Here is a 57671-nt window from a genome sequence, read left to right as displayed (position 1 = left end):
CAGCAACAGGATTTACGGGCAGGAAGAAGCCGTCCGCCAGGTAGTGGAAGCCGTACAGATGTCTAAAGCCGGATTGCTGGATGAAAACAAACCGTTGGCAAGCCTCCTCTTTGTAGGACCTACCGGAGTAGGCAAAACCGAGGTAGCCAAAGTGCTGGCTACCGAACTGGGCATCGCCCTGCAACGTTTCGACATGAGCGAATACACCGAAAAACATACCGTAGCCAAACTGATTGGTTCACCCGCCGGTTATGTAGGCTATGAAGACGGTGGCCTATTGACCGATGCCATCCGTAAAACTCCCCATTGCGTGCTATTGTTGGATGAGATAGAGAAAGCCCATCCCGATGTATTCAACATCTTGTTGCAAGTAATGGACTATGCCGTGCTTACCGACAACAAGGGACGCAAAGCCGACTGTCGCCATGTAGTGCTCATTATGACCTCAAATGCAGGTGCACAATATGCCCGCCAGGCATCCATCGGATTCAGCAGTCAGATTACAGCCGGAGAAGCTATGCTGAAACAGGTAAAGAAAACCTTCAAGCCTGAGTTTATCAACCGCCTCTCGGCTACGGTTGTATTCCACGATATGAACCGGGAGATGGCTTCGCTCATCCTCGACAAGAAACTCGGAGAACTGAGCAGCAAGCTTGCAGCACGCCAGGTAGAAATGATATTAAGTTCCGAAGCTCGTGACTGGCTATTGCAACGGGGATTCCTACCGGAATACGGTGCACGAGAGATGGACCGTGTGATAGCCTCACACCTGAAGCCGTTACTGATGCGCGAAATCCTCTTCGGCAGCTTGAAATCCGGAGGAATAGCTTGCGTACAAGTAGAGAAGGAGAACTTAAAACTACAAATCTCAACGAAATAGCAACATGGTTTTCCAACTGACTGACGAAATAGCCTTTCCCGACCCTCGTTATGGTGAATCCGACGGGCTTCTGGCAGTAGGCGGCGATCTTTCCATCGACCGCCTCATACTTGCCTACTCCAACGGTATATTCCCTTGGTATGCCTTCAAGGAAGGCACAATACAGTGGTGGTGCCCTATGAAGCGTTTCGTCATTTTCCCTGAGGAAGTACATATCTCCCACTCCATGCGCACGCTTATTAATAAAGGAGAGTATGACCTCAGCGTCAATCAGGCTTTCCACGATGTAATCCGCACCTGCGGCGAATTGAGAATGGACATGGAAGGTGCTTGGCTCGGTAAAGAAATGACAGAAGCCTACACACGCATGCACGAACAGAAGTTTGCAGCCAGCGTAGAAGTATGGAAAGAAGAACGCCTTGTAGGTGGCCTCTACGGAGTGACATTAGGACGTTGTTTCTTTGGTGAAAGCATGTTCTCACTGGTTCCCAGTGCATCAAAATTAGCGCTTATTTATCTGGCACAAATCTTCCACGAGACCGGAGGCATACTAATAGACTGCCAGTTTGAAACACCACACTTAAAGTCAATGGGAGGAAGATATATCAGCTACGAGGAATATATGGACTATTTGCGGAAAGATTAAGCCAACGTAAACTGCAAATGGCTATCCGTACTCCGGATTTCATCGAAAACGAAACCTTCCCATGCGAAGGTTTTCAAGTCCTCGAGACGTTCTATGCGATTCTTTATAATGAAACGTGTCATTTCGCCACGACACATCTTGGCATAGATAACAATCGTTTTCAGTTGACCATCTCTCCAAACCTGAAATTCGGGAGTAATGACACGGACTTCTTTTTCCACCCGCTTCCAATCAAATAAATCCTTCATCTCACCACTGGCAAGATTCACAAGTATGCCACCCTGTTGCTTGATGTCGGCTATAAACAGATCCGTCAGTAAAGGCTTCCAATAATCAAACATCGACATTTCTCCTCTCTCCGGCAAACGCACATCTCCTTCCAACCGATAAGATTTTATCCCATCCAACGGGCGGAGTAATCCGTAAAGGAAAGAGGTGATACGCAAATGATGCTGTGCATAGAGAAAATCATCTGTAGAAAAATCTTTCGGTAATATACGCTTGAAAACGGCACCGGTATATGCGCAAATGGCAGGCATCGGACGATTAGCTTCTGAGAAAAAATCCTGATAACGCAGGTAGTTCTCAGCAGCAATCTTAGAGTTCACTCGCAACAAGTGTTCCAGTTCAACGGCAGAATACTGCCCCATATCCAATGCATTCTGCAACGCTTCCGCCTGAAAATGCGGAACAGTTATTTCAGGAACCTTCACATTAGTACGTGCCGCCATTGTTTTGGCGCAAGAGATGAATATCAACATACCACGTCATTTATTAAGTTTTCGGGAAGCAAAGATAACGCAAATCGAATGCAAAACTTTCATGCTTGCATGAAAAGTTTTGCTGAGATGCCGCTTATCTTCTTTCAAAGATAACCATAAATAGGTAAATTCTGATATCCACTGTTATTTCATAAAGTTTTTCTATAGAATCCACCTCCGTTTCAAGAGTTTTTCATACCTTTACACCTTGTTGGAGAATATGGCCTTTTTCGAGAGAAAAGAATTCCATTCCGACCCCGAGACAGGAAAAAGAAAAAACAATATATAAAATGACCCACAAATGGAATTATCAACCCATTACACCCGAACAGGCAGAGACAAGCCAAAAATTAGCCCAGGAATTAGGGATTAGCCCGATTCTTGGAGGATTATTGGTGAAGCGGGGAATAACCAAGGCACAGGATGCCAAGAAGTTTTTCCGCCCGCAATTGCCCGACTTGCACGACCCATTTCTGATGAAAGACATGGATTTGGCCGTGGAACGCCTCAATAAGGCAATGGGAAAGAAAGAACGTATTCTGATTTACGGAGATTATGATGTAGATGGCACCACTGCGGTATCCCTGGTCTACAAGTTCATTCAACAGTTCTATTCGAACATTGACTATTACATCCCCGACCGCTACAACGAAGGTTATGGGGTATCCACCAAAGGAATAGACTATGCCGCAGAAAACGGCGTGGGACTAATTATCGTATTGGACTGCGGTATCAAAGCCGTGGAAGAAATAACGTATGCCAAAGAGAAAGGCATTGATTTCATCATTTGCGACCATCATGTGCCCGATGATGTACTTCCTCCTGCCGCTGCTATACTGAATGCCAAACGTTTAGACAATACGTATCCTTACGAGCATCTGTCCGGTTGTGGCGTAGGATTTAAGTTTATGCAGGCATTTGCCATTAGTAATGGTATAGAATTTCATCACCTTATTCCACTGCTCGACTTGGTTGCCGTGAGCATTGCTTCGGACATCGTACCCATCATGGGCGAAAACCGGATACTTGCTTTCCACGGTTTGAAACAATTGAACAGCAATCCCAGCGTAGGCCTGAAAGCGATTATCGACGTATGTGGACTCACGGAAAAGGATATTACTGTCAGCGACATCGTGTTTAAGATAGGGCCGCGCATCAATGCCTCAGGCCGTATACAAAACGGGAAAGAAGCTGTTGACTTACTGACTGAAAAAGATTTCTCCACAGCTTTGGAAAAGGCTAACCAAATCAACCAATACAACGAAACCCGCAAGGATCTCGACAAGAGTATGACCGAAGAAGCCAACCAGATTGTAGCTGAACTGGAGGGACTTGCCGACCGTCGTTCCATCGTATTATACAATGAAGACTGGCACAAAGGGGTCATCGGTATCGTTGCTTCCCGTCTGACGGAAATTTACTACCGCCCTGCCGTGGTACTGACACGCACGGATGATATGGCAACAGGTTCCGCCCGCTCTGTATCCGGTTTCGACGTGTACAAAGCCATCGAGTATTGCCGCGACTTGCTTGAAAACTTTGGCGGACATACATACGCTGCCGGACTTTCTATGAAAGTGGAAAACGTCACCGCCTTTACCGAACGTTTTGAAGAATTTGTATCACAGAACATTCTTCCTGAACAGACCAGTGCCCTCATCAATATTGATGCAGAGATAGACTTCAGAGACATCAATCCAAAATTTTTCAGTGACCTGAAGAAATTCAACCCCTATGGACCGGACAATCCGAAACCTATATTCTGCACCCATAACGTGTATGATTATGGAACGAGCAAGGTTGTGGGACGTGACCAAGAGCACATTAAACTGGAACTGGTGGACAATAAATCGAACAATGTAATGAATGGTATTGCCTTCGGACAAAGTTCTCATGTGCGTTTCATCAAGACTAAACGTTCATTCGACATCTGTTACTCCATCGAAGAAAACACCCACAAACGGGGAGAAGTACAGTTGCAGATAGAGGATATTAAACCCAATTAAATGAAGAATGAGGGATGAAGAATTAACTGCGATTGCACCGCATGGTAATTCTTCATTCCTCATTCTTCATTCTTCACTTCTATGTACAAGGAAATCTTAAAGCAATATTGGGGATATGATAACTTCCGCGGTATACAGGAAGATATTATCAACAGCATTGGCGAGGGTAAGGATACATTAGGATTGATGCCTACAGGTGGCGGTAAATCCATCACATTTCAGGTGCCCGCACTTGCCAAAGAGGGACTTTGCCTGGTGGTTACCCCCTTGATTTCTCTGATGAAAGACCAAGTACAGAACCTGAGGAAACGGGGTATCAAAGCACTTTCCATCTACTCCGGAATGTCCCGACAGGAAATCATCACCACTCTAGAAAACTGCATCTTCGGCAATTACAAGTTCCTGTACATATCTCCCGAACGGCTGGACACTGAAATCTTCCGTACCAAATTACGGAAGATGAATATCAGTATGATTACCGTAGACGAGAGCCACTGCATCTCGCAATGGGGGTACGACTTTCGCCCCGCCTATCTGAAAATAGCCGAAATACGCGATTTATTGCCGAACGTCCCCGTACTGGCACTTACTGCCACCGCCACGCCCGAAGTAGTGAAAGACATTCAGGAACGGCTGTGCTTCAAGAAGGAGAATGTTTTCCGTATGAGCTTCGAGCGCAAGAACCTTGCTTATATAGTTCGCAAAACGGAGAACAAGACTGGGGAATTGCTTCATATCCTGCGCCGTATGCCCGGTAGTGCCATCGTCTACGTACGCAACCGCCGCCGGACTAAAGAGATCACCGAACTCTTAATCCATGAAGACATCACCGCCGACTTTTACCATGCCGGCCTGGATGATGCTACCAAAGATGTGCGCCAGCACCGCTGGCAGAAGGGCGAAAGCCGGGTGATGGTTGCCACCAACGCTTTCGGCATGGGTATTGACAAACCGGATGTGCGCATCGTCATCCACCTTGACCTGCCGGACTCTATCGAAGCCTATTTTCAGGAAGCGGGACGTGCAGGACGTGACGGCGACAAGGCATACGCCGTTACCTTGTATGGCAAATCGGATAAGATTACCCTCCATAAACGTATTCCGGATACTTTCCCGGAGAAAGATTACATCAAACAGGTGTACGAACACTTACAATATTATTACCAGATGGCTATGGGTGATGGTCTGGGATGCGTCAGAGAGTTTAGTCTGGAAGATTTCTGCCGGAAGTTCAAGTACTTCCCTGTGCCTGCCCACAGTGCATTGAAGATTCTGACACAGGCAGGTTATCTGGAATATACTGATGAACAGGATAATGCTTCCCGCCTCTACTTCACCGTGCGCCGTGACGAACTATACAAGTTGCGGGAATTAGGAGAGGATATGGATAAGCTTATCCAAGTCGTCCTGCGCTCCTATACCGGTGTGTTTACAGACTACATTTTTATCAATGAAGATACGCTCGCTGTGCGTAGCGGGCTGACCCGACAACGGGTGTACGATATGCTGATACGCTTGTCTAAAATGCACATCATCCACTATATTCCCCACAAGAAGACACCTTATATTATATATACGCGTGAACGCATAGACATGCAGCAACTGCAAATATCACGCAGTGTATATGAAGAACGTAAAGAACGGTACGAAAACCGAATCGGAGCAATGGTAGATTATGTGACGACTGACACTATTTGTCGCAGCCGTATGCTGTTACGTTATTTCGGCGAGAAGAATGAACACAACTGCGGGATATGCGATGTTTGTCTCAGCCACCATGCAGAAGAAGTACCACAGGAGATTTCAATGGAAGAGTTACGTGATAAAGTGCTCCAACTTCTTGCGGAAGAATCAGTCACTCCGGCAAACCTCGCCGAACAAATATTGGTAGATAAAGAACTTCTGACCGAAGCTGTACACCAGCTATTGGAAGAAGGGAGGATTAGTTCTATAAATGGAATACTGCAAACCTAATAGAAAGGAACTACTTCACCACAGAGGGCACAGAGGTTATAATTATCTCTGAATAAGAAGTATAAAAACTCTGCGTCCTCTGTGGTGAAAAGATTCATAACCGTTACAGAAAGAAACAATTATTCAACAGGATTATTTCAAAAAATTACTCTGCTGCCGGTTTCTCAATACCTTCGCTGATTGCACGTTCTTCCATGCGTTTGATACGGGCATCCAAATCCGGATGGGTAGAGAACAACTGGTTCAGTTTACTACTCTTTTGTGCACCGGCTTCTTCCTGCAATTTCTTCAACTTCTGGAAAGACAAAGCCATTGCCCAGGGGTTCTTGCCATGGCTCTTCAGGAATTCATAACCATAATCGTCAGCACTGCGTTCCTGCTTTTGTGAGTAAGTGGAATTCACCAATGCCTCTCCCAGGTCACCCAACTGAGAGTCTGTCAGTTTAGCAGCCGTACCGCCTTGTGAAGAAATACCATCTTTCAGGGCAGAAGTCAGCAATGCTGTGCGGAAACCATTCTTAGAATCCTTGTGTGCCACGTGTCCAACTTCATGACCGATAACACCCAGTAACTCTTCATCCGTCATGATGTCCATAAGAGAAGAGAAGACACGCACACTACCATCTGCACAGGCAAAGGCATTGACGTCTATCACATAGTAAACCTTAAAATTCAAAGGAATTCCTTCTACATCCGTCAAGCCGTCAGTCAACTTTTTCAGGCGGATAGCATACTCATTATCATCAGCACACACCTGATTGTGAGTATCCATCCAGTCGATGTACTCTTTCACATACTCCGTCATCTGGGCATCCGTCAAAGTCACCGCTTTCACGGCTTTTGCTGCACCTTTCAGTGCTTTCACATTAAACTGAGCCATTGCAGGCATGGCCACCACCATACATACGAGAAGGAGGGTCCACTTCATAATAGTCTTTTTCATTCTTGTGTTTTTAAAAGATGATTATTTAATTTGATAAATGCGGCGCAAAAGAACAAATTTTAAATGATACCATCAACATATTAGGGAATGTTTTTCTCTTTTTCGGTGGAGTTCTTGGTATGAAGACAAGATTTTTATGTAAGTTTGCAAAAGAATAGAAACAAAATATCAAAGACATACATAATTATGGGATTCTTTAAATCTTTCTTCTCCGGTAAACAAGACAAACCGGAAACTGAAAAACAGAAAAACGAGCAGAAGAACTTTGAAATATTCAAGTATGACGGCATGCGTGCACAGCGCATGGGACGCCCGGACTACGCCATCAAATGCTTCACCGAAGCCTTGGCAATCCAGGATGATTTTGAGACCATGAGCTATCTCAGTCAGGTTTACATCCAGACAAATGCCCTCAGTGAAGCACATGAGCTTTTGGAACGTATGGCAAAGCTGGAACCGGAACATACTTCCACTTTCCTCACCCTTGCCAATGTATGCTACCTGCAAGAAGATTATCAGGCTATGGCCGAAGCCGCACAGAAAGCCATTGAAATTGAAGAGGGCAATGCCATGGCGCACTACCTTCTGGGAAGGGCCAAACAGGGAATGGATGACGGCATTATGAGTATCGCCCACCTCACCAAAGCCATCGTTCTGAAAGATGATTTCACCGAAGCCCGCCTTTTACGTGCTGAAGCTCTAACTAAGATGAAGCAGTACAATGAAGCCATGGAGGACATTGACGCCATATTGGCACAAGATGCAGATGACGAAAACGCCCTCTTGCTACGCGGAAAAATAAAAGAAGCCACCGGTGATGCAGAGGCAGCAGAAGCCGATTATTCTCACGTAACCGAACTGAATCCTTTCAATGAGCAAGGTTTCCTCTATCTGGGACAGCTTTACATCGAGCAAAAAAAACTTCCGGAAGCCATCGCACTTTTTGATGAAGCCATAGAGCTGAATCCTAACTTTGCGCAGGCCTACCACGAACGCGGCCGTGCCAAGCTATTGAATGGTGATAAGGATGGTTCGGTTGAAGATACAAAGATAGCATTGGAACTAAATCCGAAAGAAGTACAAGCCTTCAATGGACAATATGGTAACCAGCCTAACGAAAGACAGTCGAATGTATTAGGACTATAGCGCCATGAAAAGCGTCCTCTCCATACTCGTATTTTGTTTTCTTTTTCCAGCAATGGCATCTGCCGATAATTTCAAACGCAGTTTTGAAGAAAACAAAAAACTTCTTTACTCCCTGGATAGCCTGTTAGCCCATCAGGATTTCTTTGTGAAAGTAAAAGAGGAACGCATCATGCAGTTGAAGAAACAACGTAACCAGGTAAAAGATGTGAAGGAGCTCTATGCAATGAATCGAATGATTTATTTAGAGTACCGGGTATATGATGCGGATTCAGCTTTGCACTACATCAATAAAAACATACGGCTGGCACGGCAAACCAATAACCGCACCTGGGAAGTGGTATCTTTGCTCGAACAATCTTTCGTCCTTACATCTTCCGGACTTCTGACCGAAGCGCTGAAAGCCGTAAGCGATATCCGTTCGGAAGAATTGCCTCAGAATCTCCGTTCTGAGTATTTTGGTCGTTTGTGTACGCTCTATTCCCGCCTAAGGGACTATTCCGGTGAAAACTCCCATTTATCGGAACACTACAATAATCTCCAAAAGATTTATCGGGACTCAGTACTCAACACTGCTACTCCCGATGAATTGCGCTACTGGAACACTCGGGCGTGGCTCTACCTTGGAAGTCCTGAGATAGCTCCCGTAAAACAAGCACTGGAGCATAACAAACGGATACTGCCCAATGATAGCCGTAAATATTCCATCGCTACTTATAACCTGTCCGCCATCTACCGGAGTGAGAATGATGAAAGTAAATATCTGGAAAATCTGATTCTCTCCGCTATGGCAGATATCCGGTGTGTCAACGGGGATATAGGCTCGTTGCAGGAAATAGCGGAATACTTGTTTAGGCACGGGAAAATAGACCGTGCATACAACTATATTGCCTACTGTTCCCAGAAAGCCATGTTTTTCCACAACCGGGTGCGGATAATCAAAATGTCTCATTTGCAAAATCAAATCTATAAAGCCTATCAGGAACGGGACCGCACACAGCAAAAGCGGCTCCAGGCTTCCCTCATCGCCGTTAGTTTACTTTTCCTTGTACTTATAGGTGCCTTTTTGTTCATCCGTAAGCAAATGCGCCGACTGAAAGAAACCAATATGAGGTTGGACAATACTAACCAGAAGCTCTCAGTCAATATGGATGCCCTCTCCACTGCCCATCAATGCCTCGAAGCGGCAAACAACCAGTTGAAAGACCTGAATACCCAATTAAAAGAAGTAAACTCCCAATTACGGGAATCCAATTACGTAAAAGAGGAATACATCGGGTATGTATTCAACATCTGTTCCACTTACATCAGCAAATTGGAAGAATTCCGCAAAAACATCAACCGGAAACTTAAGGTAGGCCAGATAGAAGATGTCAAGACAATGACCGATCCTTCAACCATGGCCTCCAATGAATTGAAAGAATTCTATCAGCACTTCGATACTATCTTCCTCCACCTCTACCCCAATTTCGTAGAAGACTTCAATGCCTTGCTTCTGCCCGAAGAACGGATTGAATTGAAAGAAGGTGAATTGCTGAATACGGAACTGCGCATACATGCATTGATAAGACTCGGCATTACGGACAGCGTGAAAATAGCAGACTTCCTTCATTGCTCTGCACAAACTGTTTATAACAACCGACTTCGCACTCGCAACAAATCCATCGTCCCGAAAGAAGATTTCATTAATGCTGTGAAAAAGCTCGGAAAACACAAAGCCTAATCCCTACTTTCCACTACCGTTCAGGATTGGAGAGTTTACTTCCGACTCTCTTATTCCACACCAACCACCACTAATAATCAATCACTTACCGCTTTTAACAGTTTACTTTGCCTGTTTACCTTGCGAAGTAAGCAACTACTATTGCACATATCTTTGCCACAGAGATTCAAACTAAAAACTTATGTTAACTATTAGATTAATCATGAAGAACAAAAGAAAAGAAAAACGCTCATGCAGACTCATTTTTGCCTGCTGCGCTTTGTTACTGTTCATTTCGGCAAATGTATTTGCACAACAGCAAGTCACAGTTACCGGAAACGTGAAAGATGAAAAGGGTGAACCCATCATCGGAGCTAACGTCATTGTGAAGGGCACAGGTACAGGAAGTGTCAGCAATGTAGACGGGGATTTCTCATTAGTCAATGTGCCCAACGGGGCTACACTCGAAATCTCCTTTATCGGCTATCTGAACCAAGATGTAAAAGTCAACGGAACCAAACCTATCAGCATCATTTTAGAGGAAGACACCAAAATGCTGGATGAAGTGGTGGTAGTGGGATATGGTGTACAACGCAAGTCGGACATGACAGGTGCGGTTGCCTCCGTAAATGCCAAAACATTAGAGAACCGCCCGCAGACCAACATTATTCAATCTTTACAAGGAGCCGTACCGGGTCTGAATATTTCAGTGACCGGAACCAATGCGGAAGGTTCTTCCACTAAAACCCGTATTCGTGGCGAGAACTCAATCACAGCAGACAACAAGCCGTTGATTATTCTGGATGGTATTCCTTTCGATGGTCCCTGGTCGGAAATCAATCCGAATGATATTGAGTCTATCGAAGTGCTGAAAGATGCTTCCTCGGCTGCCATTTATGGTGCCCGCGGTTCGAATGGTGTAATTCTAATTACCTCCAAAAGGGGTGAGAAAGGAAAATTAGTCGTATCTTATGATACATACGTCACCATTGATGACCCAATAAACTTTCCCCGCCTCATGAATGGCGCCGAGTTCTGGAAATACAAGACAGAAGCTTTGCGAAATGCCAATACCACTCCTCCGACAGAAAGTAATCCGGAACCGTGGATGGGCTCTATGACTGCTACTGAACTACGTATGCATGAGGCTGGAATGGATACAGACTGGTTGGACCTTGCAACCCGCACCGGCTTCAAGCAGCAGCATAACATCTCGCTCCGTGGCGGAGTGAACAAAACGAATTATTTTGTTTCGTTGAACTATACGGACGTAAAGGGTACGGCTGTAGGCAATCAATTCAAACGGTATAATATCCGCTTCAATCTGGATCAGGAGTTTACTTCCTGGTTTAAATTCTCCACCAGTACACAATTGGGCCGTTACGACCGTAGCGGCAGTAGTGCCTCCTTCTCCAGAGCTTTCCGGATGAACCCGTTGGCAGAAGCCTATGACGCAGAAGGTAATATTCGTTCTGCTGCTTGGGAAGACTCCAGCGAAGCTTTCTCTGTAAACCCGTTGAGCAGCCTCAACAACAAAAGCAATGACATACGTTCCAAAGTCATCACTAACAACGTCATTGAAATTAAACTGCCGTTTGTTCCGGGATTAAGCTACAAACTGAACACAGGTTATACCTATCAGAACAGCAGTTGGAAACAATATCAGGGAATGGATACTTACTACGGCGCACGTTCCAACGGTATTCTGAACACCGACGACTGGCATTCACAAGAGTGGATTCTGGAAAATATCATCACCTATACCCGCGAATTCGGTAAACACCGCATCTTCTTCACCGGATTATATTCCGCTCAAAGTTATGAGAAAGAGGGTAACGGCATGGAAGGAAAAGATTTCCCAAACGACGTGATGTATTATTATCAGATTTCCAAAGCAGCCACCATGTCCGGTAGTTCCAGCTATACCAAGCAGAACCACATTTCACAGATGGCGCGTCTGAATTACTCATACGACAGCCGCTATCTGCTGACGCTGACTGCACGCCGTGACGGTTACTCTGCATTCGGCAGCAAATCCAAGTTCGGTGTATTTCCTTCTATGGCTATCGGCTGGAATATATCTAACGAACATTTCTTCCAGGCAAGCCCGTTGGCAAAAGTCGTAAGCAACCTGAAATATCGTCTGTCATGGGGTAAGAACGGTAACGAAGCAGTGGGTGCCTACACTACCTTACCCGAACTTTCAACTTTCAATTATCTGAAAGATGACCACACACCGAGCTACGGTTTCTACCCTTCCAAACTGGCTTCTCCTTCATTAGGATGGGAAACAACACAGTCCGTCAATACCGGCATTGACTTCCAATTGTGGAGTGGTCGTATTCAGGGAACATTTGATATGTACTGGTCAAAGACAAACGACCTGTTGCTGAACCGTTCCATTCCTACCATTAACGGAACTGGCAACATCACCGAAAATATCGGTGAGACTCAGAACCGCGGTTTGGAGCTGCAAATCACATCAAACAATATCACCAAGAAGAATTTTGAATGGTCCACTACTTTCAACCTGTCACACTATAAAACAAAGATTGTGAACGTAGGTCTCTATGATGCTGACGGCAAACCGATGGATGATGTCGGTTCCAGATGGTTCATCGGCCAACCTATCAGTGTGAACTACGACTACCGCTTCATCGGCATCTGGCAGATTACCGACCCTGCAAACCCCAACGGCCAGCAAGATTCTAACTATCGCTACTCCATCCCCGGATACATGAAGTATCACGATAAGGATGGTGTGAACGACATCACCCCGGCAGACAAGGAAATCATCGGTTCGGCTATCCCTAAAGTAACGATGGGGCTGACAAATACTTTCCGTTACAAGAATGTAAGTCTGAGCGTATTCCTGAATGCACAATTGGGACAGACTGCCAACAACTGGCTCTACGATGTGTCTCACAACTCTTACCGTCAGAACCGCTTGATGGTAGACTTCTGGACGCCAGAAAATCCGACCAACAAGTATCCGAAGAATTCCCTGGATACTTCTGTAAATCCGATGGGTGCAGGCTTCTACGAAAAGACCGACTTCCTCCGGGTACAGGACATCACTCTGGGATACCGCATTCCCCAGCGTTGGTTAAAGAAGATTTCCCTGAACCGCCTCGAAGTGTACATGAACATCAAGAACCTGGCAACCTGGACAAGCTGGACCGGTCTGGATCCGGAATTCATCAGTGACCAACAGTCCACGCCGCAGGTGCGTTCATTCACATTCGGTCTGAAACTTGATTTATAAACCGCTAAAAAAGAGAAAAGTATGAAAAAGCTAAAATATACACTGATAGCACTGTTTGTGCTCTGCACCACCGGATGCAACGAAACCAGTTTCCTGGAGGAAGACCCACGTGCTTCACTCTATCCCGAAAACTTGTTAGTAGATTACAGCGGATTCCAGTCCATGGTAATCACTCTCAACGGAATGATGCGCAACGAATACCGCCGCGCCGATGCGCTGGGTGGTGGTCTACCACTCGTACTACACTCAGCATGGGGTTGCGGTGTCGACAACTCATGGAGCAACAACTCACACAGCGACTTTAAGTATATGTACTATCCGTCTCAAATCAACCAGACTGATTTACAGATATTCCAGAACATTTTCCAATGGTGCTACCGTCTCATCAACACCGCCAACATGGTGATTTCGCGTGCTGAAGGCAGCGGCATCGACTGGAAAGGAACAGAATCAGAAGCTGCCGCCCATAAAAATAAGATTATAGCACAAGCCCGCTTCTTCCGCGCATGGGCCTATCGCCACCTGACTTATTCATACGGTGCCGTGCCTCTGTCAACCGAAGAGATTACAGGCATGAACTATCGTAACGACTGGGAACGCAACTCCGTAGAATCGATTCGCGAAGTAATGGAACAGGATTTCATATTCGCAATGAACAACCTGCCGCTCCGCGAAGAGAACAACAGCAAAATTTCGGGAGCCGTAGCACGTCACTATCTGGGCGAATTATATCTGGCTATGGACCAGCCGGGTAAAGCTGCCGAAGTATTGAAGCCACTGGTAGAAGGTACGGAATACAGCCTGATGACTACCCGCTTCGGCAAGAACGCCTCCAATCCCGGTTGCCCGTTCATCGATGTATTCCGCACGCCGATGTATGCGGACGGAAATACGGAAGTACTGTATGCCTTTGTTAATACAGAACCGGAAAACAGTGCTTTCGGTACGGCTGAAGTATATATGAAGAGTACTTATAAGAACTATTATTCCAATGATGGCGTCATCAACAAGAGCAATATGAAAGACCCTGACTATACGAGCGGTACAGCCACCTGGCCTCAGGTATTCTGGATAAACAACGGTGGTAAAGGTGCCGGACGTTGCGTGCCTTCACGGGGTGCTTTCCGCCTCTATAACTACAAAGACCAGGGCACAAAGGATGACCGCGTATCCGATTACGCAGTGGTATGGACCATCAACGAAAAAGGTGCTGATGGCAAAGTCACGGAATATCTGAATAACGGGAAAATGGTAGTAGATACCATCGTAAGCGCAGCCATGCTGGATGACAACAAGACCACTATTAAGAAGTACAACTGGCCTACCACCCGCAAATGGGACTACGTAGCACCATTGATGGCGAACGGTGACAAAGACGGATGCTATCAGGACATCGTTTACCTCCGTCTGGCAGACACCTACCTGCTTTATGCGGAAGCTCTGCTGAAAAACAATCAGGCAGGCGAAGCCATCAAGTGGATTAATAAAGTACGTAACCGCTCCAACGCAGTCAGTATCACGGAAGCCGAACTAACCGCAGGAGGACTCGACTTCATTCTGGACGAACGTAGCCGCGAACTCCTTTCGGAAGAAGAACGCCGCCATACCCTGATTCGCGTGAGCCAGGAAAAAGGCGGAGATGAACGCGACGTGAATAATTACTTCAAACGCCGTATGCGCCAGTTGAATGAGATTGCCGGACGTGATGCACGAGGCATGAATACGTACGAAACTCCGGTACTCTTCCCGATTCCACAAGAGTTCATAGACTCTAATACTGGTCGTCAACTGGAGAATAATCCGGGATATCTATAAAAGAACAGCACACAGATGAAACGGATGTAAACGGACTGATACCGATATACATAAAACTGATAATAACTCTCAAAGTAAAATCCGTTGTAGTCCGTTTCATCGTGTGCATGTTTACTCCAGCTCTATTTATAAACTTAGAACCCATCAAGATATGTCAGTCATAGCCTTCCTACTCTGTATTGTAGTGACCACTTTCACTGCCATTTACCTCTACCGGAAACTCAATCCGCAAGGAGTATTGATGTTGGCCGGACTCATAATGCTGACATTTGCCCTTGTGCTCAACATCCAACCGGTTATTCCGATCAAGCCTACCGGCAGCATTGTTTTCGACTTGGTGAAGGTAGTGGAGGAAACATTTATCAGCAACCTCTCCCGCGCAGGACTGATGATTATGACTATCGGCGGTTATGTAGCCTTTATGAACCACATACAAGCCACCAATGCCCTGGTGCATATTTCCATGAAACCACTTGGCTTCTTCCGCCGTTACCCCTATCTGGCAGCCACTGTCACCATTCCTATCGGCCAACTACTATTTATTACAACACCTTCAGCAGCGGGTTTAGGACTGTTACTTGTCGCATCCGTCTATCCCGTTCTTATCGGACTGGGAGTGAGCCGACTGACAGCACTATCTGTCATAGCCGCCGCAACGCTTTTCGATCAAGGCCCCGGTTCAGCAAACACAGCCCTTGCCGCCGAGCTTATCGAGCAGACCAATGTAGCTTATTTCATTACCCATCAGTTGCCGTTGGTTCTCCCTACTACCTTGGTAGTCATGACACTATTTTATTTCAACAATAGGTATTTCGATAAAAAAGAAGCTGCCAGGCAGCATACGGAACAAAGCGAAAAGGCAGAGACTCCGCAAACTTCCGCCAAACCGGATATTCCATTGATATTCGCTTTACTTCCCGTACTTCCACTGGCACTTCTCATTCTTTTTTCACCTTATGTAGGTTTGTTCCAACCGCCCATCACGCTCAATACAACTACAGCAATGATGTTCTCTCTTTTCACCTCGCTCCTATTCGTAGGTTGCCACACACGCAATATACGGAAAACGTTCGATGCTTTCTCCAGCTTCTGGAAGGGAATGGGAAATGTCTTTGCGAGTGTGGTGACGTTGATTGTGGCATCCGAGATCTTCTCAAAAGGACTTATCAGTCTCGGATTTATCGACTCACTGGTCAATTATTCCACACATATAGGCCTTTCGGGCATCGCCATCGCGGCAGTCTTCGCCTTGATCATTTTCTGTGCAGCTATGCTGATGGGAAGCGGGAATGCAGCTTTCTTCTCTTTCGGTCCCCTTCTACCCGGCATTGCCGGACAACTGGGCATGCCAGCCTATTCCCTCATACTCCCATTGCAACTATCCGCCAGCATGGGACGTGCAGCGTCACCTATAGCGGGAATCATTGTCGCCATTGCCGGTGTGGCGGGTGTATCGCCCATTGAACTGGCAAAGAGAAACACCTTGCCCCTCATAGGCAGCATCCTATTTCTGATAGTTTATCATTTCATTACACTATAAAACTTCATAACCATGTTTACACTGATAAAAAATGCAAATCTGTACGCTCCCGAACCTCTCGGCATGAACGACATTCTGCTGGCGGACGACAAGATTGCTCTCATAGACCGGAAAATAGACTTGACAGGCATCCCTTTTGAAACCATAGATGCCGTAGGATGCGCCGTCACCCCCGGCTTTATTGATCAACACGTTCACATCACCGGAGGAGGAGGGCAGACAGGATATGCTTCATTAGTCCCCGACGTATCCGTGAGTGAACTGGTGGCTTGCGGAACAACCACTGTATTGGGACTGCTCGGCACAGATGGCTTCGTAAAGGAACTGACAACCTTATATGCCAAAACGAAAGCCTTGGAAGGTGACGGGCTCAGTGCCTATATGCTTACCAGTTTCTACGGCTTACCCGCAAAAACATTGATGTCTTGTGTAGCCGACGACCTTATATTCATTGATAAAGTGGTCGGTTGCAAACTGGCTATGAGCGACGACCGCAGTGCCTTTCCTACCGAGTTGGAAATATTGCGTCTCATCAACCAGGTACGCCTCGGCGGTTTTACTTCCGGCAAAGGAGGTGTCCTTCACATCCATCTCGGAGCATTGCCCGAAGGCATTACACCGTTACTAAATATTGCGCGCCATTATCCCACACTCATTTCATACCTCTCACCTACCCATCTGATACGCACAGAGGCATTATTCCACCAAGCCATTGAATTTGCCTGCATGGGAGGTATGATAGACTTTTCTACCGGAGGAACCAAGTTCGATGCTCCCCACCGTTGCGTCATGAAGGCTCTTGAAGCCCATGTGCCACTGGACCGCATTACATTCTCCAGTGACGGACGCGGAGGGGTACGCCGGGTAAATCCTGAAACGGGAGAGACTACTTACCGTCCCGCTCCCCTGCACCTCAACTTACAAGAAATGACATTACTGGTAAAAGAAAGACTGCTACCTCTGGAAAAGGCTCTTACTCTCATCACCAGCAATCCGGCACATAATCTCAAGCTACACACCAAAGGTAGAATAGCCGTCGGTTTTGATGCAGACCTCTGCTTTCTTGACAATGAACTGTGCCTGACGGATGTCATAGCACGTGGAAAGGTGGCAATGAAGAATAAGAAAGTCATAATGAAAGGGAGGTACGAAGAATGAAAAAGTTACTTCTACTTCTCAGTATCATTTTTCTTTGCACCGGACTTTATGCAATGCCCGTCGTTTCCTCCGGCGAGGGCATGTTCACCTACAAAGGCTATCCGCCCTTTGCCGACCGTCCGGTAGATGTCCATTATTACATCCCCACTTCCGGTGATGTACGCCACATGCCTGTCGTCTTTGTATTCGAAGGGGCAGACCGAGGCTACAAATATCTGCTCAAAGCCTGGAAACGGGAAGCAGAGAAACATAAATTCATGGTTTTCATCCCCCATTTCGACCTGAAAGAATATCCTCTGCACGATTATCAGGAAGTTGGTGTAATCGACAATAGTAATAATACTGTGCGTCCTGTTGAAGAGCAGACTCCCGCCCTGATTGATAAGATATTCGAGTACGTCCGCCAACATTCGGGAAGCCAACGGAAAGGTTATATGATTTACGGCCATTCGGCCGGAGGGCAGTTTGTGCAACGCTTTATGCTCTTCTATGATAGCCCATATGTGGAGAAGGCAGTTATCGGCAGCCCTGGCTGGTACACTTTTCCTGATGTTTCGCTAAACTTTCCTTATGGAGTGCGCAATATCCCTTATATCACCCCCGAAGCAATCCAAAAGTATCTTGCCAAGCCGGTTATTCTCCAATTGGCTACAGGTGATACCATCCGGGAATCTTATCTACGTAAAACTCCCGAAGCAGAAGCACAAGGCCGTAACCGCTACGAGCGCGGCAATCGGTTTTATCAATATATCCATCAGGTAGCTGCCGAAAAGAACTGGCCCTGCAACTGGCAGAAAATAGAAGAGCAAGGCATAGGACACCATTCCACCGATATGGGCGAACGTGCCGTTCCGGTTATGATGGAAGATTCTCTGCGGGCGCTGTTTATTGGAAACAGCTATACACAGTACAATCATTTAGTCCGTCAGGTGCAAACCCTTGCTGCTTCCACCGGACACAAACTCTCCGTAAAGCTGATAGAACATGGAGGCTGGACACTAAAGAAACATGCCGCCAACCCTGAGACCCTTGAAGCCATCCGTGAGGGAAACTGGGACTTTGTAGTATTGCAAGACCAAAGTAAGGCACCCGCCCGTGAAAAAGATTGGGTACGGGAGAATGTATACAAACCAGCCCAATCTCTCGACAGTCTGCGCCGTCTTTATAATCCTAAAGGAAAAACCATCTTTTATATGACCTGGGGGCATAACATCGACACGTATGCCGAAATGCAACAACGCCTTGCTGAAAGTTATCTGGAGATGACCCGCCAGTTAAATGCCTGGTGTGCCCCCGTAGGCGTTGCCTGGAAGCGTATCCGCACGGAGAAGCCCAGCCTCACACTCTATAATTCCGACCATAGCCATCCGTCTGTGCAAGGTTCTTATCTTGCCGCTAATATATTCTGTTCAGTCTTTTTCCAAAAAACCTATACAAGCAGCTATCATGCAGGGCTGCCGCAGAAAGAGGCTCTCTATCTGCAACGGACAGCACAGGAAACGGTTCTTAGTAACCTTTCCCTATGGAATATTCAGCCTTCGCCACAGCCGGAAGCCGTGACTTCCCATTTCTATCCGGAACCTGAAAAGGAGTACACTACCCCCACTCTCAGTAAACCGATCGAAGAAGGCCTTGCTTCCTTATTCGAAATAAACTGCTACCTACAGGCATTAACAGATAAACATCCGGACAAAGTAACCTTGTCCGAAATCGGGACTACTCCACAAGGCAGGAAAATTCCTGTTCTTTATTTCGGTAAACAGGGAAAAGGTAAAAATATACGGGTATGGATACAGGCAGGATTACATGGTAACGAACCTGCCGGCCCCGAGGCCACCTGCCTACTTGCCGATTACCTTCTCAATACCTCAGAAGGCAATGCCCTTTTGAATAAAGTATCTCTTGCACTGATTCCCATAGCCAACATGGATGGCTATGCATTGCAAAGTCGTAAATCAGGCAGTGGTCTTGACCTGAATCGGGATCAAAGTAAACTCTCCGATCCGGTAACCCTTTTGCTCAAGAAAGCATATAAAGACTGGAATCCCGATATTGCTCTGGATATTCACGAGTTTACCCCCTTCCGCAAGGAATTCAAGCTGTTGCGTGGAAGTGCATCTGCCACTGCCAGTGACGTATTGTTTCTGCCCAGCGGCCATCTGAATATCTCTACTGGCATACGCCAATTATCCAACGGATTGTTCCGTGAAAAAGCAGTGAGAGCATTGGAAGCCAACGGTTATAGCTCCGGTTTCTACTTTACTCCAAGCATAAAGAACGATAGTTTATATGCAGCAAAAGATGCCAAAAGTCCACAATCCAGTTCTACATTTCAGGGACTTACCAATGCCGTATCTCTGTTTATAGAAATTCGCGGTATAGGGTTGGGAAGAACTTCTTTCGCCCGCCGTGCCGAATGTGGTTTCCTGGTATCCCGCAGCATTCTGGAAACAGCAACAGTTCATTTCAAAGAAGTAAGAAATACCATACAAAAAGCTATTAAAGAGACTCGTGCCGGAAAGGAGGATATATATGTCACTTTTCAGCCTACCCGGACAGAATTTCCTATTTCATTTATTGATCTTAATAAAAATGAGTATTTTACAGAAACCATCCCTACCTTCGATGCACTTCAACTAAAAGCGGATTTAGTACGCAAACGCCCTAAAGCCTACATTCTGCCGGATACCTGCATTGTGCAAGCAGAAAAGTTGCGCGCTCTGGGACTTGAAGTAGAACAGGCCCCAAAGGCATTCACCACTACCGTAGAAAAGTATATTGTTACCGAATACAAGAAAGCGAAGAAGGAATGGGAGAAGAGTTTTCCGGTCACCGTATCTACCCGGGTAATAAAGGAAAAGAAATGTTTCCCGGCAGGTTGTTTCATCATTCGGCTCTCCCAAAAGAATGCAAACCTTGCCGTAACTCTTTTAGAGCCGGAGTCTATGAATGGTTTTGTTAACTTCAATGTAATCCATACGGGATCGGGAGAAGAATTGCCGATATATAGAAAGGGATTTTGAATAAAATGATGATTCATATAGAACACAAATTGTTTTAGTTTATAATATCCGGAAACTGATAAATGCAGAGCTTGTAATCGTCAATTTATTCCCAAAGCTTATTGAACGCATTCAGAAAGCTTTGGGAACACGTTCGGAAAGCTTTCTGAATGCGTTCAATAAGCTGGAAGTATACCTCCGCCTATGATGAACATCATTTGCTCCAAGTATATGCAGATAATGAACAAAACAAGCACTAATTGCGCAACTCAAGGCTGCAAACCTTTAATTTTATAGCCCGGAACTATACAATACAGCTACTTTATCACCCTATCACTCTTTTATTCCCTATCCGCACAACAATAAATTAGCTCCTCCAACAGATTAAAACTAAAGAAGAAATAAAAAAAAGATCGTTTTTTGTTTGCATATAAAAGAAAAGTATTACTTTTGCCACGAATTAAGAATCAAAAAGAAAACGAAAGTATGAATTTGTTTACTTATACATATTACTTCTTTTTTTACTTTTACTTTAGCCAGAAAGTAGAGCGGGAGTTTGTATGTGTCAAGTGACAGTGATGCTTAAGAACTGAATAGAGAACTAAAGTAATATACTTAAATCCCGCTCCATTGTATGGAAGCGGGATTTTTTTTTAAAGAAACAGTATGAAGAAAATAGCCATTCAAGGAACATTAGGGTCGTATCACGACATCGCCGCACACAAGTACTTCGAAGGAGAAGAAATAGAGTTAATCTGTTGCGCCAACTTTGAGGACGTGTTTGCAGCCGTGAAAAAGGATAGCCAGACCATAGGCATGTTGGCAATAGAAAACACCATTGCAGGCAGCTTGCTGCACAACAACGAGCTGTTGCGCCAAAGTGGAACACAAATCATCGGCGAGTATAAACTGCGCATCTCACACAGTTTTGTTTGTCTGCCTGAAGAAGATTGGAACGACATCACGGAAGTCAACTCCCACCCCATCGCACTGATGCAATGCCGCGAATTCCTCGCCCAACACCCCAAGATGAAAGTTGTGGAAGGTGAAGACACCGCCCTCAGCGCCGAAATCATCAAACGGGAGAACCAGAAAGGACACGCTGCCATCTGTTCAAAAGCTGCTGCCGAGCGTTATGGCATGAAGGTGTTGCAAGAAGGTATCGAAACAAACAAACATAACTTCACCCGTTTTCTGGTGGTTGCCGACCCTTGGCAGGTAGACGAAATACGGCGTCATCCCCATCCGGAGACGAACAAGGCAAGCATGGTATTCACACTGCCCCACACGGAAGGAAGCCTCTCGCAAGTACTCTCCATCCTTTCGTTCTACAGCATCAACCTGACGAAGATACAGTCGCTGCCCATCATCGGACGGGAATGGGAATATCAATTTTACGTAGACGTAGCTTTTGACAATATACTGAGATATAAACAATCCATCGCGGCCATCACACCGCTAACCAAAGAACTTAAAATATTAGGCGAATATGCAGACGGTAAATCAAACATCTAAAATAAAGCCCGCCGACCGATTGGCGAGCGTGAGCGAATACTACTTCTCAAAGAAGTTGAAAGAAGTGGCACAAATGAATGCCGAAGGTAAGGACGTTATCAGTCTGGGTATCGGCAGTCCTGATATGCCGCCCTCGGAAGCAACCATACAGACACTTTGCAAAGAAGCGCAAAACCCCGACGGACATGGATACATGCCTTATGTCGGCATCCCCGAACTACGCCGCAGCTTTGCCGGATGGTACAAGAAATGGTACGGCGTGGAACTGAACCCGAATACGGAGATACAGCCGCTCATCGGTTCCAAAGAAGGTATCCTGCACGTCACGCTGGCATTTGTCAATCCGGGCGAACAAGTGCTGGTGCCCAACCCGGGCTACCCCACCTACACATCGTTGAGCAAAATACTCGGTGCAGAAGTCATCAACTACAACCTGAAAGAAGAAAATGGCTGGATGCCCGACTTCGACGAACTGGAAAAGATGGATATGAGCCGCGTAAAACTAATGTGGACCAACTACCCGAACATGCCCACCGGAGCAAATGCAACGCCGGAACTTTACGCAAAGCTGGTAGATTTCGCCCGCCGCAAAGATATAGTCATTGTGAACGATAATCCGTACAGCTTCATCCTGAACGATAACCCTCTCAGCATCCTCAGCGTGCCGGGTGCCAAAGATTGCTGCATCGAATTCAACTCCATGAGCAAGAGCCACAATATGCCCGGCTGGCGTATCGGTATGCTGGCAAGTAATGCCGACTTCGTGCAGTGGATACTGAAAGTGAAGAGTAACATCGACAGCGGTATGTTCCGCGCCATGCAGTTAGCAGCCGCTACAGCGCTGGAAGCTGAACAGGAATGGTACGACGGAAACAACACGAACTACCGCAATCGCCGTCATTTGGCCGGAGAAATCATGGAGGCATTGGGATGTACATATGACGAAAAACAGGTTGGTATGTTCCTCTGGGGAAAGATTCCCGACAGTTGTGTCGACGTGGAAGAGTTAACGGAGAAAGTGTTGCATAACGCACGTGTATTCATCACACCGGGCTTCATCTTCGGAAGCAATGGAAAACGGTATATCCGCATCTCGCTTTGCTGCAAGGACCATAAACTGGAAGAGGCCTTGAAACGCATCAAAGAGATGAAGTAAATATACTTACAAAGAGAGAGCCTTTTAAAAAACGCAAAGTCCGGTGTTAATAAACGCACCGAAGATTCTTAAAGAATGAGGGCAACGTTTTTAAAGAATCCCGCCTTTATTTATTAACACGTTGAAAACGCTCTGTTGGCGGGAGTTGTGGAAGGCTCAGAAGAGATTAAGAAAGATTTATACAACAAGAATATAATTAAACAAATAACGAATATGGAACTTGAATTAGAATCAATTTTGCTGCCGGGTATTGAGGACAAACGTCCTATGGTAATTGCAGGTCCTTGCAGCGCCGAGACAGAAGAACAAGTGATGTGCACTGCCAAACAACTGGCTGAAAAGGGAATGAAGATATTCCGTGCCGGAATCTGGAAACCACGTACCAAACCAGGTGGTTTTGAAGGTGTGGGCGTAGACGGTCTGGCATGGCTGAAAGAGGTGAAGAAGGAAACAGGCATGTATGTTTCTACCGAAGTGGCTACTGCCAAGCATGTGTACGAATGTCTGAAAGCAGGTGTCGACGTCCTTTGGATTGGTGCACGCACCACTGCCAATCCGTTTGCCATGCAGGAGATTGCTGATGCGTTGAAAGGTGTGGATGTTCCTGTCTTCGTGAAGAATCCCGTGAACCCCGATTTGGAACTCTGGATCGGTGCATTGGAACGCATCAACAACGCCGGACTGAAACGTCTTGCGGCCATTCATCGTGGTTTCAGCAGCTACGATAAGAAGTTGTACCGCAACCTGCCGCAATGGCATATCCCCATCGAGCTGCGCCGCCGCATCCCGAATCTACCGATAATCTGCGATCCCAGCCACATCGGTGGAAAACGCGAACTGATAGCTCCGCTTTGTCAGCAGGCAATGGACCTCGGCTTCAACGGCCTGATTATCGAAAGCCATTGCAACCCGGATTGTGCATGGAGCGATGCTTCACAGCAAGTGACGCCCGATGTATTGGATTATATCCTGAACCTGCTCGTCATCCGTAAGGAGACTCAGACCACGGAGAACCTCAGCGAACTGCGTAAGCAGATTGACGAGTGCGACAACAACCTAATGCAGGAACTTGCCAAGCGTATGCGTGTGGCACGTGAAATCGGAACCTTCAAGAAAGAGCATGATATGACCATCCTGCAGACAGGACGTTACAACGAGATTCTGGATAAGCGCGGGTCACAAGGCGTACTCCTTGGCGTGGATTCCGAATTCATCAAAAAAGTGTTCGAGCTGATACACGAAGAGAGTGTGAGGCAACAAATGGAAATTATAAATAAGTGATCAACGGTTAGTGATAAGTGATTAATGGGCACTCCATCTTTCATTTATCACTAATCATTAACAGCTAAAAACTAAATAACGTGCGTATTTTAATACTTGGAGCCGGCAAGATGGGCTCTTTCTTTACAGATATTCTAAGTTTCCAACATGAAACGGCAGTGTTCGACGTGAATCCGCACCAGTTGCGCTTTGTCTATAACACGTATCGTTTCACCACGCTGGAAGAGATAAAGGACTTTGAGCCGGAGTTGGTAATCAATGCCGCCACGGTGAGGTATACGCTGGATGCATTCCGCAAGGTGCTGCCTGTACTGCCCAAAGACTGTATCATCAGTGATATTGCCTCAGTAAAAACGGGTCTGAAGAAATTCTATGAAGAGAGTGGCTTCCGCTATGTATCATCGCATCCGATGTTCGGTCCTACGTTTGCCAGCCTCAGCAACCTGAGCAGCGAGAATGCCATCATTATCAGTGAAGGTGACCATCTGGGAAAGATTTTCTTTAAAGATCTCTATCAGACTCTTCGTCTGAACATCTTCGAATATACCTTCGACGAACATGACGAAACCGTGGCATATTCGTTATCCATTCCCTTTGTATCTACGTTTGTTTTCGCAGCCGTGATGAAGCATCAGGAAGCACCGGGTACTACGTTCAAAAAGCATATGGCAATTGCCAAAGGTTTGCTAAGTGAAGATGATTACTTGCTTCAGGAAATCCTGTTCAATCCCCGAACTCCTTCACAAGTGGAGAATATCCGTCTGGAGCTGAAGAATCTGCTGGAGATAATCAGCGCAAAAGATGCGGAAGGTATGAAGCAGTATCTAACGAAAATCAGGGAAAAGATTAAATAAAAAGGAAGATAAAAGAATTGAAGAGGGTATATTTTTAGAAAAAAGATCTTTAACGCTTCTCTCTTCAATTCATTAATAAGATAAATGGCAATGTCTCGGACTTCGATGGGATTTGCTTATATTTTAATCTTTGAATTATTAAAATAGCTGAGTTCTTGCAGGAATGATATACAATTCAGTTGTGATTTTGAAGCAAATCACAATAAGGATTATTCCGTTGTGAAAACATTAGGTTCCCTCGTCCTCAACGAGGGATTTTTTTTATCTTTGCATTCGCAAAAACAATTATCCAATGATAGACCAACCTACCATAGACAGAATTCTGGATGCCGCTCAGATTGTAGACATCGTATCAGACTTCGTTACGCTGCGTAAACGAGGTGTGAATTATGTAGGCTTGTGTCCGTTCCATGATGACAAGACGCCATCCTTCTACGTATCACCTTCCAAAGGGCTATGCAAGTGCTTTTCCTGCGGTAAGGGGGGCAATGCGGTACACTTCATCATGGAACATGAGCAGATGTCCTACCCTGAAGCTCTAAAATATCTGGCCAAGAAGTACGGTATTGAAATTAAGGAGCGCGAACTCTCCAGCGAAGAGAAACTGATGCAGAGCGAACGTGAAAGTTTGTTTATCGTAAATAACTTTGCACGCGATTACTTCCAAAATATACTCAAAAATCATGTGGACGGACGCAGCATCGGTATGGCTTACTTCCGCAACCGTGGTTTCCGGGACGATATCATCGAAAAGTTTCAGTTGGGCTATTGCACCGAAAGCCACGATGCCATGGCTCAGGAAGCTATCAAGAAGGGATTCAAAAAAGAATATCTCGTCAAGACAGGGCTTTGCTACGAAACAGATGACCACCGCTTGCGCGACCGCTTCTGGGGGCGTGTCATCTTTCCGGTACATACACTTTCCGGCAAGGTAGTTGCTTTCGGCGGACGTGTATTGAGCAGTGCCACAAAGGGAATCAAGGTAAAGTATGTCAATTCTCCCGAATCAGAAATCTACCACAAGAGCAATGAACTGTATGGCATTTATTTTGCCAAGCAGGCAATTGTGAAACAAGATCGTTGCTTCCTGGTGGAAGGATATACGGATGTGATTTCCATGCACCAGTCCGGGGTAGAAAACGTTGTAGCCTCTTCGGGTACAGCGCTGACTCCGGGGCAAATCAAGCTCATTCACCGCTTCACCAATAATATCACGGTACTTTACGACGGCGACGTGGCAGGTATCAAGGCATCTCTCCGCGGTATCGACATGCTGTTGGAAGAAGGGATGAATATTAAAGTCTGCCTGCTTCCAGACGGAGAAGATCCAGACTCCTTTGCCCGCAAGCACAATGCCACGGAATTCCAGAAATTCATACAGGATAATGAGACAGACTTTATACGCTTTAAAACAAATCTCTTACTGGAAGATGCGGGAAAAGATCCCATCAAACGTGCAGAATTAATCAGTAATCTTGTACAAAGTATATCTATTATTCCTGAGGCAATTATCCGAGATGTATATATTAAAGAATGCAGTCAGTTGCTTCGTGTAGAAGACAAACTGCTAGTTTCGGAAGTGGCCAAGCGACGCGAAGCACAGGCAGAGAAGCAGACGGAACAAAGAAACCGGGAAACAAGAAAAAACAATGCTGCACGTAATGCTGCCCAGGCATCGCTTCCCGACGGCATGCAACCACCCTATCCGGAAGAGATGCCGCCCTATCCTATGGATGGAGAAATGCCTGATGGTGGTACACCGCTTCCACCGGAAGCTGCTGAATATGTATCTTATATCCCGCAGGAAGGAAAAGAGGGGCAGGAATTCTACAAATACGAACGCCTCATCCTGCAAATGGTAGTACGCTACGGAGAAAAAGTGTTGTGCAACGTTCCCGATGAAGAAGGAAATGAAACCCCTGTCACAGTAACAGAATACGTAGTTAATGATTTAAAAGAGGATGAACTGGCTTTCCACAATCCGTTGCACAGAAAGATGCTGGCAGAAGCGGCAGAACATATACACCGTGAAGGATTCATCGCAGAACGATACTTTTTGGCGCATCCCGACCCTAATATCAGCAAACTAAGTACGGAGCTAATCGCCGACCGCTACCAACTAAGTAAGTATCACTCCAAGGCCCAAAGGTTAGTGACCGATGAGGAGCGCCTCTTCGAATTAGTACCTACGCTCATGATTAATTTCAAGTTCGCTATCATCAGCGAAGAAATGAAACACATGATGTATGCCCTGCAAGAGCCTGCCGTAGCCAATGATGAAGAACAATGCACTTCTATCATGAAACGCTACACAGAACTGAGGGAAATTAAAAGTATTATGGCCAAACGCCTGGGAGACCGGGTTGTGTTTAACGGGTAATTCTCCCGTTACAATAAGGATATACTCTGTTCTGACACTGGAAATAGAATGTTTCAACGCATTGCACAGTTTGTTCCAATGCACCGAACAGTCTGTTTCAATGCATCAAACAACCCGTTTTAAGATATACAAACAAAGTGTTCCTATAGATCAAAACAAAGTGTTCATCCCTGTGAACTAACCATTTGCCACATTTATCTAAAAGAAAATACAAGCAATCTGACGGTCAACACACGATATATCGTCAACCATAACAAGAGTGTTACAGATACTCCATCTGCAACCTATCTGCAACAGGTATCTGCAACGCTTCAACTCAATAAGAGTCAAACAGATACACGTCAAAAAGTGGCAGGTGGCAGATACTTTATACTTTTAAACTTATAGGAGGGTAAACGAATTCTGACGAATGAGGTTCATAAACTCTTCACGCGTCTTCGCTTGATTGAAGGCACCGGTAAAATCGGAAGTAGTCGTCACGGAATTCTGCTTTTCAACTCCGCGCATCTGCATACACATGTGCTTAGCTTCCACAACCACCATCACCCCCAAAGGATTCAGTGTTTCCTGAATACATTCTTTTATCTGGAGCGTCATGCGTTCCTGCACCTGCAGGCGATGGGAGAAAATATCCACCACACGGGCAATCTTACTCAGCCCCGTAATGTAGCCATTGGGAATGTAAGCCACATGTGCTTTCCCATAAAATGGAAGCATGTGGTGCTCACAGAGTGAGAAGAAATCAATGTCTTTTACAATCACCATCTGGCTGTATTCTTCTTTGAACTTGGCAGAACGGAGAACTTCGTGAGGATCCATAAAGTAACCTTTTGTCAAACTCAACATAGCTTTTGCTACCCGTTCGGGAGTTTTCAGTAGTCCTTCGCGTTCGGCATCCTCGCCCAACAAAGTTATAATACGATGATAATGTTCTTTCAGTTCATCCAGTGCAGGAGATACGATTTCTTCTTTTCCTAACATGATATTTTTTTATAAGGGAATATTTATCTGCTCTTTCACGATAGATACTTCTTTGAATACACCTGTAGCACGCAACTGGCGCATCATGGCATCTGCTTCTTCAATACTACGGAAATCTCCTACACGACACAGCCAGCGGGGAGAGTTGAAAGAGGTATATACAGAAAGTTCCGGAAAATATTCTTTGATACGTGAACCCACTGAGTGGGCTTCATTCTTGGCTCTACTGGTGTTATTTCCCGCATACACCTGTACGCGGTAACCCTGACTCTTAAGCACTCTGTTATCCGTCCCGGTAGGGATATACTCCTGACCTATCAAGGCCTCAATGCGGGCATCCTGATGGATGGTTACCTTACCCTGTCCCGGCACATTGCGTTCCAAACTCTTCACAATGTTATTCTGGGCCGAAGCAAAAGCAGCGAAAGCAAAGCATGCAATTAAAAGTAAACCAAGCTTTTTCATTAGATTATGTTTTATATAGTCGACGAGGTTTCAGTTAACAAGTTGACAAGGAAAAATCCCCTTGTCAACTTGCATCTATTTCCTTTTCGCCTTAATTAATTAAAAGCGTCAATGATACCCTTGAAGTCAGCAACTTTCAGAGCTGCACCACCAATCAAGCCACCATCAACGTCAGGGTTAGCAAACAATTCTTTTGCATTAGACGGTTTAGCGCTACCACCATAAAGAATAGAGCAATTGTCAGCGATTTCCTTACCGTACTTGTCAGCAACTAATGAGCGGATATAAGCGTGGATTTCCTGAGCCTGAGCAGGAGAAGCTGTTTTGCCTGTACCAATAGCCCAAACCGGTTCGTAAGCCAATACAATCTTAGAGAAGTCTTCAGCAGACAGAGAGAATACAGAAGCCAACTGAGCGGCAACTACTTCATTCTGCTTGTTAGCTTCGCGTTCTTCCAATACTTCGCCGATACAGAAAATCGGAGCCAAACCATTAGCCAAAGCCAATTTTACTTTTTCTTCCAGGATAGCAACAGTTTCGCCATAGTAAGCGCGACGTTCTGAATGACCCAGGATTACATATTTAGCGCCTGTAGAAGCAACCATAGCAGCCGAAACTTCGCCTGTATAAGCACCGGATTCTTTGTCAGCACAGTTTTCAGCACCTACAGCAATCTTAGCAGGGTCTACCAACGGAGTAACCGATGCCAAGTGGATAAAAGGAGTACAGATGATTACATCACAGTTAGGCTTTTCGTTAGCCAATACTTCATTCAGTTCTTTTGCAAGAGCAATACCCTCCTGAAGGGTTTTGTTCATTTTCCAGTTTCCTGCAACAATGTTTTTTCTCATTTTGTTTTATTTATTAAAAGGGTTAATATAATCTCTTCTTCTCCCGGCGTTTAACAACCAGGATGTCAACGCAAATAACAATCAGCAATGGGATGATAAACCATAAGAGCACATACCCTATCGTACGTAAATCGCTCTCTTGCTTCTGCTGACCGAGTTCCAGTTTATCCAGACTGTCCGTCAGCACATACTCATCTGGCAAGCGGTTATCACTCCACTTATTCAGGATGGTACCTTCCTTTATCAGCATCAATCCGGGATTGGAACGGATTATGGTCTTCAGAGTGATGTCATCCATCTGGCAAAAAGGATACTCCGCCCCAGTCTTGTCACGCCATAATTCTATCTGTTCTTCCGGCGAGGACGTCAGGGCATAAAATCCATAACCATGCTCCACACTATAATCATATATCTCGTTGATAAGGTCTATGTTACTGTCATCAGCCTCTTCTATGCGATGGGCTATCAGCAGGAACGTATATCCCTTATCCGATAAAATACTATCAGTCAAGTCCTCTCCTGTTTCCAAACTCATGATGGAAAAGTCATGAATAGAAGGCTCATATCCCTTTTCTTTCAGCACTGTACGCGTTTCTACAAACGTCCATGTGCTATCCGGATAATTCTCCAGCGTAAACTCCTGTTGTTTTCCGTCCTTCTCTAAAACGAAACGGCTCTCGAATACGCTTGGTTTTGCTCCTTCGGGTATCTCCATGCCCTCCTTTATATTCTGTCCTATCTTGTAAGGACGAAAATCCAGAATAGGCAGATTGCCAAGACAATAGAATGAAAGTGCAAAGACAAACAAGAACGTATACATGGAAACCATCCATGCCATCTTTGCCGTAATAAAACGAATAATCTGCCTTCCGCCTTTGAAAACCGTTATTGCTGCAATCAGCAGCACTATATTCTTACCGAACGTCTCCCAGTTTGTCAATACCCAGGCGTCACCAAAACATCCGCAATCGGATACCGGATTTGCCAAAGCCAGATAAAATGTCAGTGGCGTCATCACAATCATCAGCAACAATGCCAAAGCTGTAGCAAATCTCCGCCGTATGCCAAAAAACAAGAAAACACCTACAGAGAACTCTAACGCTGACAATACAACAGCAAATAGTAGTTGCAGATAAGTCGGAAACCAGGAAGCCATCCCGAAAGCAGTCAGATAATCCTGAATCTTATAAAAAGAGCCTAATGGATCGACTGCCTTCACAAAACCGGAAAAGATGAACACTGCCGCCAATAAGAAGCGGCATACATTCACCCAGCTTTTCCAGATTATATGTTTTTGTTTAGTCTCCAAATTCAATCTTAATCAAACCAAACACGGAATAATTAATCATGTCCATATAATTAGCATCTATCCCTTCCGACACCAAAGTCTGACCTGACAAACTTTCAATCTGCTTTGTACGATAGATCTTCATCAATATCAAATCAGTGTACGAACTGACACGCATGCTACGCCACGCCTCATCATAATCATGATTCTTGGCAAGCATCAGCTCCAGTGAGGTCTTGGCATATTTATCATATAGTTCCATGGCCTCTTCATTCGTCATATCTGCTGATTCTGCATACCCCAGTTCCAACTGTATCAGTCCGATAATGCCATAGTTGACAATCGCAATGAACTCGGAACGTATTCCTTCATCCACCAACGTCACTCCTTTGGTTTCGATACTCCTGATACGATTGGCTTTGATGAATATCTGATCGGTCACGGAAGCCGGGCGAAGAATGCGCCACGCCGGACCGTAATCATGTAGTTTCTTGGAGAACAAATCACGACAGATGGCAATGACATGTTCAAATTGTTGTTTGGTATCTTTCATTTCCTTACAAATGCCTATTTTCGCATTTCGTGGCAAAGGTAGGAATAATTAAAGAAAAAAGAAAAGAGGGCACTCTAAATTATATTAAAGTGCCCTCTTCTTTATAAGGTTATCTATATCTTACGAACAACGCAGGACTTGTCCCGGACGTAAAATTGTTTTTCGTGTAATACGATTCAATTGGCAAAGCTTGTCAATAGACACCCCTTGGCGTGATGCAATCTTGGACAACGTATCACCATTCTTCACTTTATAGAACAATCCTTCGCCGGAAGCCATACTACGGGCAGTTGTACCCTTCGAAGATTTGGTCTTATTAAAAGTATAATGATCAGCAACGATATCTTGCTTTTCAAAGTCGAACATTAATGCAGGGTTAATAGGAATTCCCAGGAAACGGGTCTCGAAGTGTAGATGTGATCCAGTAGAACGTCCGGTATTACCACCTAAAGCAATAGGTTCTCCGGCTTTAACCAACTGGTTAATCTCTACTATTTGTTTGGACAAATGTCCGTAAACTGTTTCCAGTCCATTGTCATGACGAATGACGATATACTTGCCATATCCACGGCGACCCTGATTCTTAACAACACGTATCTTACCGTCGAAAGCAGCACGGATCGTATCACCTACGTATACCTTAATATCCAACCCATAATGCATTCTACGTCTTCTGGGACGATAGCCGAACACATCTGTAATCTTTGTATGCGTAGTAGGCATACAAAAGCCGGTCAAATCGACTTTATAACTTTCCGGCACAATAGCATCACCATAAGCTTGTACATATTCATTATTCCAGGTCGGATACAAACTTAAACCGGGATAGGCGGATTGTTCCGCACGTATCTGCTTTTGTAAAGCCAGAGAGTCAACACTCTTGAGTTTTCTGTCGATAGGGGCTTGGCGAGCAATCAGGTCCTGAGAGAAAGAATTCAGACTGACCATTGCCGTCGCAGCTATTAGAATCGTTTTAATGCAATTGAAATTCATTCCGTTTCGTCATTCATTTTTGATATCCGTTGGCAAGTACCTCTGGTCACCAACACCTCTTGTTCGTCACCGAATATCCAGATTTATTTTAAAAATTCTCCCAAAGGTAGTATTTCTTCTTTAAATGAAAAGTCTATCCTTAACTATTTTTTCGGAAAGGGGTAAAAAGAGAAGTAGCAAAAGTGTCCGTAACTCCCTATTAATCGGAAAGATAAGAACTAATATGTTTTACAACATAAAAATGCAAATAAAGCGTATGTTTAACCGTTATTCAACTTATGGAAGCCCAGTTAACGTTGGTCTTTCGCAGTGCTTTCAATTGGCGCCACAAGATTTCATTCTCCGGACAAACACCCGTCGGGTCAGCATCTACCACTTCCTCCGCAACGCTACGCACATATTGGAGCAACTGACCATCACGTGCGATATCTGCTATTTTCAAATCGAAAGCGACACCACTTTGCTGCGTACCTTCCAAATCACCGGGGCCACGCAATTTCAGGTCAGCTTCGGCTATTTCAAAGCCATCATTAGTCCGTACCATGATTTCCAACCGCTTCCGGGTCTCCTCAACCAACTTATAACCGGTCACTAAAATACAATAAGATTGTTCCGCTCCACGCCCCACACGCCCACGCAACTGATGAAGCTGCGACAATCCGAAACGTTCGGCATTCTCTATAATCATCACAGAAGCATTTGGCACATTCACCCCGACTTCAATAACTGTAGTTGCTACCATGATTTGCGCTTCACCAGATACAAAAAGTTGCATCTGTGCATCTTTCTCGGCAGGCTTCATCTTACCATGCACCTTGCAGACTTTACATTCCGGAAAGTCCTCACAAACATGAAGATAGCCTTCTTCCAGATTCTTCAAGTCTATCTTTTCGCTTTCCTTAATCAAGGGATAGACAATATAGACCTGCCTGCCTTCTGCAAGTTGTTTATGAACAGATTGATACAAACTTGCACGATGTGCATCATACTTATGAATGGTTACGATAGGTTTACGCCCCGGAGGGAGTTCATCAATGACAGAGACATCCAGATCGCCATACAAAGTCATAGCCAGAGTACGTGGAATAGGAGTAGCAGTCATCACTAACACATGAGGGGGCTGCACGTTCTTAGTCCATAAACGTGCACGTTGTGCCACACCGAAGCGGTGCTGTTCATCAATTACAACCAATCCCAGTGAAGAGAAATTCACCGTATCTTCTATCACGGCATGCGTGCCGATAAGTATATGTACATCACCCGTCAACAAGCCGGTAAGGATGGCTTCCCGTTTTTTACCTTTAATGGAACCAGTCAGCAACTCCACACGTATATCCATTCCATATAAAAACTCACGGATTGTTTCATAGTGTTGATTAGCCAGAATTTCAGTAGGGGCCATCATGCAGGCCTGATAACCGTTATCCAACGCTATCAACATGCTCATCAAAGCCACTAAGGTTTTTCCACTACCCACATCACCCTGTAAAAGACGATTCATTTGCTTACCGCTACCCACATCACGACGTATTTCTTTCAAAACGCGTTTCTGGGCACCGGTCAATTCAAAAGGCAGATTTTTGGCATAGAAAGTATTGAATATCTCGCCTACCGTTTCAAATATATATCCCCGATACTTCCGCTGCCTGTCTCTGGCATAACGGAGGATATTCAGTTGTACATAAAAAAGTTCCTCAAATTTCAACCGATACTGCGCCTTACGGAGCAGTTCCGGATTAGCAGGAAAATGAATATTCCTCAAAGCGTCCGTCAACGGCATCAGATGATGTTCTGCCAGTATTGCAGGAGAAAGCGTCTCAGGCAATGGCTCACGAAGTTGCTGCACCACGGCACTCATCATCTTCTCAATGGCATGAGAGTTAAGAGAACTCCGCTTCATCTTATCCGATGTATTGTAATAAGGCTGTAGCCCCATCGTCGAAAGTTTCAATTCTGAAGCATCGTCAATATCCGGATGGGCAATATTGATTCGTCCGTTGAACACACTGGGTTTACCAAATACAATATATTCCTGATGTACCTTGTACTTACCGATAAGAAATTTAATGCCTTGGAACCAGACCAGGTCCACAACTCCCGTACCATCTGAAAAATGAGCAACCAAACGCCGTTGCCGTCCTTCCCCAACCGTTTCAAAACTAAGAATTTCCCCTTTCAACTGGATATAAGGCATCGCGCCGTCAATCTCATGAATATAATAGATACGGCTACGGTCCACATATTTATAAGGGAAATAATATAATAAGTCATGCAAGGAATAGATACCCAATTCCTTATTAAGCACTGAAGCACGTTGTGGCCCCACACCCGAGAGGTATTTTATGTCACGAGAAGCTAAATCAAACATGAATCCAACAAAGCAGCGGCTATTTTCAAATCAAAAGGAGTCGTTATCTTAATGTTTTCCCGGTTACCCGCCGCCAGATATACGGGCACTCCCATCGCTTCCACTACCGAAGCATCATCCGTAAAAAAAGAAGTATAAGGTTGTTCATAAGCCTGTTTCAACAAATCGGCATCAAACACTTGTGGAGTCTGCACCAATTTATATTCATCCCGCCCAACGGTTACGCTCCCCTCTCCTTCCAGATGGCGCACAGTTTCCACCACATCTACCACAGGAATAACAGCTTTCTTTTCAGCAGCCAGCTCATAACAACGGGCTATCACTTCCTGAGAGACAAACGGGCGAACACCATCATGCACACCCACCAATCCCGGCGTGGTTACATAAGCCAATCCATTCTTCACTGAATGAAAACGGGTCTCTCCCCCGTCCGCCACCATGTGCGGTAAAGAAAAACAGTGCTCCTCGCATAGTTGTGCCCAATAATACTGTTGACTACGCGGGAGCACTAATATAATATGTATCTCCGGATTGTAGGCATAAAAGGCTTCCAGTGTGCGCATCAACACAGGTTTCCCACCTATGGACAAAAACTGTTTGGGAAGTTCTCCCCCCATACGCAACCCTTTACCGCCGGCAACTATCAGAGCATAGTTCATCAATAAAAAATTAAAAATGAAAAAATGAAAGTTAGATAACGCACATGGCTTCTTTCAGTTCCTGTACTTTTTCTTTACCCAGCATCATGTCTACAACAGCCAGAGCAAATTCCATTGCAGCTCCCGGCCCTTTAGCAGTAATGATGTTACCGTCTCTTTCCACCGGAGCGTCTGTAAAATCAGCACCTTCCAGATACTGTTCAAAACCAGGATAACAGGTTGCCTTACGTCCTTTCAGCAAGCCAAGCTTAGCTAGTACCATGGGAGCGGCACAGATTGCTGCAATCGGTTTATTCTTTTCGGCAAATTCCAAAATTAATTTACGAAGTTCCGGACACTTCTCCAACGTAGCGGCTCCGGGCATCCCTCCGGGCAAAAGGATTAAATCTGCGTCATAAAAATCACAGTTCACTACATTCTTGTCACAAAGTACCGGCACGTCATGTGCACCTGTCACTATTTCATCGGGAGTCACCGTTATCATTTCCACGTTCAGCCCTGCACGTCTCATCACATCTACAGAAGTGAAAGCTTCCACTTCTTCAAATCCGTCTGCAAAAAAAACATAAACTGTACCCATAATTGTTCTCCTTTTATTTTAGATTAAAGTAATATGTTATCGTCCCTGTTTGGTTATTCAAGCCATTCACGGCATTGAAACGAGCCCTTTTTGCCGCCTCTTCGGCAGCTTTCCGTAAGGCAGGGTTCACGGTATTGGTCTGTCGGTCAATGCTGGTAGCAATCACATGTCCCGCAGGATTTACAGTAATGGCAACCACTACCCTTCCTTCATCCTGTACATTATATGCCGGACGCGGCAAACCTCCTTGTCCTAAAGAACGTCCACCGAGGTCAAAAGTTCCATAACCACCTGTTCCACTCGACGCACCAGCCGGCGCGTTTCCGGTAGGACTGCCCTGAATTCCTTGCCCTTCGGTCGTACCCTTGCTTCCCATTTGCGCCCCTTTTCCGAAAGCACCTGCCACTCTTTTGCGGGCAGCTTCTTCCGCTTCTTTACGTTCACGCTCAGCTTTGGCCTCTGCCAATTTCCGAGCTTCCTCGGCTTTTTCAGCTTCTGTTTTTTCAGGTTTCTTTTTTACTTCTTCTTTCTTGGTTTCCGCTTTTGGTTTAATAGCAACGGTCTCTTCATCCTCCTGGGTCAGCATCTCCTGCTCCACCGTCTCCTGCACCTCAGGGGCAACAGTCTCAGGTATCACGTCCACCTCTACCAAAGAAGGATCGGCACTTCCAAATGCATTGGGCACCTCACCCAGCATCACAGGCATACCATCTTCTTCCGGCGGTTCCGGCATAGTGAAGCCTACCAGTATCAACAGGAGAATAAACGCCACATGTACCAGCAGCGCACCTACCATTCCTATATATTTGCTTTTCTTTTTCGGATTCACCGTTTTCCGTATTACGTTTTATTTTCCTTCCGGTGGGCGTGTAGCCAACACCATCTTGAACTTATTCTCATTAGCAATGTTCAGCACTTTCACGATTTCCCGGTAAGGCACAGATTCATCCGCATAAAGCGCCACATACATTTCCGGTTCTTTTGCTGCACACGACTGTAGAAAAGGAGTCAATTCTTCTAAAGAAACCGTCTGCTCCTTATCATTTCCGAATGCCGCATAAAAGTTCAGATCTTTATCAATAATAACCCTCGTCAAAGGTTTGGCAGACGTCTGTTGTTTTCCCTGCGGAAGCAGCACCTTAATAGCATTCGGCGAAACAACCGTAGACGTGATCATGAAGAAAATCAGCAACAGGAAGATGACATCCGTCATAGATGCCATACTGAAATTAGGCGATATTTTAGCTCTACGTTGTAGCACCCTCTTTATTTTTTAATTTTTAATTCTCTATTTTTAATTTAATCACGCTGGTTCATTCAAGAGGTCCATGAATGCCATGGTATTAGCTTCCATCTTATTCACCACACCGTCTACCAATGTCACTAGGTAATTATAGGCAAACATAGCAATAATACCTACGATCAAACCACCTACTGTAGTAATCATAGCCTCGTAAATACCTCCTGAAAGCAGCGTGATATCAATGTTATTACCGGCATTAGCCATTTCATAAAAAGCCCGTACCATACCGGTTACCGTACCGAGGAAACCAATCATCGGTGCACCTCCGGAGATTGTAGCCATAATCGTCAATCCCTTCTCCAACTTGGCTACCTCAATATTTCCCACATTCTCGATAGCTGCCTGCACATCATTCACCGGGCGTCCCAATCGACTGATACCTTTCTCAATCATACGGGCCGCCGGAGTGTTCACACTGCGGCAATATGCTATGGCAGCCTTTATCTCTCCATCCAGAATGTAGTCTTTTATCTTGTCCATGAACATCGGATCCTCTTTACCAGCCTTGCGAATAAAGTAGTTGCGTTCGAACAAGATATAGAAACAAAGCACGGACAGCAGTCCAAGAACAATCATAATCCAACCACCTTTGACAGCCATGCTCCATAAATTCATCTCTTCAGCACCAGCTACCTGGGTCAATACCGGATTGGCGCCGGAAATAGAGTCGGTCAGCGCCGGAGCCACTTGGGCCAATAACAACATTGCATTCATCAACGAAGACAGTTTTTATATTCCTGAATAGTACGTTCCAGTCCCAGATACAAAGCATCACTTATCAGCGAATGCCCGATAGAAACTTCATCCATCCATGGAATGTTTTGATATAAATAATTCAAATTCACCAAACTCAAGTCATGTCCGGCATTCAAACCCAGCCCTAAACTACGCGCTACTTTGGCAGCTTCCACAAAAGGTGCCACGGCAGCTTCCTTGTTCTGGGAATAAGCTGTTGCATAAGGTTCCGTATAGAGTTCCACCCTATCGGCACCAGCTTTAGCAGCATATTCTATCATTTCCGCATCGGCAGAAACAAACACAGAAGTACGGATACCCGCATGGTTAAACCCATCGAGCACCTCAGTCAGAAATTCCAGATTCTTTTTGGTATCCCAGCCGGCATTGGAAGTCAACTGAGCAGGACTATCTGGAACCAAGGTCACCTGATGAGGTTTTACCTTCAGCACCAGATCAATAAAATCAGGAGACGGATATCCTTCGATATTAAACTCCGTACGAAGCAACGGGCGGAGATCATACACATCGCTCCGGCGTATATGTCTTTCATCAGGACGCGGATGCACGGTAATCCCGTCTGCGCCGAAGTTCTCACAATCCAGTGCCACTTTCACCACATTAGGGACATCAGCCCCACGAGCATTACGCAACGTTGCAATCTTGTTTATATTTACACTTAATCTAGTCATAATTCGGTCCATAGTTTTGCGCAAAAGTACAAATAATAGCGATATATTGGCAGCGTTCTGAGAAAAAAATACCATATTTGCATTTCATTAAGAAAGTATTGACGATGAAATTTGCCATTTTTGGGAATACCTACCAAGCTAAAAAATCAACACATGCGGAGACTTTGTTCCGTTTGCTGGAACAGCGCAATGCCCAGCTTTGTATATGCAGAGAGTTTTATAACTTCCTGACTTCGGATCTTCACATGAATATCGCTTCCGCCGAACTCTTCGACGGCGATGACTTTACAGCCGATATGGTTATCAGCATCGGTGGCGACGGCACTTTCCTGAAAGCAGCCAGCCGGGTAGGCAAAAAGAATATCCCCATTCTGGGTATCAATACCGGGCGTCTCGGTTTTCTGGCAGATATTTCCCCGAAAGAAATGGAAGAAACTTTTGATGAAATCTATAATAACCACTATAAAGTAGAGGAACGCAGCGTATTGCAATTACATTGCGATGATGAGAACTTAATGAAATCGCCTTACGCACTCAATGAAATTGCGGTATTAAAACGTGACAGTTCTTCTATGATTAGTATCCATACAGCTATCAATGGTGCACACCTCACTACTTATCAAGCAGACGGATTAGTCGTATCCACTCCTACCGGTTCCACTGCTTATTCTCTTAGTGTCGGCGGTCCGGTCATTGTGCCCCATAGCAAGACAATCGCTATTACTCCGGTTGCCCCGCACAGCCTGAATGTCCGCCCTATCGTCATCTGCGACGATTGGGAAGTCACTCTCGACGTTGAAAGTCGCAGCCATAGTTTTCTTGTTGCCATTGATGGACGTAGCGAATCATGCAAAGAGACGACCCGTTTGAGAATCTCACGGGCAGATTACAGCATCAAGGTAGTAAAGCGGTTTAATCATATATTCTTCGATACACTTCGCAACAAGTTGATGTGGGGGGCAGATGTAAGGTAGCAAAACATCTTCTCAAACATACGCAATAAAAATAAGGGGTTGATTCCGCATGGAATCAACCCCTTATAAAAATCTATTATTGTATGAAAAAAAGTTTTCCCAATTAAAGAGCACCTACTTCTTTCAAAGCAGCGTTTGTTCCGTGAACAGCTTTAGCACTGGCAGCGAATTTTTCTTTTTCGTCAGCAGTCAGTTCCAGTTCTACGATTTTTTCAATACCATTCTTACCCAAGATAACAGGAACACCGATACAGATATCAGATACACCATATTCGCCTTCCAGGAATACAGAGCAAGGAATCATCTTCTTCTGGTTGTGAATGATAGACTCAACTACATACGCTCCTGCTGCACCCGGTGCATACCATGCAGAAGTACCCAGCAACTTAGTCAAAGTAGCACCACCTACCATAGTAGAAGCTACAACTTCGTTCAGTTTTTCTTCGCTCAACAGTGTGCTAACCGGCTGACCTTTGTATGTAGCCAGACGAGCCAACGGAATCATAGTCGTATCACCGTGACCACCGATTACCATGCCTTCTACTTCGTTAGCATTGCAGCCCAAAGCCTGAGACAGGAAGTATTTGAAACGAGAGCTATCCAAAGCACCGCCCATACCGATGATACGGTTCTTAGGAATACCCAGAGATTTCAGTGACAAATAAGTCATTGTATCCATCGGGTTAGAAATAACAACGAGGATAGCATTGGGAGAATATTTCAAGATGTTCTGTGCAACCGACTTAACGATACCAGCGTTCACCCCAATCAGTTCTTCGCGAGTCATACCCGGCTTACGAGGAATACCTGAAGTGATTACAACTACATCAGAATTAGCAGTTTGCGCATAGTCATTGGTACAGCCAACAATAGTGGTATCAAAACCCAACAATTGAGCAGTCTGCATCATATCCATTGCTTTACCTTCTGAAACGCCTTCTTTCACATCCAGCATTACCACTTCGTCAGCCACTTCATTAAAGGCCAACACATTAGCGCATGTAGCTCCTACGTTACCTGCACCTACTACGGTTACTTTTGACATAATCTTCAATTTTTTATTTATAGTGTTATAAAGTTGTGGCAAAAGTACAACGACATTCGTAATTAAGGAAATATTTCCGTAATAATTTTAGTTAAATACCTTATCTGATATGCAGCATCTTAAAGACCGGCAACAACCATCGCCGCAAAAATCTCAACCGATACCACCATTCCGCCTTTTTCAACCAACGTACATCGCAGCAATCCTGCGTTGTACCATCGGGACGATAGATAGTTCTTAATAAGCCGATAATATCCTCCCGCTTTACTCGCTCAATACGAGCCACATTCCCATCACCCAGCATCAGGCAGTCATCACCTTCTCGGCCAATATACCTATGAATTAAGTATTTATCATTCCATTGATAGAAAGGACAACACCAAGCAGGCAGTTCTCCTTCGGGCAGGCAAGGAACCACCTCTACTATATCTATACCTCCCCTGATAAAAGGATACATACTTTGCCCACCGATAAGGAGTTTCACCGTCTGCCCTTGTTTCAGTGCTTCTGCCGCTCCGACAAAGAAATCGTTGGATACCACTATTTTTCGCATGTGCCAAAAATTGTTTCGTAAGAGAGACGAGCAGCATCTGAATTTGGTAAGCAAGCAAGGTGATACACAGGTACGTTTGTAAGTACAGCATTCAGCACTTCGCAAATAGAGTCATACAGGGACTCATCATAAGAAAAAGCTGGTGGACAAGAAGGGTGTAATGAAGCATAAGCCTCTGCTACAGCTAATTTTCTAATCTGATTGAATGAGGCTTGCGATAATCGTACGCAAGCAGCCAGCGGATAACACTCTTTTTTGTAGCAAGGCGTCTTTCCACTCCATGGGCTGCCATATACCCATGGCTTTCCGTCAATGATACGAAGGATAGGACTATCATCGTTCAATAACATAGCACCTTCTATATTCTCACGCCACAAGCGTGTATGTGTACTCTTTCCTGTGCCACTTTCACCCAGAAAGAGTACCGCTCTGCCTTGGCATACAATGGTACTGGTATGGATGGCAACCGTTTGATATGGTACGGTCATCATACCATAAGCCATCCAACAAGCAAAACGTAGCAGACGTGGTTCAAAGTTGCCTGTTAAACGCGCTGTATGTCCGTTTGGGTCCACCCATAATTCTAACATCTTTCCCACTGGAGGAGCCGAATCGAAAACATATCCGCCATCACAAGAACCGAATCGGCTTACGGTGCCATTAATATCAATACTATAAAGCTCCTTTTTCCAAGCAGGCATTTTGCCATCCATCACAGTGAAACGGAAGGGAGTTTCATTTTCTTTATTAACTTTGAAAACTTCGAAACCGGGCATTTTATCCATTGCATACATCAAAGTTTTATTTTCAACCCTGATACGGTGTCCGGCAATTAAATAATCTTGTTCCATCTTTTTTATTTTTCCTTAGTATATATTACCACTATTCAAATCGAATATCCAGTCGCAAAAAGCCAGTGAACTTTCCCGATGGGCTATGATAACCAATGTTAGTTCACGGCGTTGCCGGGAGAGCATTTGTAAAGCATGATTAATTTCCTGCTCCGTTTGGTGGTCCAGTGCTGAAGTTGCTTCATCAAAGAACAGAACTTCTGCTTGTTTATATAATGCACGGGCTATTCCGATCCGTTGCTTCTGTCCTCCCGACAATCGACTGCCGAACTCGCCCAACGGTGTATCTAATCCTTGCGGTAAATGTTCTGCCCATTCCTTAAGCTGCACCTGTTCCAGCACGTGCATCACCTTTTCGTAATCAACCTGCAATTGCCCCAAAGCTATATTAGTGGCAAGAGTACCCTCTGCTACAAAAATCTCCTGCGGCACATACCCTGCCAACTTATACCATTCCTCTCGATTGGTGTTTGTTAACAACCTTCCGTCTATACGGATTTCTCCACCAACAGGCTCCAGAAAACCCAGCATCAGATTAAAGAGGGTAGATTTTCCCGATCCGCTCGCACCTCGTATACCCACACATTCACCACGTCTGATGTTTAGATTCAGGTCTTGAAAAAGCATATAACCATCTGGAAAAGCAAAGCTCACTCCACGCAATTCAATACCTTGTTCAAAGGTAAAAGGAACCGCTGCCGCTATCTCCTTTTGTGACACATCGACAATCCCTTCAGCTACTATTTCTAAGGTATGTGAAGCGTTCTGGAGCATATTCCAACTATTCAACAAATTTCGTATAGCAGGCAGTAAACGGAAGGCCGCAACGGCAAACACACCGCCCACCAACCCCAAATTACCACGTCCCACACCCACTAACAACGCCAACCCGCAAACCATAGCTATTTCCGACAGGAACTGTGGAAAAAGCTGGCATATCTCCATCCGCAAACGATTACGAGTAATGTTTTCCATGCCGCGGTCAAATGAAACAGTGGAGGCATGGAAAGCATGTGCTACTTCCAACTCCGCAAAGCCGCGGAAAGCTTCCACCACTGTTCGCAACTGCTTACGCCTCGCTTCCTGTTCCTCCGTTCCGTAATGGCGCAGGCGTTTCCGTACTAATCCTATATATCCTCCTGTCAGTGGTAGAAATACAACACAGAGTAACAGTCCTGCAAGGGGTTCCCATACCACTAGCGCCGACACCATCAGCAATATAAGCACAGAATCACTCAATAAACGAAAAACGGGTGCCAATACACATAAACTGAATGTATAGCACACATAGTTCACCTCATGTCCTAATTGCAGGCTGCTTGCCCCCTTCAGGAAAAGCAATCCCCGACGATAGTAATTTACAAACATTCTCCGGCTGAAATCCTGGTATATATCTAACAAAAAACGGCTTTGCACACGTGCCAGCAACATCACCAGACCGTTTTTCAGTACTACAAACAGTAATACTGCACCACATAGTACCAACATCGTACCTCGGTTTCTGTCAGGTCCCAGTACAGCCAGTATTACAGGAATCAGTGCGGCTATACCTGCAAAATCGAGCAAAGCACGTAATAACACGACAAACACTATCCTTATGCCACGTTTTTGTTGACGTTTCGATAAAAGTTCGTATATCTTTTTAATCATAGTTGTGTCGAACGCATATTTTTGAAGTAAATCCATCCACATCCCAAAGCCAAAGACAGCAAGAAGAATCCTGACAAGATCTTCATCTTAGAGGGAGAAACCGGGTTGAGCGGAACTGTGGCAGGTTCAATGACGGCAAATACGGGACGCTTCTTATAAACTCTGATTTTGGAAAGTTGCAACTGTTGTAATGTTTCTGTATATTCCTTGTAGGCAAGTTCTTTGGTCACCTGTAAATTATACAGTTCCTTTTGGTAAAGCTTGAGTGATAAGAATTGGTTAGCGTCTGCAAAATGAGCGTAAGCTTCTTGCGCCTCATAATACTTTTTACGTGCTTGTTGATAAAGATTCTCTGTATATTCCAGATTTACACGTTCTTTTCTGGTGCGATAGTCAGAGACATATGCTTGTAATTTTGCCATTACGCTGTCTGCTACTGTTGCTGAGACAAGAGGGTCCTGCATACGTACGTGCAGGGTCACTGTCCGTTTTTGTTTGTTCACGTCTACATTGATTCTACTATTGATGGCAGCAGCTATCGCAGCCTCATGCTTTGAAAGGTGGAAAACTTCTATGGGCTCGTCGTGTCGGACAGTTATGCTTTGCGGGTTGTTAAATTTATCTGTTTCTTTTTCGCTAAAAAGGGTTATTGGAAAACTGACGACTTGAAATATACCGGAACGAATAGTGCTCCACCAAGGTGAGCATTGGTGCGTGGACATGTATTCGGATAATGTTAACGTACTGGCTTCTTTACTACCGGACAATGTTAAAGGTATATCAAATAACGATAGAAGAAAAGGGGTAGAACTTATCACTTCCGGATATAGACTTGGAATGATGGCATCCTGTATCTTCTTACCTCCGATGCTAATTTCTGATGAAAAGCTGTCATCCGTATCTATCCTTCCTGCTGTACTTTCTGGAACCGTATAAATGCTCGTTTCATATTCCTTGGGGATACTGATGGACACAAGTATTCCCACAAGCAATCCTGCTGCACATACTTTCAGCAAGAATATTCTGGCATCCCATAGTTTGGATAGCAAGAGTACATAGTCCACTGGGGAAGAAGTGAGCACTTCTCTTTTCATAAAAATAAGAGTAAGAAATTAGTTGGGTGATTAAAAAAGGTGAGGCATATAGCCTCACCTTTCTGATAAATAGCATTAAAAAAATAGTTCAGTGAACTTATCTTGGTTAAGGATTATTCTTTAGTAATGCTTAAGAAAGTAATGTTTGTAGCATTCAATTTAAGAGTATTATTATTGAATGTTTTTACACTTTGAGCAGGATTAATGAACAATTTCACTACCTGGGTATTACTACCAAATGTAGCATTTGAGCTTACACTTGAAGCAATTGTGAACGCTTTCTTGAACTTAATTTCCTTCAGATTACTACCGCCTGTGCAGCCTTTGAAAATATCTTCATCAAATGAAGTTGCTTCCATGAAATGTACATATTCCAAAGCTGTACAATTCTCGAATACCCCGAGAGGAATTGTTGTAGCACCCACATACATAATCTTCTTGCCATCTTCTGCTGCATCTGCTACGCCATAAAGAGCTGCACATCCCTTGAAGGCTTCTTCACCGATTGTAGTTGCAAGAGTTAAATTCATTTCTTCCAATGCTGTACAATTCATGAATGCCTGGCTTCCGATGGAAGTTGGCAAAACTTGCTGTCCATCTTTCAAAACTTTTTTCAGTAGAATACATCCGCTGAATGCATCAGCAGGAATAACAGTGTTCTTAATGTTGATTTCTGTTAATGCTTTACAATCCTTGAATGCAGCAGCACCATCTTCACGGAATTCGATAGCACCATTGATAGTTGCTAAAGCAGAGCAATCATTGAATGAACTAGCACCTACCAACAAGCCATCTTTAACTTTAATTGTTTTTAATTGCTTGTAACCACTAAGGCTCAATCCCTTAGCAGGGAAAGCAGCACTCATTTGATCTACACCAGACATATCCAAAGTAACGAGGCTTGCTTGCTTCAAAATCTGAGGATTGATAGTCTCGTCAGCAAATTTGTATGACGGCATACTTACGTTTACTAAGCTGGTAGCTGCATCAAATGCATCTTTTGCAATCGTAGTTGCTTTCGGAAGATTGATGGTTGTCAAAGCTGTCAAGTTCTTGAAAGTATTGGCAGGAATTGTTGCATTCTCTGCTAATTTGATTGAAGTTGCTGCTGTAAATCCTTTCAATGTAGCCAATTCTTCAGTAGTCAATTCAACTTTAGAAATGATGTTTGTAAACTCAGTAAGTACATATTCCTGTTCTGCACCATCATTCCATTTTACTTTGTCTTTAGCAGCATTAAAGATTTGAGAGAACACTCCTTGGTTTACAATCAGGGTACGAGCACCAGCAGTATTTGTCACCAAGTAAGGGAATGAGTTGATGTCCAGAGTAGTAGGAACACCACCAATAAACTTGTTATTCATAGTAGAAGGCCAGTTAGCATCGGTCTCAACTGTCTTAGGAAGATCAATGTTCTCAAAAGAGAACTTCATTAACATAGTTTCTTTAACTCCAGCGTCCTTAAAGGCTTTACGATCAATCTTATTGATAGCCATGTATGCAAGATTGCCATCCATAAATTCAAGACCTGTACCACCATTCAATTTCAGTTCTATTTCTTGATCAGCACCGGTAATATCACTCGCCATATCAGTAATAGCACTACCATCTGCTTGTACAAGTTTAGACTCTTCCGGTTTTTCACTGTTATAGAGGTAGTGAGCATCAGAACCATAATCAATGTAAGAAGGTGCAATATCGTTTGGGTCAGTAGTACTACCATTATTGTTTGCATCATATCCTTTTGCTGTCAATGTGATAGATTTAAGCTTACCAAAAATGTTAGCGTATTCTTCATCAATTCCGCTAGTTCTGAATACTACGGCAGTAAACGGACGAATGAAATTCAAATCAATTTTCTCACCTACAGCATCGTAAGAGTTTTCTTTAACGGCCGTAGTATGAGAAATCATCATGATTTTCTTTGTAACATCCTGCCCATCAAGAGTTAATTGATCTTGATTGTTTAATGTCGGTAGATTTGAGAATTCATATTTATCAGCTGCTGCTAAAGTTACAGTAGAAGGATAAGTTGCAATGAACTGTGACTTGTATTGTTCATTTGCAGGATCAGCCCAATCATATGTTCCCGGTTCATATTGGAAGTCCAAAATATTATCGTCTTGAATAGCAGTAAATACACCGTTAGCTTTAGATTGTGTAGCTTTGTATTTAACAACCTTAGCAACATTCCAAGCCGTGGTGCTATTAGAATTGGTAGCATCCTTTGTATTTGTACTCCAAATACTAATCTGGTCTTTTTCTGCATACCAGAAGAAGTTGTGTATTCCTGAAACTTCATCATATGCCAAATCCCCTCTTGTAGTCGGTGCTTCTACTAATGCACCTTCAAATGAGATTCCTTTAGTAGCACCCTTCTGTCCGGAGATTGAATCCAGTTCGTTCTCAGCACAACTTGCAACTAAGGCTAATAAGCCTGCGCAAAATAAAATTTTTTTCATCTGTATTCTTTTTAAATGTTTCTTTTTTTATTGAGTATAAATTGTTTCACTGAAGTAGTATGACCTAAAATGGATCTTCGCCACCACCAGGTACATCACCACTAGGTCCAAAACCAGCTTCTACTTCTACCTCCAGAACTTCCACTTCCGGAGCTTCATACTTCATTTCCTTTTCTACTTTCATAATCATAAAATTTAATTGTTAGTAATATTAAAATTATCTCTATCATTATCAACTGGTAATACTATGCTTACGTCACCGCAAAATCATAATTCACTCTTAGGGGCAATCTCACTATTCCTATTATATATAGGTATAGCAAAACCTCTTTTCAGCCTGCAAAGTAAAAAACAAATTTCCTAAATAGAATGCAAAGGTATTTTGCTGATAATAAGCGTATTATCCTGAATTAAAGGCAGCTTAATATCAAAAGAAGAGAATTCTCAAACGTAAACAAAACGAACGAACACGCTGAACTACAATCTATTTCCCGCTTATCAACCAATAAGCAGTTTTAATTATCCAAGCATATTGACACTACTTTTTAGCACCTTATTTCACACAGAATAGCTACTATAACCCGCTTTATTTCAACAAGAAAGATATTGTTGAAATAAAGAAATAGGTTATTACAAGGAACGGAAACGACACCATTTTCAGGCACCAATAATACAAAATGGATTTACAAACAACCTAACAAACTCACTTAACAAAATTATGCATCTATAATACCTGAACCGTACCTGGGATACACTTGCTCCGTATCAACTCCAGTGTTTCTCCACTCAGAGGTACTTCTGACTGAAGAATGTACGGAGCAAGTACGTCTCAGATACGATTCAGATACGATTCGGAAATTGTCTTCGTACTTGCAACAATTTCACAAGCTTTTGAGACAGAACTAATAACCTTCTGCCTCTCAAAGGCCTATTTTTGTACATCGTAACTATACAAATAAAAACCATCCTATTATGAAGAACATTACTTGTCTTGGACTATTATCCGTCCCCTTCTGCCTGGGACAGCATGCCAATGCACAGGCAGCCCTGCAACCGGAAATGTCATCGCCACAGAAACCTAACATCATTTTTATCCTTGCCGACGACATGGGGTATGGAGATGTTTCAGCCTTCAATAAAGACTCGCATATACATACGCAACACATAGACCGCATGGCGGCCAACGGAATAATGTTCACTGATGCACATTCCTGTTCTGCCGTCAGCACTCCGACCCGCTACGGCATTCTCACCGGACGCTACAACTGGCGTTCCAGTCTCAAGAGTGGGGTGTTGTATGGATATTCACGCCCCATCATCCCCACCACTCGCAGCACAATAGCCTCCATGCTGAAAGCAAACGGATATGTCACCGCATGCATTGGCAAATGGCATTTAGGCTGGAACTGGGGTACGAATCCGGGTCATGAAAAGCCCAATGCCGATGCACTTACCGATGAAGATGTGGATTATTCCAAACCTATCGCAAATGGTCCTGCCGACTTAGGCTTCGATTACTTCTATGGTTTCTGTGGTTCACTGGATATGGCACCTTATGTATATATAGAAAACCGCCAGCCTACCACCACGCAAGTAACCAGTGTACCTGCAGGAAAGAAACCCGGCTTCTGGCGGGCAGGAGCCATAGGCAATGATTTCAATCATCAGGATTGCCTGCCCAACCTGACTAACAGGGCAGTAGATTACATCAACCGGCATGCGAACGCCGAACACCCGTTCTTTTTATACCTACCCCTCCCGGCACCCCACACCCCCATACTGCCCGCCGAGTCATTCAAAGGCAAAACCGGACTGGGTGATTACGGCGACTTCGCACTGATGGTAGATGATGTAGTGGGACAAGTGCGCGAAGCTCTGCAACGTAACGGCATAGATTCCAATACAATAGTAGTATTCACAACAGACAACGGTTGTTCACCCGCAGCCGGCATTCCTGATATGACTGCCAAGGGACACCATGCTAACTACATCTGGCGAGGCATGAAAGCCGATCTTTTCGACGGTGGTCACCGCGTGCCCACCATCTTGGAGTGGGCAGATGGCGCCACCAAAGGCATTTGCGAACAAACCATCTGCCTGAACGACTTCTATGCATCTTTCGCCGCCCTGAACAATTATCCTCTGAAAGATAATGAAGCAGAAGACAGCTATAACATCCTGCCCCTCATTCGGAATCCACATTATGCAGAAACCATCCGCGAAGCAACTGTACATCATTCCATTCGTGGTGAATTTGCCATCCGTAAAGGAGACTGGAAATTGTTATGTTCGCCAAGTTCCGGTGGTTGGAGCTATCCCAAGCCAGGTGTAGACAAAGAAGCCATAGCAAAACTTCCACCATTGCAACTCTATAATATGAAAGAAGACCCAACCGAAAGCAGAAATGTCTATTCGGAACATCCCGAGATTGTGAACAAGCTAAAAGACTTACTGCAAAAGTATATCCGCGAAGGCCGAAGCACACCGGGCAGATCACAACCCAATGATGCCGTAAACAAATGGGAGCAGATCAAAGGAATCATGCAGGATGACTGACAGAGCAGGAGTGTCTGAGACAGCTCATCGCTTATTATAAATAAATTCCCCCGTCAAGTAAATTTCCATTGTTTCGATACTGGATTTAAAGCAGAATGTTTATCTTTGCGATATTTTAATAACATTTTAACATTTATCAGAATGAAAATCAAAGAGAATTACAGAGTTCGGGAGATTGCAGGTGAAAACCTGATTGTTGAACAAGGAAAGTCGCAGGCAGACATGACCAAGGTTATTTCACTCAATAACACAGCATTGTTCCTTTGGAAAGAGTTGAAAGGAAATGACTTTTCTTTGGAAGACGTAGCACATGTATTAATGAATCACTACAGCATACCCAAAGAGCAGGCGCTGATTGATGCTCAAAAGTGGGTGAACGCTTTGAGCAGTTGCGGAGTTATAGGGTAGATTTTCTTGTTGTGTTTTCATATAAATACCAACAAATTGCTACTGCTCATTACATCTGACGAAGCGGTATTATAATCAGATAAATTAGATTACTCTGTTTTGATACAGTTTCTATTGGTATTTGGACTAACAGATGTTCGCTTTGTATATATGCCTGAGGCTACTATTATGGAGAATTTGTTCCATTAAAACATATCTTATATTCCTTCTAACTCCCTGTATATCGAGGAAAAAGCATAAAAATGTATTTCCTAAATTCAAAAGAAATCGTTATTTATTTATCTTTTTAGGTAAAAATATAGCAAATTCCTCTTCTTAGTGAAACTTCCCCTCCATAATACATGCTTTTGCGAGCCAAAGGTAGATATTTTATTGACATCTGCAAACAAAATAAAGGTTTTTTTTCGTGCTTTGCAACGAAAAAGGATAAATACAAACCTTTTTATAGTTTTCTTAGATATTCTTATTGCAACGAAGAGGGATACTTTTTGTTTATATACCATTATAATATTGATAATTATGAGACAATTACCACTAAACAGAAATGAGGGAAAAGGCTTGAAACTAAGATTCAATCTGAAGCAAGTCTGTGAAAAAGATAAATTGACGCAAATAATGCTTGTGACAACTATCAATAAAAGGAGAATCAGGATTTATACCAAGCTTCGCGTGGAGCCCAGGTATTGGAATCACGAAACTTACCGCTGTTTTGAGAGCGGAAGTTTGAACATGCGGGAAAAGCAGAGACTGAAGCACATCAATGAACAGATTGACAGTCTCGTTACATCTCTTTATGAAGTGGATGAACGGCTTGCCATGAAAGGAGAATATCTGTCGGCTTCCATTGTCCGGCAAGTAGTAGACAGCAACCTACAGCAGGAGCACCTTTTGCAAAATCCGATTGTCTGCCTGAAGAAGCTGGTCGGAGAGTATGAGAAGAACGTGAACCGCAAAGGAAGGCGTGGCATTGAAAGCACCAAGGCCACCTACCTTACCGCCTTGGGACGTTTGGAGGACTACGATAAACAGCGCAAGGTACCGATCAGCTCGTTCGACGATTTCAATAAAAAGTTCTTTGTGGATTTCACCAACTACCTTTACGGATTCAGTTACGGGAAAACCGGGAAACACTATACACAGAATACAATCATCAACACCTTGAAGGTGATTAAGAATCTGCTGCATCGCGCCTACGACAGTGAGATGACAACGAACAACTATTTTCTGAAGGTTCAGACTACACTGTCTTCGGAGGCCAGCGAACAGGTTTATCTGCAGGAAAAGGAAATACTGAAACTCTCTTTGGTGAAAACAGAAAATGACCAGGAACGCGATGTGAGGGATGCATTTATCATTGCCTGCTACACGGCGTTAAGAATCAGCGACATTCAGCAGTTGAACAAGGCAACTATACGAAAAGGGGTAATATCGCTCTACCAGAAAAAAACGAAAGAGCTGGTTGAAATTCCTATATTAAAGGAGATAGCACCACTCGTGGCCCACTATCAACAGACGGGCTTCCCGGTTATCGACAAGATAAAAGCCAATAAAATCATCAAGGTTCTTGCCGCCCGGTGTGGTATTAATGAGGCCGTCAATCGCAAAGAGTATCGTGGTGGAGAAACCACCATTGTGACAATTCCCAAATATGAACTGATAAGTTTTCATACAGCCCGGAGGAGTTGTGTTACCAACCTCTACAAGCGCGGCTATCCGATAAATTATGTGATGTCGCTTTCCGGGCATCGGTCTTTCCAGGCATTCCAGCGTTATATGAGGGCGTCGAGCAAAGAGCTGATGTCTGACTTCGTACGACTGCTGAGAAAAGAAAAGGCCATCGTGACATAAGAAATAAAGTAGCATGATTGTATCACAACACAGTGAAGCCCCCGAATGTTTGCATGAGTTGCTGCATTCGGGGGCTTACTGTCTAAAAATGAATAAACCGGTTATGAAGATGGGTTGTTTATATATTTTCCACAGCTAGTGTCTGATAATGGTGTCAGCTATTTTAATCAGAACAAGGATTTTAGGGTGAAAAAAGCCTGTAAACAACCGATAATCAGGTAGATACAAGCAAATATATTAATTAAGTATAGTGCCAAAATGAAGTGCCACACATATAAACAGCTACAACTTGCTATTTGACATTTTCGACTCAAATATCTATATATCAATACCATACCTCGTGTTTTTCTACCTCTGAGAAATTTATTTCTTCTTATATCCTATTTTTCCCTCTATTGATAGCCCTCAGATATTCAATGAAATACACTAAAAATATATTTAGGAAATTTGTTTTTTACTTTGCAGGCTGAAAAGGCGGTTTTGCTATACCTATTTATATAAAAGCAGTCAGGTTGTTATTGAGTAAGAACCTTGATTGATAGGTAGATAGATTGGGTGCGATGAACAGATATAACTAATAAATAAAAAGACTTTTTAATATTACTAACAATTAAATTTTATGATTATGAAAGTAGAAAAGGAAATGAAGTATGAAGCTCCGGAAGTAGAAGTTCTGGAAGTGGAAGTGGAAAATGGTTTTGGACAAAGTAGTACAGAGCCTCCTGAGGAGTTTTAAAGGTAGAAAAGAAAGCATTTATTTAAATCTAAAAGATAACGTTAAATTAAAAGATGATTATGAAGTGTAAAATTTTATTCGGTGCTTTATTGGGAAGCATGGCTTTGGCATCTTGTACCGCAGATGAGGAGTTGAATACTCCGTCTGCTTCGCAGGAATCACCTATCAAATTCGCCGTATCATTAGAGGATGGTATACCTCCTTTGACAAGAGCAGAAATGACTGGTGACTTTGGACTGAATTTTGAGGCAGGTGACTTGATGTCTCTGTTCCATGGAATAACAACTCCAAGCAGTGCTCTTACGGATTATCAGAATGCTATCTATGAAGGATCAGCTCAGGATGGTGAGGCATTTGTCTTCACAACCAAGTCAATGATACTACAAGATGGAGCAATAATGGTTTATCCGGCTGATACAATGTTTGTTAATACAGGAGTAGCAGCTCCAGTCATTACAATTCCTGAAAATCAAGATGCAAAAACAAAAGAATTGACTCCTTATATGTCAGAGATTCTAAATATTGCTGCATACGATAAAGATAAGGGAAATACAGCAGGTTATGGAAAGCAGTATGACATTGTTCTGAAGCGAATCGGTACTACATTGATTTTGACTACAGTGCCCAGCAATACTGACGTAATTGATGGTTTGGGTGTAAGTCCACTTAAAGTTTCAAGTATTGGAATGAATGCAACCAACGCTTTCACAACGTCGATTTCCACCAAATATAATGCAGCTTCTCCGTACCGGGCTGGTGAATTCCCGCTTTGGGCAAATGTATCTGATGTTGATGCAGATAATGCTACAGTGGCAAACGCTTTGACTACAACTGATATTACCAATAACTACAATGCAGTGTTTACATTGCTTCCTGCCAAAACATCTACAACAATCTCCGGTGCTGAAATTGTTATTAAAACGAACTATGGTAAGGTGACGTTAAAAGATGCTACAGGAGACATTTGGGGCAAGACCGCTGCTACTGTGACTTATGATAAAACAGTAACCGAAGGTATTCAGGAAGTACTCGATAATACATGGACTGCTGCAACGTCAGGATCTTTCATAGGTGAAAATATCGGTAAATTTGGTAGACGTAGCATTAAGGCTGATATGTCAACTCTTGACATGGATGGACTGCATATCACAGACCAGCAACATCTGATTGATGCTTTACAGGTATATGATGCAATTGCTAATAATGCTGTAGTTACTTTCTATTTAGATGGCGATGCAGACGGTGAATTCGTAATGGAGGCTGAAGCAACAGCTGCTTATGAAGCACGCGTTGCGGATGCTCAAAATAAGATAACGTTTACTCGTAGTACTGACCTGGGAACTACATGTAATGTTATTAAATTCGTAAGCACTACAGAAACAGAAGTTCCTGCAGCCTTGAAGTTTGGCACTGCTACTCCAGTTCAGTTCGCTGGTTCATGGAAGTATTCAGAAAACAAGGTATTTGATTATGTTGGTTCATTGGAAGTTGTTGAAGGTGCAACAATGGCAATGACTGACATGGTATCGGCTACAGCAACCAATGGAACAGTTGCAATTACCAACAACGGTACAGTAAACATCTCAAGTGCAACCACTCTGAAACTGGATATGACCAATAACGGTACAATCGACATCCCTGTAGGTGCAGAATTCCTTATGAATGGAGCAACACTAACTAATAATGCCACTTCTTTGAGTGCATATGGAAAGATTGACAATGCCGGTAGCTTGGGTGTACAGCAAAGTACAAGCGGTAAAATAAACAATTATGGCTATATCACGCAGAAAAACGCTGATGCTTATACCTATGTAAGCACCAATGCTTATGCTGGAACAACATTTGCTGATGCTTTTGCCAGCGCTTCTAAGATGATTGGTACTATTGAATTGTTTGGTACTGGTAACGTAAATACTGTTGTAGCCAGCGGAGGACTTCCCGGCTTTATCAAAGTTATCACAAATGCCGCATCTGTTACTGAGGCAGAAGTGGGTGAATATGCTAACTATGTTGAAATTACCGGTGCTTGTACAACTTGTGGCACCTTGCCAGCTACTGTGAAATATGTTGAAGTGAAGAGTTCTGCACGCGTTGTTTGGACTACCACAGCATTTACTCTCACAGGACTTATCGTTGATGAAGGTTACAGCCTGAATATTCCGAGAGGAAGTGAAGTAACAGCCACTACTACTTACCTGAAAGGTAGAATATACAATGCAGGAACATTCACTTGTAGCGATTTTGACGGTTATTTGGGTGGTGTTGCCGCTGATGCAAATAATATCATCGTTGGAGGATAAAGGAAATTCTTTCATAGTCCATTATCAGATATTCTGAATAGGGACTGAAGGGATAACCAAATCCGATAAATAAATAGTTTAATCCCTACCTATGCATTTACTATAGATGTGTAAGTAGGGATTATTCTTTTAGTAATAAGAAGTAGTTCCAGATTCAAGAGCACAAGGGATACCTTTACTTATGCATGATAATATACAGATGAATAGCAATACAGCAAACGAGGAAAATGTAAAACCACTTCCACAGGAACAGGAAATTGACTTGTTGGAACTGGCTAAGAAAGTGTGGAACTCCCGGAAGTTGATTCTGAAAGTATGTGGCATTGGTACTCTCATCGGATTAATTATAGGCCTCAGCACACCCAAAGAATATACGGCAAGCACCCTTATTGCGCCGGAAGGGTATCGAAAAAGTTCCTCTTCGGGCATGAATGCACTGGCTGATATGGCGGACATCGACATCAGTTCTTCTACCACAACCGAACGGGATGCCATTTATCCGTCTCTTTATCCTTCTATTGTCAATTCTACGCCATTTCTTATCCGACTTTTCAACATTAAGATACATGAACAGAGGGATAGTACCACCATAACCCTCTCACAGTATCTGAAAGAGCACCAGAAAAAACCATGGTGGAGCACCATTACATCAGCACCATTCAGGCTGATAGGCTGGACAATGTCCTTATTCAGTGAGAAAGAGGAAGTAGAAAAAACAAAGCATACGATAGACCCTTTCCGTCTGACTCGTGAAGAAGCAGGTATGGCGGGCACTATCGCTTCCAGAATCAATATCGAGGTAGATAAGAAGAAAAGAACCATAACCATATTTGTTACCATGCAGGACCCCTTGGTGGCTGCAGTTGTGGCAGACACTGTAGGAGCACATCTGAAAGAATACGTCACGGAATACCGGACAGCTAAGGCACGCAGAATCTTGGAATATGCGAAAAGGCTTCGCCAAGAGGCGCAGATGGAGTATCATAAGGCACAGAAGGAATACACCCGGTATGCAGATGCCAACCGGGGACTGGTGAAACTGACTTCGCGTGCTGAATTAGCAAAGTTAGAGAATGAAATGAACTTGGCTTTGGTCACTTATAAACAAGCTGAACAACAGGTTCAGGTCGCCATAGCAAAGGTGGAGAAGGTGAGGCCTGTATATACAGTTATCCAGCCGGTACAGGTTCCTCTCAGACCTTCAAAGCCCCAAAAGATGATGATCCTCATGGCATGCATCTTTTTAAGTGGTGCAGGAAGTGTCGGCTGGATATTGTTCGCAAGAGACTTTTTGAAAAACATGAAAAGGATAGCTTTTGACAGAAGATAAAAGTAAGTGAAAGCAGATGATTAAAAAGATAGTTCAGTTGTTACCGGAAAGGCAACGCAGACGAGGTGTTTGGGTGGCTTTTTCAGTATTGCTGCGTGCTTTTCTTGACTTTGCCGGAGTGGCGGCACTAATGCCGATATTGCTGGTGGTGGTGAAGCAGGATGGTGGACGGGGCAGGATGCTGGCGTTGTGTGGTGCCGTGTTGCTATTTGTATTGTCGAAAAATGCGTTGGTAACACTTTTGGCACGTGTACAGAGCAGTTACCAATTGGAGATTTACCGTGAATTCAGCCGCCGGATGTTTGCCAATTACTATCATCGCGGACTGCTTTTTCTGAAAGGGAAGAGTAGCGTACAACTGGGACACGAGGTAAA

General features: G+C 44.1%; 44 protein-coding genes and 1 pseudogene (1 of these 45 only partly in view). 23 read left to right on the top strand and 22 right to left on the bottom strand.

The window, feature by feature from the left end; all coding sequences use genetic code 11:
- Positions 1 to 880, top strand: partial view of an AAA family ATPase gene (locus tag HMPREF9447_RS14480; RefSeq protein ID WP_009130480.1) — the 3' portion only. It extends 1349 nt beyond the left edge of the window; 880 of the gene's 2229 nt are visible here — the last part of the coding sequence; its start codon lies off the left edge, out of view; the stop codon is at positions 878 to 880.
- A 4-nt stretch (positions 881 to 884) separates the two neighbouring features.
- A complete protein-coding gene (gene aat, locus HMPREF9447_RS14475) occupies positions 885 to 1526 on the top strand; it encodes a leucyl/phenylalanyl-tRNA--protein transferase (RefSeq protein ID WP_009130479.1) in 642 nt (213 codons plus the stop codon).
- Here aat and yaaA read toward each other — a convergent pair.
- Positions 1523 to 2287 carry a peroxide stress protein YaaA gene (gene yaaA / locus HMPREF9447_RS14470; protein ID WP_009130478.1) on the bottom strand — a complete coding sequence of 255 codons (765 nt, stop codon included), beginning with the start codon at positions 2285 to 2287 and terminating at the stop codon, positions 1523 to 1525. The two genes, aat and yaaA, sit on opposite strands and share 4 nt — an antisense overlap.
- A gap of 290 nt (positions 2288 to 2577) precedes the next feature.
- On the opposite strand from yaaA, the gene recJ reads away from it, so the two are divergent.
- Both recJ and HMPREF9447_RS14460 read left to right on the top strand, forming a co-directional pair.
- Complete coding sequence (gene recJ / locus HMPREF9447_RS14465) at positions 2578 to 4293, top strand: single-stranded-DNA-specific exonuclease RecJ (RefSeq protein WP_009130477.1); 1716 nt, start codon at positions 2578 to 2580, stop codon at positions 4291 to 4293.
- An 81-nt stretch (positions 4294 to 4374) separates the two neighbouring features.
- Complete coding sequence (locus HMPREF9447_RS14460; protein WP_009130476.1) at positions 4375 to 6267, top strand: RecQ family ATP-dependent DNA helicase; 1893 nt, start codon at positions 4375 to 4377, stop codon at positions 6265 to 6267.
- Between the two features lie 145 nt (positions 6268 to 6412).
- Here HMPREF9447_RS14460 and HMPREF9447_RS14455 read toward each other — a convergent pair whose 3' ends face one another.
- Positions 6413 to 7210 carry a M48 family metallopeptidase gene (locus HMPREF9447_RS14455; protein WP_009130474.1) on the bottom strand — a complete coding sequence of 266 codons (798 nt, stop codon included), beginning with the start codon at positions 7208 to 7210 and terminating at the stop codon, positions 6413 to 6415.
- Between the two features lie 186 nt (positions 7211 to 7396).
- Here HMPREF9447_RS14455 and HMPREF9447_RS14450 point away from each other — a divergent pair, with 186 nt between their 5' ends.
- From HMPREF9447_RS14450 to dnaG, 12 genes are all read left to right on the top strand, one after another.
- Positions 7397 to 8356, top strand: a complete 960-nt coding sequence (locus tag HMPREF9447_RS14450; protein WP_009130473.1) for a tetratricopeptide repeat protein — start codon at positions 7397 to 7399, stop codon at positions 8354 to 8356.
- Positions 8357 to 8360: 4 nt separating this feature from the next.
- Positions 8361 to 10076: a DUF6377 domain-containing protein gene (locus HMPREF9447_RS14445; protein ID WP_044138204.1), complete on the top strand. Its 1716-nt coding sequence runs from the start codon at positions 8361 to 8363 to the stop codon at positions 10074 to 10076.
- 202 nt (positions 10077 to 10278) lie between these two features.
- Positions 10279 to 13320 carry a SusC/RagA family TonB-linked outer membrane protein gene (locus tag HMPREF9447_RS14440; RefSeq protein ID WP_244267624.1) on the top strand — a complete coding sequence of 1014 codons (3042 nt, stop codon included), beginning with the start codon at positions 10279 to 10281 and terminating at the stop codon, positions 13318 to 13320.
- Between the two features lie 21 nt (positions 13321 to 13341).
- Positions 13342 to 15135, top strand: coding sequence for a RagB/SusD family nutrient uptake outer membrane protein (locus tag HMPREF9447_RS14435; RefSeq protein ID WP_009130470.1), 1794 nt, complete (start codon positions 13342 to 13344; stop codon positions 15133 to 15135).
- A 151-nt stretch (positions 15136 to 15286) separates the two neighbouring features.
- Positions 15287 to 16675: a C4-dicarboxylate transporter DcuC gene (gene dcuC, locus HMPREF9447_RS14430; protein ID WP_009130469.1), complete on the top strand. Its 1389-nt coding sequence runs from the start codon at positions 15287 to 15289 to the stop codon at positions 16673 to 16675.
- Between the two features lie 12 nt (positions 16676 to 16687).
- Entirely contained in the window at positions 16688 to 17833 is a 1146-nt protein-coding gene (iadA, locus tag HMPREF9447_RS14425) for a beta-aspartyl-peptidase (RefSeq protein ID WP_009130468.1), read from the top strand.
- Complete coding sequence (locus HMPREF9447_RS14420; RefSeq protein ID WP_009130467.1) at positions 17830 to 20856, top strand: M14 family zinc carboxypeptidase; 3027 nt, start codon at positions 17830 to 17832, stop codon at positions 20854 to 20856. Before iadA ends, HMPREF9447_RS14420 begins: the two co-directional genes overlap by 4 nt.
- A gap of 645 nt (positions 20857 to 21501) precedes the next feature.
- Complete coding sequence (locus HMPREF9447_RS14415) at positions 21502 to 22350, top strand: prephenate dehydratase (protein ID WP_009130466.1); 849 nt, start codon at positions 21502 to 21504, stop codon at positions 22348 to 22350.
- A complete protein-coding gene (locus HMPREF9447_RS14410) occupies positions 22325 to 23506 on the top strand; it encodes a pyridoxal phosphate-dependent aminotransferase (RefSeq protein WP_009130465.1) in 1182 nt (393 codons plus the stop codon). The genes HMPREF9447_RS14415 and HMPREF9447_RS14410 overlap by 26 nt, the downstream gene beginning before the upstream one ends.
- A gap of 213 nt (positions 23507 to 23719) precedes the next feature.
- Entirely contained in the window at positions 23720 to 24787 is a 1068-nt protein-coding gene (locus HMPREF9447_RS14405; protein WP_009130464.1) for a bifunctional 3-deoxy-7-phosphoheptulonate synthase/chorismate mutase type II, read from the top strand.
- Between the two features lie 80 nt (positions 24788 to 24867).
- Positions 24868 to 25641, top strand: a complete 774-nt coding sequence (locus HMPREF9447_RS14400) for a prephenate dehydrogenase/arogenate dehydrogenase family protein (protein ID WP_009130463.1) — start codon at positions 24868 to 24870, stop codon at positions 25639 to 25641.
- A gap of 292 nt (positions 25642 to 25933) precedes the next feature.
- Entirely contained in the window at positions 25934 to 28021 is a 2088-nt protein-coding gene (gene dnaG, locus HMPREF9447_RS14395) for a DNA primase (protein ID WP_009130462.1), read from the top strand.
- A 381-nt stretch (positions 28022 to 28402) separates the two neighbouring features.
- On the opposite strand, the gene folE is transcribed toward dnaG, so the two are convergent.
- From folE to HMPREF9447_RS14330, 13 genes are all read right to left on the bottom strand, one after another.
- A complete protein-coding gene (gene folE, locus HMPREF9447_RS14390) occupies positions 28403 to 29002 on the bottom strand; it encodes a GTP cyclohydrolase I FolE (RefSeq protein ID WP_009130461.1) in 600 nt (199 codons plus the stop codon).
- Positions 29003 to 29011: 9 nt separating this feature from the next.
- On the bottom strand, positions 29012 to 29467 hold the full coding sequence (locus HMPREF9447_RS14385; RefSeq protein WP_009130460.1) for an SPOR domain-containing protein: 456 nt from the start codon (positions 29465 to 29467) through the stop codon (positions 29012 to 29014).
- A 95-nt stretch (positions 29468 to 29562) separates the two neighbouring features.
- Complete coding sequence (tpiA, locus tag HMPREF9447_RS14380) at positions 29563 to 30318, bottom strand: triose-phosphate isomerase (RefSeq protein WP_009130459.1); 756 nt, start codon at positions 30316 to 30318, stop codon at positions 29563 to 29565.
- Positions 30319 to 30340: 22 nt separating this feature from the next.
- Positions 30341 to 31627: a BT_3928 family protein gene (locus HMPREF9447_RS14375; RefSeq protein ID WP_044138244.1), complete on the bottom strand. Its 1287-nt coding sequence runs from the start codon at positions 31625 to 31627 to the stop codon at positions 30341 to 30343.
- Positions 31617 to 32159 (bottom strand): DUF1599 domain-containing protein, encoded by a 543-nt coding sequence (locus HMPREF9447_RS14370; protein WP_044138203.1) that lies wholly within the window; start codon positions 32157 to 32159, stop codon positions 31617 to 31619. The genes HMPREF9447_RS14375 and HMPREF9447_RS14370 overlap by 11 nt, the downstream gene beginning before the upstream one ends.
- A 120-nt stretch (positions 32160 to 32279) precedes the next feature.
- A complete protein-coding gene (locus tag HMPREF9447_RS14365) occupies positions 32280 to 33152 on the bottom strand; it encodes a M23 family metallopeptidase (RefSeq protein ID WP_044138202.1) in 873 nt (290 codons plus the stop codon).
- 271 nt (positions 33153 to 33423) lie between these two features.
- Positions 33424 to 35520: an ATP-dependent DNA helicase RecG gene (gene recG, locus HMPREF9447_RS14360; protein WP_009130455.1), complete on the bottom strand. Its 2097-nt coding sequence runs from the start codon at positions 35518 to 35520 to the stop codon at positions 33424 to 33426.
- Positions 35508 to 36182, bottom strand: a complete 675-nt coding sequence (locus HMPREF9447_RS14355) for a 2-C-methyl-D-erythritol 4-phosphate cytidylyltransferase (protein ID WP_181983165.1) — start codon at positions 36180 to 36182, stop codon at positions 35508 to 35510. The genes recG and HMPREF9447_RS14355 overlap by 13 nt, the downstream gene beginning before the upstream one ends.
- A gap of 28 nt (positions 36183 to 36210) precedes the next feature.
- On the bottom strand, positions 36211 to 36759 hold the full coding sequence (locus HMPREF9447_RS14350; protein ID WP_009130453.1) for a DJ-1 family glyoxalase III: 549 nt from the start codon (positions 36757 to 36759) through the stop codon (positions 36211 to 36213).
- A 13-nt stretch (positions 36760 to 36772) separates the two neighbouring features.
- The gene (locus tag HMPREF9447_RS14345) at positions 36773 to 37588 is read right to left on the bottom strand and encodes a TonB family protein (RefSeq protein WP_044138201.1); all 816 of its coding nucleotides are present in this window, start codon (positions 37586 to 37588) and stop codon (positions 36773 to 36775) included.
- Between the two features lie 18 nt (positions 37589 to 37606).
- A complete protein-coding gene (locus HMPREF9447_RS14340; RefSeq protein ID WP_044138200.1) occupies positions 37607 to 37981 on the bottom strand; it encodes an ExbD/TolR family protein in 375 nt (124 codons plus the stop codon).
- 81 nt (positions 37982 to 38062) lie between these two features.
- Entirely contained in the window at positions 38063 to 38776 is a 714-nt protein-coding gene (locus HMPREF9447_RS14335; protein WP_009130450.1) for a MotA/TolQ/ExbB proton channel family protein, read from the bottom strand.
- Positions 38776 to 39489: a pyridoxine 5'-phosphate synthase gene (locus tag HMPREF9447_RS14330; protein WP_044138243.1), complete on the bottom strand. Its 714-nt coding sequence runs from the start codon at positions 39487 to 39489 to the stop codon at positions 38776 to 38778. The genes HMPREF9447_RS14335 and HMPREF9447_RS14330 overlap by 1 nt, the downstream gene beginning before the upstream one ends.
- 104 nt (positions 39490 to 39593) lie before the next feature.
- Here HMPREF9447_RS14330 and HMPREF9447_RS14325 point away from each other — a divergent pair, with 104 nt between their 5' ends.
- Positions 39594 to 40463 carry an NAD kinase gene (locus HMPREF9447_RS14325; protein WP_009130448.1) on the top strand — a complete coding sequence of 290 codons (870 nt, stop codon included), beginning with the start codon at positions 39594 to 39596 and terminating at the stop codon, positions 40461 to 40463.
- A 103-nt stretch (positions 40464 to 40566) separates the two neighbouring features.
- Here the strand turns inward: HMPREF9447_RS14325 and mdh are convergent, their stop codons facing one another.
- The 7 genes from mdh to HMPREF9447_RS29275 form a co-directional block, all read right to left on the bottom strand.
- Positions 40567 to 41508 (bottom strand): malate dehydrogenase, encoded by a 942-nt coding sequence (gene mdh, locus HMPREF9447_RS14320; RefSeq protein WP_009130447.1) that lies wholly within the window; start codon positions 41506 to 41508, stop codon positions 40567 to 40569.
- A gap of 100 nt (positions 41509 to 41608) precedes the next feature.
- Positions 41609 to 42061 carry a hypothetical protein gene (locus HMPREF9447_RS14315; RefSeq protein WP_009130446.1) on the bottom strand — a complete coding sequence of 151 codons (453 nt, stop codon included), beginning with the start codon at positions 42059 to 42061 and terminating at the stop codon, positions 41609 to 41611.
- Complete coding sequence (locus HMPREF9447_RS14310; protein ID WP_009130445.1) at positions 42049 to 42912, bottom strand: phosphoenolpyruvate carboxykinase (ATP); 864 nt, start codon at positions 42910 to 42912, stop codon at positions 42049 to 42051. The genes HMPREF9447_RS14315 and HMPREF9447_RS14310 overlap by 13 nt, the downstream gene beginning before the upstream one ends.
- A gap of 15 nt (positions 42913 to 42927) precedes the next feature.
- Positions 42928 to 44562, bottom strand: a complete 1635-nt coding sequence (locus HMPREF9447_RS14305; protein ID WP_009130444.1) for an ABC transporter ATP-binding protein — start codon at positions 44560 to 44562, stop codon at positions 42928 to 42930.
- The gene (locus tag HMPREF9447_RS14300) at positions 44559 to 45656 is read right to left on the bottom strand and encodes a hypothetical protein (RefSeq protein WP_009130443.1); all 1098 of its coding nucleotides are present in this window, start codon (positions 45654 to 45656) and stop codon (positions 44559 to 44561) included. The genes HMPREF9447_RS14305 and HMPREF9447_RS14300 overlap by 4 nt, the downstream gene beginning before the upstream one ends.
- A 113-nt stretch (positions 45657 to 45769) precedes the next feature.
- Positions 45770 to 48118 (bottom strand): leucine-rich repeat protein, encoded by a 2349-nt coding sequence (locus HMPREF9447_RS14295; RefSeq protein WP_009130442.1) that lies wholly within the window; start codon positions 48116 to 48118, stop codon positions 45770 to 45772.
- A gap of 64 nt (positions 48119 to 48182) precedes the next feature.
- Positions 48183 to 48308 (bottom strand): hypothetical protein, encoded by a 126-nt coding sequence (locus HMPREF9447_RS29275; protein ID WP_009130441.1) that lies wholly within the window; start codon positions 48306 to 48308, stop codon positions 48183 to 48185.
- A 782-nt stretch (positions 48309 to 49090) separates the two neighbouring features.
- Between HMPREF9447_RS29275 and HMPREF9447_RS14290 the strand changes: the two genes are divergently transcribed.
- The 6 genes and pseudogenes from HMPREF9447_RS14290 to HMPREF9447_RS28815 form a co-directional block, all read left to right on the top strand.
- Positions 49091 to 50674 carry a sulfatase family protein gene (locus tag HMPREF9447_RS14290; protein WP_009130440.1) on the top strand — a complete coding sequence of 528 codons (1584 nt, stop codon included), beginning with the start codon at positions 49091 to 49093 and terminating at the stop codon, positions 50672 to 50674.
- 141 nt (positions 50675 to 50815) lie between these two features.
- Positions 50816 to 51082: a PqqD family protein gene (locus tag HMPREF9447_RS14285; protein WP_009130439.1), complete on the top strand. Its 267-nt coding sequence runs from the start codon at positions 50816 to 50818 to the stop codon at positions 51080 to 51082.
- A gap of 519 nt (positions 51083 to 51601) precedes the next feature.
- Complete coding sequence (locus HMPREF9447_RS14280; protein ID WP_009130437.1) at positions 51602 to 52930, top strand: site-specific integrase; 1329 nt, start codon at positions 51602 to 51604, stop codon at positions 52928 to 52930.
- A gap of 795 nt (positions 52931 to 53725) precedes the next feature.
- The gene (locus HMPREF9447_RS14275; protein WP_009130435.1) at positions 53726 to 55966 is read left to right on the top strand and encodes a hypothetical protein; all 2241 of its coding nucleotides are present in this window, start codon (positions 53726 to 53728) and stop codon (positions 55964 to 55966) included.
- 199 nt (positions 55967 to 56165) lie between these two features.
- Positions 56166 to 57296 carry a Wzz/FepE/Etk N-terminal domain-containing protein gene (locus HMPREF9447_RS14270; protein ID WP_009130434.1) on the top strand — a complete coding sequence of 377 codons (1131 nt, stop codon included), beginning with the start codon at positions 56166 to 56168 and terminating at the stop codon, positions 57294 to 57296.
- Positions 57297 to 57312: 16 nt separating this feature from the next.
- Positions 57313 to 57671, top strand: a pseudogene (locus HMPREF9447_RS28815) (ABC transporter ATP-binding protein); the annotation flags it as partial.

Source organism: Bacteroides oleiciplenus YIT 12058 (genome assembly GCF_000315485.1).
Classification (GTDB): Bacteria; Bacteroidota; Bacteroidia; order Bacteroidales; family Bacteroidaceae; genus Bacteroides; species Bacteroides oleiciplenus.
The sequence above is the reverse complement of the archived record's forward strand: the minus strand, read 5'-3'. Positions and strand labels throughout refer to the sequence as shown.

What these genes read in the sequence shown, in the direction of transcription:
- HMPREF9447_RS14350 (WP_009130453.1), bottom strand. Translation starts at nt 36,759, where the DNA reads ATGGGTACAGTTTATGTTTTTTTTGCAGACGGATTTGAAGAAGTGGAA.
- HMPREF9447_RS29275 (WP_009130441.1), bottom strand. Translation starts at nt 48,308, where the DNA reads ATGATTATGAAAGTAGAAAAGGAAATGAAGTATGAAGCTCCGGAAGTG.
- tpiA (WP_009130459.1), bottom strand. Translation starts at nt 30,318, where the DNA reads ATGAGAAAAAACATTGTTGCAGGAAACTGGAAAATGAACAAAACCCTT.
- yaaA (WP_009130478.1), bottom strand. Translation starts at nt 2,287, where the DNA reads ATGTTGATATTCATCTCTTGCGCCAAAACAATGGCGGCACGTACTAAT.
- HMPREF9447_RS14290 (WP_009130440.1), top strand. Translation starts at nt 49,091, where the DNA reads ATGAAGAACATTACTTGTCTTGGACTATTATCCGTCCCCTTCTGCCTG.
- HMPREF9447_RS14300 (WP_009130443.1), bottom strand. Translation starts at nt 45,656, where the DNA reads ATGAAAAGAGAAGTGCTCACTTCTTCCCCAGTGGACTATGTACTCTTG.
- HMPREF9447_RS14310 (WP_009130445.1), bottom strand. Translation starts at nt 42,912, where the DNA reads ATGGAACAAGATTATTTAATTGCCGGACACCGTATCAGGGTTGAAAAT.
- HMPREF9447_RS14270 (WP_009130434.1), top strand. Translation starts at nt 56,166, where the DNA reads ATGAATAGCAATACAGCAAACGAGGAAAATGTAAAACCACTTCCACAG.
- dnaG (WP_009130462.1), top strand. Translation starts at nt 25,934, where the DNA reads ATGATAGACCAACCTACCATAGACAGAATTCTGGATGCCGCTCAGATT.
- recG (WP_009130455.1), bottom strand. Translation starts at nt 35,520, where the DNA reads ATGTTTGATTTAGCTTCTCGTGACATAAAATACCTCTCGGGTGTGGGG.
- HMPREF9447_RS14385 (WP_009130460.1), bottom strand. Translation starts at nt 29,467, where the DNA reads ATGAAAAAGCTTGGTTTACTTTTAATTGCATGCTTTGCTTTCGCTGCT.
- HMPREF9447_RS14335 (WP_009130450.1), bottom strand. Translation starts at nt 38,776, where the DNA reads ATGAATGCAATGTTGTTATTGGCCCAAGTGGCTCCGGCGCTGACCGAC.
- HMPREF9447_RS14440 (WP_244267624.1), top strand. Translation starts at nt 10,279, where the DNA reads ATGAAGAACAAAAGAAAAGAAAAACGCTCATGCAGACTCATTTTTGCC.
- HMPREF9447_RS14340 (WP_044138200.1), bottom strand. Translation starts at nt 37,981, where the DNA reads ATGGCATCTATGACGGATGTCATCTTCCTGTTGCTGATTTTCTTCATG.
- HMPREF9447_RS14305 (WP_009130444.1), bottom strand. Translation starts at nt 44,562, where the DNA reads ATGATTAAAAAGATATACGAACTTTTATCGAAACGTCAACAAAAACGT.
- aat (WP_009130479.1), top strand. Translation starts at nt 885, where the DNA reads ATGGTTTTCCAACTGACTGACGAAATAGCCTTTCCCGACCCTCGTTAT.
- HMPREF9447_RS14325 (WP_009130448.1), top strand. Translation starts at nt 39,594, where the DNA reads ATGAAATTTGCCATTTTTGGGAATACCTACCAAGCTAAAAAATCAACA.
- mdh (WP_009130447.1), bottom strand. Translation starts at nt 41,508, where the DNA reads ATGTCAAAAGTAACCGTAGTAGGTGCAGGTAACGTAGGAGCTACATGC.
- HMPREF9447_RS14370 (WP_044138203.1), bottom strand. Translation starts at nt 32,159, where the DNA reads ATGAAAGATACCAAACAACAATTTGAACATGTCATTGCCATCTGTCGT.
- folE (WP_009130461.1), bottom strand. Translation starts at nt 29,002, where the DNA reads ATGTTAGGAAAAGAAGAAATCGTATCTCCTGCACTGGATGAACTGAAA.
- HMPREF9447_RS14315 (WP_009130446.1), bottom strand. Translation starts at nt 42,061, where the DNA reads ATGCGAAAAATAGTGGTATCCAACGATTTCTTTGTCGGAGCGGCAGAA.
- HMPREF9447_RS14445 (WP_044138204.1), top strand. Translation starts at nt 8,361, where the DNA reads ATGAAAAGCGTCCTCTCCATACTCGTATTTTGTTTTCTTTTTCCAGCA.
- HMPREF9447_RS14460 (WP_009130476.1), top strand. Translation starts at nt 4,375, where the DNA reads ATGTACAAGGAAATCTTAAAGCAATATTGGGGATATGATAACTTCCGC.
- iadA (WP_009130468.1), top strand. Translation starts at nt 16,688, where the DNA reads ATGTTTACACTGATAAAAAATGCAAATCTGTACGCTCCCGAACCTCTC.
- HMPREF9447_RS14420 (WP_009130467.1), top strand. Translation starts at nt 17,830, where the DNA reads ATGAAAAAGTTACTTCTACTTCTCAGTATCATTTTTCTTTGCACCGGA.
- HMPREF9447_RS14330 (WP_044138243.1), bottom strand. Translation starts at nt 39,489, where the DNA reads ATGACTAGATTAAGTGTAAATATAAACAAGATTGCAACGTTGCGTAAT.
- HMPREF9447_RS14435 (WP_009130470.1), top strand. Translation starts at nt 13,342, where the DNA reads ATGAAAAAGCTAAAATATACACTGATAGCACTGTTTGTGCTCTGCACC.
- HMPREF9447_RS14280 (WP_009130437.1), top strand. Translation starts at nt 51,602, where the DNA reads ATGAGACAATTACCACTAAACAGAAATGAGGGAAAAGGCTTGAAACTA.
- HMPREF9447_RS14365 (WP_044138202.1), bottom strand. Translation starts at nt 33,152, where the DNA reads ATGAATTTCAATTGCATTAAAACGATTCTAATAGCTGCGACGGCAATG.
- HMPREF9447_RS14455 (WP_009130474.1), bottom strand. Translation starts at nt 7,210, where the DNA reads ATGAAAAAGACTATTATGAAGTGGACCCTCCTTCTCGTATGTATGGTG.
- HMPREF9447_RS14295 (WP_009130442.1), bottom strand. Translation starts at nt 48,118, where the DNA reads ATGAAAAAAATTTTATTTTGCGCAGGCTTATTAGCCTTAGTTGCAAGT.
- HMPREF9447_RS14275 (WP_009130435.1), top strand. Translation starts at nt 53,726, where the DNA reads ATGAAGTGTAAAATTTTATTCGGTGCTTTATTGGGAAGCATGGCTTTG.
- HMPREF9447_RS14450 (WP_009130473.1), top strand. Translation starts at nt 7,397, where the DNA reads ATGGGATTCTTTAAATCTTTCTTCTCCGGTAAACAAGACAAACCGGAA.
- HMPREF9447_RS14410 (WP_009130465.1), top strand. Translation starts at nt 22,325, where the DNA reads ATGCAGACGGTAAATCAAACATCTAAAATAAAGCCCGCCGACCGATTG.
- HMPREF9447_RS14415 (WP_009130466.1), top strand. Translation starts at nt 21,502, where the DNA reads ATGAAGAAAATAGCCATTCAAGGAACATTAGGGTCGTATCACGACATC.
- recJ (WP_009130477.1), top strand. Translation starts at nt 2,578, where the DNA reads ATGACCCACAAATGGAATTATCAACCCATTACACCCGAACAGGCAGAG.
- dcuC (WP_009130469.1), top strand. Translation starts at nt 15,287, where the DNA reads ATGTCAGTCATAGCCTTCCTACTCTGTATTGTAGTGACCACTTTCACT.
- HMPREF9447_RS14285 (WP_009130439.1), top strand. Translation starts at nt 50,816, where the DNA reads ATGAAAATCAAAGAGAATTACAGAGTTCGGGAGATTGCAGGTGAAAAC.
- HMPREF9447_RS14405 (WP_009130464.1), top strand. Translation starts at nt 23,720, where the DNA reads ATGGAACTTGAATTAGAATCAATTTTGCTGCCGGGTATTGAGGACAAA.